Raw genomic sequence first — 57,671 nt, forward strand, 5'->3', positions numbered from 1 at the left:
GTATCCGTTGCGTGAAGCCCAAATAATCATCGAAAGGTGGAGGATACACTACAATACCAAACGCCCCCATAGTGCGCTGAACTTCCGCCCACCGGCTCCTGAAGTAATCATTCCAGTAGACCAAAGGCCAGTCATGCACTAACTTTCAAACCGGACCACTCAAGTGGGGCTGATCACAAGGCCTAAACGCAAAAAACTCCCAGAAGGGAGCTTTGCTAAACCTCTTTATATACCATGAGGTTAAATGGTGAGCCCGCACGGGTTCGAACCGTGGACCTACTGATTAAAAGTCAGTTGCTCTACCAGCTGAGCTACGGGCTCTCAGGCGCGTCTGGTGTGGTCGCTGCCTGTGAAGGGTCTTCTAAGGATTGCAGGTATTTAGCGCAAGCGCTTTTTTTGATTTTCCACACTGTGCATTGAATTTGAATCAAGTATGCATCTTACGTCTCGCATAATCACGAAGAGAAGGCGGCTACACTTAAGTGCCTTCAGCGAAGAATGCGCCTCATACGCGCTAATGCCGAGAGTTAAGAGTGGGAGCTATCATCAGACTTCCCCCCTAGGGCATATTGTCTCGATTTCTCCGTAAAACTACAACCTAAAGCTCATTCAGCCATGCATTTTCACAGCAATTCATGGGTTTTAAGTATCCTTAACAAATGCAGATTATTCAGTTAAATACGAATAAATACAAACAGTTACGACAATAAAAAATTCCGTGACGCAGAGCATCATCGTGCAAATTCAATCAAAAGTTGTGAAATATCTAAATACTGTGGAGATGCGTGTTTTGATCAATTAGTGGAGTTGGCTTTTTGATCTGTCGCAAAGAACTCGCCTCCGAATAAGCGCACCTACTTAATGTATATTTTTCATGCGAGATAAGGTTTCTCGGAAATGCGAGCTCTCAGGTTGCGCACTGTCTTCCTTCTAATTTTTACGTTCTTTCTCAGTGCGTCGAACTATGCGATAGCTGCGTCGGATTCTTCAAACCGTGTTCTCGACTTTGCCAAAAAAGTTGAGGTCACAAAATTCTTTCCTAAGGCCGACAAGTACGGTGCACTGCGCGAGGACATCGCAGTGTTGCCAGCAATGGCCGGAGATGACGTTTTAGGTTGGGTATTCCTAACCACTGATCTCGTTTCCACAACAGGATATTCTGGCAAGCCTATTGATACGTTGGTTGGTATCAATCCAGACGGCATGCTTACAAGCGTTCAGCTGGTAAAACACGCGGAACCAATCGTCCTGATTGGTATTCCTGATAGCGAGATCAAAAAGATCACCGAGAACTACGCAGGTCTCGATATCAAGAAAGAAGCAGCGCAGGGCGGGTCGGCTCATGAGCTGGATATTATCTCCGGCGCGACCGTCACCATTATGGTGATTGATGATTCCGTCGTGAGAGCAAGCCTGAAAGTGGCGCGCACCCTCGGACTTGGTGGCCTGAAAGGCGCTACTACTGACACTGGTCCAAAATTTGTCATCGATCCAGAAAAAGCAGAAGTCTCTGACTGGATGACAATGACTGGTGATGGTTCTATCCGTCGTCTGACGCTCGATGTGGGCCAGGTCAACGCCGCTTTTGTAGAGCAGGGCAATCCCAAAGCCATCAAACGTCCAGAGAAGGGACCAGAAACCGACTCTTACGTCGATATGTTTATGGCGCTTGCTGACGTCCCAACTGTAGGTCGTACGATCCTGGGAGACGCAGAGTATGCCAATCTGAAAAATCGCCTTAAAGAAGGTGAGCACGCCATCGTAGTTCTCGGTCGGGGTCGATATTCTTTCAAAGGCACAGGCTACGTACGTGGTGGCATCTTTGATCGTATTCAGCTGATCCAGAATGACATTTCAGTACGCTTCAGAGACCGTCAACACAAACGTCTCGGCGTTGTGGCTGCAGATGATGCGCCAATGTTCAAAGAACTGGACATGTTCACCATTCCTGCAGACTCTGGTTTCGATCCAAGTAAACCATTCCGGCTGCAGCTTCTTGTGCACCGTACGATTGGTGCAATTGAGAAAACCTTCCTGACATTTGATCTGGGCTATCAGTTGCCGCAGCAATACCTGAAGAAGGTAGAGGTTGTGCCAGTTGCAGCAGCAGATGCAGGAAATGGAGAAGGCGCAGTTGCCGCTCCTGCAGAAGAAGGCCGCGTAGAGCTTTGGCAGCGCATTTGGAATGATCGCCAGGTTGATATCGCGATCTTGGGCATTGCACTTACAATCCTGACAGGCGTTTTCTTCTTCCAGATGCAGGTTGCCAAATCAGAGAAGTTTACCTTCTGGTTCCGTATTGGCTTCCTAACCTTCGTCTTGGTCTGGCTGGGCTGGATGGAAAACGCGCAGCTCTCTGTTGTAAACGTATTGGCGCTCTTCTCAGCGCTGACGACAGAATTCAGCTGGACCGCGTTCCTGATGGATCCACTCGTGTTCCTACTGTGGTTTGCTGTTGCAGCAGCACTCATCTTCTGGGGGCGTGGCGCATATTGCGGCTGGCTTTGCCCATTTGGTGCACTTCAGGAACTAACCAATCGGATCGCGAAGTTCTTCAAAGTTCCACAAGTCTCACTGCCTTGGGGATTGCATGAGCGCCTCTGGGCCGTGAAGTACATGATCTTCCTCGCTCTATTTGGCTTGTCACTCTACTCATTGGCAGTTGCTGAGCATTATGCAGAGGTTGAACCATTCAAGACCGCAATTATTTTGAAGTTCCAGCGCGGATGGCCGTTTGTCCTGTTCGCTGTGGCGCTCTTGACCGCGGGTCTGTTTATCGAGCGGTTCTATTGCCGATACCTCTGTCCGCTTGGTGCAGCACTCGCCATTCCAGCACGCCTACGCATGTTCGACTGGCTGAAGCGCTACAAAGAGTGCGGCAATCCATGCTCCCGTTGCGAAAAGGACTGCATGGTTGGAGCGATCCACCCAGAGGGCAACATCAATCCAAACGAATGCCTGAACTGCCTGCACTGTCAGGTTCTGTATCAGAGTGACGACAAATGTCCGGTCTGCATTAAGAAGCTTGCCAAGCGCAAGAAGTTCGAAGCGCAGACGGGTATTTCAAAGACGGAAAAGGGCACTTCCGTCAAACAACCGGCTTAGGCCAAATCTACTAGAAAGTATCAAGGGAGACTTTCATGACTGATAGAAAAGAGACAGGTCTGTCACGCCGCGCATTGCTCGGTGGTACTGCTAAAACAGCCGCTGTTGCGGGTCTGGGTGCAGTGGCAGTTGCTGGCGCTACTGGTGGCATCACTGCTGCACAGGCAGCTGAAGGTAACGACTTCCACGTTGCTCCGGGTGACCTGGACGAATACTACGGCTTCTGGTCTTCTGGTCAGGCAGGCGAGCTGCGCATTCTGGGTATCCCATCCATGCGTGAACTGATGCGCGTTCCGGTGTTCAACCGTTGTTCTGCAACCGGTTGGGGCCAGACCAACGAATCCAAAAAAATTCTGACAGAAAACCTTCTGCCAGAAACCAAAGAGTTCCTTGCAGCTCATAATATGGACACATACGACAACGGTGACCTTCACCACCCACATATGTCCTTCACCGACGGCAAATATGACGGCCGCTACCTGTTCATGAACGATAAGGCAAATACTCGCGTTGCACGTATTCGTCTTGACGTGATGAAAGCAGACAAGATCATCGAAGTGCCAAACGCGCACGACATCCATGGTCTACGTCCTCAAAAATGGCCTCGTACAGGTTATGTCTTCGCAAACGGTGAGCACGAAGCTCCACTCGTAAACGATGGTAAAATCCTTGATAAGCCTGAAGAATATACCTGCATATTCACCGCGATTGACGGCGATACCATGGAAGTCGCATGGCAGGTGATTGTATCCGGTAACCTGGATAACTGTGATGCGGACTATCAGGGCAAATACGCATTCTCAACCAGCTACAACTCAGAAATGGGTACCAACCTGGCAGAGATGACTGCGTCCGAAATGGACCACTGTGTTGTCTTCAACATCAAACGCATTGAAGAAGGCGTCAAAAACGGCGACTACGAAATGCTGAATGGCGTGCCTGTTCTTGATGGCCGTAAAGGCTCCAAGTACACCGCATACGTTCCAGTGCCGAACAGCCCACACGGCTGTAACACTTGCCCAGACAAAAAACACGTTATGATCGCTGGTAAACTGTCTCCAACAGTTTCTGTTATCGACGTGGACAAGCTGGATGCAGTGTTTGACGGTGCAGATCCACGTTCCGCAGTTGTTGCAGAACCTGAGCTGGGCCTTGGCCCTCTCCACACAGCATTCGATAACCGCGGTTTCGCATACACCACACTGTTCCTCGACAGCCAGATGGTTAAATGGGACATCGACAAAGCAATCCGTCAGTACGCTGGTGAAGAAATCGACCCAATCCATTCTAAGATTGATGTCGCTTATCAGCCAGGCCACAACCACACTTCCATGGGTGAAACCCTGGACGCTGACGGTAAGTGGCTTGTTTCCCTGAACAAGTTCTCCAAAGACCGCTTCTTGAACGTTGGTCCTTTGAAGCCTGAAAACGAGCAGCTGATCGATATTTCTGGCGACGAAATGAAGATCGTTCATGACGGCCCAACATTCGCTGAGCCACATGACGTCATCATCGTTCACCGTTCTCTCGTGAACCCAGCATCTGTTTGGGATCGTAACGACCCAACATTCGCTGATGCAGTTGCACAGGCAAAAGCAGACGGTGTTGATCTGGAAGAAGCAGAACACGTAATTCGCGATGGCAACAAAGTTCGCGTTTACATGCACTCTGCAGCTCCGACTTTCTCTCTTGAGAAATTCACCGTGAAGCAGGGCGATGAAGTCACCGTTTACGTCACCAACATTGATGACATTGACGATCTGACACATGGCTTCTGTATCTCCAACTACGGTGTAGCAATGGAAGTTGCTCCTCAGGCAACTGCTTCTGTGACCTTCATTGCTGAGCGTCCAGGTGTTCACTGGTTCTACTGCCAGTGGTTCTGTCACGCACTGCACATGGAAATGCGCGGCCGTATGTTCGTTGAGCCTCGCGACGCATAAGGGAGCAGCGGGCATGACAAGGTTGTTCTGGCAAACATTGCTGGGAGCGACGGCTTTGATTGGCGTGAGCGTTTCTGCTCACGCCACTGAAATCCCTGTTCCTGCACAGCCTGATGCCTTAGCCCGCGCCTTAGAAAAGGCGCAGGACGGAGACGTTTTGCGCCTTTCTGCTGGAATTCATCAGGGACCGATCATCATTGATCGGTCTTTGGTGCTTAAAGGAGAGCCAGGCGCAGAGCTTAAAGGCAATGGCAAAGGCTCAGTAATAACTGTCGAAGCACCAGATGTGGTCGTCGATGGACTGGTCATTACCGGTTCAGGTCTTTCCAACCAAACAATCGATTCAGGCGTGAAGCTGACAAAAAAAGCAGATCGTGCCCGAATTACAGGCAATAAGTTCCTCAACAATCTGGTGGGTGTGGATGCACACGGCCCAGATGATGCTTACGTTGCCGATAACCTGATTGAAGGACGTCGCGATCTGCGCCCCAACGAGCGCGGAAACGGCATATATGTCTGGAACTCACCACGACTTGTCGTGGAGTTCAACACCATCAAATATGGCCGTGACGGTATTTTCGTAAACACCAGTCCAAACGATACTCTGAGAAATAACTATTTCCAAAACACACGCTTTGCCGTGCACTATATGTATGGCAACAAAGGAACTATCTCCAACAACGTCTCAGTAGACAATCACATTGGCTACGCTCTTATGTTTTCCGACAAGCTAACCATCACAAACAACATTTCTGATGGAGATCGCGACCACGGCTTGATGCTGAACTATGCAAACAATGCCGTAATCACCGGAAATCATGTGAAAGCATCGCCTGAAAAATGTTTATTTATGTACAACGCTAACAAAAACAAAGTCGACGGAAATACGTTCGAGCGTTGTGAGATTGGAGTTCATTTCACAGCTGGTTCCGCTAAAAACAAGTTTTCCAACAATGCTTTCATCGGAAATAAAACTCAGGTCAAATACGTGGGCACACGTCACCTTGAGTGGACCTATGAAGGTCGTGGAAACTTCTGGAGCGATCATTCAGCCTTTGACATGAACGGAGATGGAGTAGCCGACACCGCCTACCGGCCAAACGACATGGTCGATCAAATTCTCTGGACGCAACCCGCTGCAAAACTGCTTACCGGAAGTCCTGCGGTTCAACTCCTCAGTTGGACGCAGTCTCAGTTCCCGGCGCTTTTGCCAGGTGGAATCGTGGACACAAAACCACTGATGCATGCACCAGAGTTAGCAAAGCCGAAGGTAGGAGCAAGAAGATGAATAATACAGTTCTTCGAGCTGAAAACGTCCGCATGACCTTCGATGGACGGGATGCTGTAAAAGATCTTTCATTTGAACTGGGAAGCGCAGAGAGGGTTGCGCTCCTCGGACACAATGGGGCAGGGAAAACGACATTCTTTAAGATGTCACTTGGCTTTCTAACCCCAACAGATGGACGGATTGAAGTTTTGAGCGCAGAGCCTGGCAGTGATAAAGCACGCGCATCCACTGCGTTCCTGCCCGAATCTGTTGCCTTTCAAAGAACATTGACAGGTGTCGAAGTTCTCAAATACTACGCAAAACTAAAAGGCGAAGATGCAAAGAAAGCCATTGGTTTGCTCGAGCGGGTCGGACTTGCAGAAGCAGGACGCCGCCGCGTTGGGACATACTCAAAAGGCATGCGTCAACGTCTGGGGCTGGCACAAGCATTGATCGGGACACCAAAACTTGTCCTTCTTGATGAGCCAACAAGTGGCCTTGATCCGATTTCTCGGCAAAATTTCTACGATTTGGTGACTGAGATTTCAGGGAACGGAGCAACAGTTTTGCTGTCATCTCACGCTTTGACGGAAATGGAAGCACGCACTGATCGCATCTTGATCATGTCCAAAGGCAAGCTGGTCGCAAACGATACGCTTGACCATTTGCGGACTGCAGCAAGATTACCAATCCGCCTCAAGGTGAAGTCGAAAGAAGAACCTGCTGAGCAACTGGCGAACCGCTTGGGTGGCACTCCGGTAAATTGTCGCTCAGTAGAAATCATGTGTGCACACGAAGACAAGATCGCAAGAATCGCTGCGGTCACCAGCCTTGGCGCGATGATCGAAGATATCGATGTCCATCTGCCAACTCTGGATGATGTGTATAAGCACTTCTCCGAAAAAGCAGATCTCGAAGATAGTGCAGGGGAGGCATAAAGGTATGTTTCAACGCATCCTCACTGTAGCTCAGCAAGAATTCCGGATTGGCTTACGAAATCGCTGGATCTTACTTTCTGTTGTGATCCTGAGCGCGTTCTCGATGGCACTGGCCTTGCTCGGTTCAGCCCCCGCTGGCACGCTTGATGTAAGCCGCATGACAATCACTGTAGCTTCTCTGTCCAGCCTGTCAGTCTATCTGGTTCCGTTGATCGCGCTGCTTCTCGCTTTTGATGCTGTTGCAGGTGAAATCGAACGCGGGACCTTGCTGCTGATCTTCTCTTCACCAATGACGCGAAGCGAGTTCCTCATTGGCAAGGCTGTCGGACATATCTGCGTTTTACTGCTGGCTCTCACTCTCGGCTACGGATCAACCGCATTGATGCTGGCAGCAACCGGCGGCGGTGACACCAGTGGTTTCATTGATTTTGCGCGGCTGATCGCAACCTCAGCCATCCTCGGCTTTGCATTCCTGTCTCTTGGATACATCGTCAGTGCACTCGTGCGCCAGGTGACGACAGCAGCTGCAATGGCGATCGGAATTTGGCTGGTACTGATCGTGCTTTACGATCTGGCATTGTTAGGTGCACTGGTCGCTGATAGCGAAGGCTTCTTTGCCTCCAGCGTGTTCCCATTCGCTCTGTTGGCAAATCCAGCGGATGCCTTCCGCTTGTTCAACCTTTCAGCACTTGATGCCAACGCCATGGTCGGCGGTATGGCAGGCGTCGCTGAAAGCCTTCCATTCCCGCCAGTCGTTGCTCTTGCATCCATCTTTGTGTTTGCAGGTGTTGCAATGTCTGGTGCAATCCTGCTGCTTAAGAGGGTTTCCCCATGATGAAGAAACTATTCGCAGTCGTTGGTGTCACGTTGCTTCTGGCAGCGTGTCAGGAGAAAGAAGAAATCGTCAAGCCGGTCGCCATGGAACTTAGTGTCGAAGCTGCAGGTTTCTACTGCCAGATGACTGTTTTGGATCATGAAGGGCCAAAAGCTCAAATTCACTTGGCAGGTAGCCCGTTTCCACTGTGGTTCTCGCAGGTACGAGATGCAGTCGCCTTCACACGCTTGCCTGAAGAGTCCAAAGATTACGTCGCGATCTATGTGAACGATATGGACAATGCAGTCAGCTGGGAGCAACCAGGCAACAACAACTGGGTTGATGCCGATGCAGCATACTTCGTTATAGAAAGCACACAGAACGGTGGCATGGGGGCACCAGAGGCAATTCCATTTGGCACACAAGCAGGTGCTGAAAAGTTTTCTTCTGAAAACGGTGGTAAGGTTGTGAAACTGACAGAAATTCCTGATGAATACGTGCTCAAACCAGTTGAATTCGAACTCAGTGATGCGTCAAGCAACTAGCCCAGACTACAAAATCTGAAAATACAAAACGCTCCAGAAATGGAGCGTTTTTTGCGTCTAAACCAGTTTCACTGAATGGTAAGTTGTTTCAGTACTTGCAACGCTGCGGATAGCCAACCCTCAGATCTGGATCGCCAACCACAATCAGCTCATCAGGATCACACGTCACACTTTCCGTTGGAGAGCTGTCAAAAGGTCTGAACTTGAGTGCACGATGCCCGCAAATGAGTGTGGTTTCACCGCAAATGAACCCAACTTCTTCAGTGCTCCTATGCTTAACAATAGAACCAAGTTCAGGCTCACCAAAAGACATATCCGCAGTCAGCAAGTTCAAAAAATCAACTTCAGGCGTCGCATCTGCAGCATGCATGCTTGCCGTTTTCAAGAGATCGTCAAAAATATCATGCCGCGCAGTCGAATGTTGACTATCTACTTCGTTTGAATGTTCAGCGCGATTTAAGTCGATGGGCATAAGAGTTCTTTCAACTAGAGAACTAAAAGCAAATGTAAAAAATACCAATTCAGACGAACAATCTGATTATGTCCAATCTTTATGCGCCTTTCACATAATCAAGAAGGGAGCACAAATTAGAGTTGAATTGGATAATAAATCCATATCGTAGATTTCAACAGCTGGAAAGGTAAATAAACTCAAGTTTTAAATAACCTGAGCAATGCACATTAAAAATCAAAAAACAGAGGCACAACATAAAAGCAAACTAATCTTTAAAATACAATACCTTAACCCAATATTACATGAGATTTAAAAGACACATTCATGACGTATGCACAATTACTAAGTCAAATTCATAAGACAAAAAATCAGAGAAAATAGTTTCATAGCGGCAGATAGAAATTAGGTAAATTCCCCCAACAATAACTGTAAAACACCCACATTCACTGAAACGATTAAACTGAAGGAAGTGAACTCGAAACGACATTGTCGAAAAGAGATAGACAAGGTATTCAATTAAGAACGCAATATAACAAGTTGTTTGGAAAAAGTCTTTGAATTTATAACAACAGCGCCAAAGGGTCGGCAAGGTCGCAAGTAAATGTGTCTTATTGCTCATTTCGTTTCAGCATCTCGTGATAAATACGAGCAAACATCATGGAAACGAAATTCATAGGTCCTTTGCTACCCGAGCCATACACTTGTGCTTCGATTTCTAATGCCTGGGTCCACGCCTGATCAATTAAATCCAGATCAGTCTGTTTCACATCCTCTTCCATCTCATTTAGAATCTCAGTGTCTTCTAGAAAATCGACATCATTAACACCGTGAATTCCAAAACGAAGAAACTGCTCGTTGACACCGAGAGCTTGTGCCAACTTTCCGAGGGTATCACCACGCGGATTATCTATTAAACCTTTTTCGATCTTATAAAGATTGTCATAACCAACGTTTGCACGTCGAGCCAAATCTTTGACCGTCAGATCATTCTGTTTTCGTAGTTTTTGAAGCCGCTGTTGCCAAGTCATGGTCGCTCTGCAGTTGCTAAAAACATAATCTCGTGGAGAAGTATTCCAGTTAGTGCAATTAATCTATGGCTAGTTTGGTCGCAAATAAATAAGCAAATGAGATATCCGCAAGAAATAGGGGAGCTGCCTTCTGTGTTGTCTTTAGCCAATCTTCCACCTCTTATAAATTGCTGAAACAGCACCCCCACCAAAATCTTAGGTTGTAGATTTAGTTTCGGCAAAAAGTGACTTTTGCACCTGTTCTCTCACCTCTGATGTTTAGAACACCAATATTGGGCTTGTCAGATGAGTAGACCATGAGTAAATGGGGCAAAATCATTTCTGGAAGGGGATAAATGGTTGCCGAATAATCAAGGTACCGCCCATGCCGTCTATGGTATGGGGCGCTGGGGTAAAGATCTTCTCTCTGTGCTGCCAAACGGCGATATAGCACTTAGTAATCCTTTGATGCCGGACGCTCCCAAGGTGAGTCTGCCGGAGATCGTTCACGACCTTGAACAACGTGGTATCCATTCTCCACTTTTGCTGCGCGTAAGTTCGTTCCTGCAAAACGAAATCGCTCACATCAACAACTCCATGGCAGATGCGATCAATCGCGTCGGCTATAAAGGCAAATATCGCGGTGTTTTCCCGATCAAGGTCAACCAGCAGGCGCAGGTTATCGATCGTATCGTTGAGTTTGGCCGCCCTTACTCTTATGGGTTGGAAGCGGGCTCCAAGCCCGAGCTTGTTATTGCCCTTGCGCACCGCTTGCCCAAAGAGGCTCTCATTGTCTGTAACGGCGTAAAAGACGAAGAGTTCATCCGCCTTGCAATTCTCTCGCGCAAACTGGGCTTCAACACCATCATCGTGCTGGAAAGCCCAAAAGAACTCGATACCGTCATTAACGTAGTTGAAGAGCTGGGCGAAGAGCCGCTACTAGGCGTGCGCGTTAAGCTGACGAACCAAATTGGCGGTAAGTGGGAAGAAAGCTCCGGTGATCGGTCCACATTTGGCATGAACACTGATCAGCTGGTGTCTGTGATCGACAAGCTCCGTGATGCGAAACTCTTGCACTGCCTGAAATTGCAGCACTCTCATCTTGGCTCGCAGGTTCCTGATGTCAACGACGTCCGCCGTGCAGTTGGTGAAGCCTGTCGCTACTTTGTCGAGCTGACAAGGGAAGGGGCAGAGCTAACCCATCTTGATCTCGGTGGAGGCCTTGGGGTCGATTACACTGGTGAGAAGAAGGCAATTGAAAACTCAACCAACTACTCGGTTGAAGAATATTGCGCGAATGTCGTGGAGACCGTTGCTTATGCAATGGATGAAGCAGAACTAACGCACCCCACATTGATCACTGAAAGTGGGCGTGCCGTTGTCGCAACCTCTTCAATGCTGCTCTTCAATGTTCTTGAAGCAACGCTGTTTGATGCGCCAACCGCACCTAAACCTGAAGCAGACGATCACCACATGGTTGCTGATCTTGCCGCCGTTGAGGGGTACCTTAACGCAGAGCGGCTTCAGGAGTGTTTGAACGACGCCTCATTCTACCGCAATGAGCTGCGTGCGCTCTTCCGCCGTGGGTATATCGATCTGCGCCAGATGGGCCGTTCCGAGCGCATTTATCTGCATTTGATGTCCAAGATTAAAGAGCTGGCGCCACCGACAGGTGTTGCTCCCGAGATCGACGAGCAGCTGGAGAAGGTGGCAGATATCTACCATTGTAACTTCTCTTTATTCCAGTCCCTGCCAGACGTTTGGGCCATCGATCAGCTTCATCCGATCGTGCCACTACAACGCCTGAATGAAGCACCGGATCGCCGCGCCGTTCTTTCTGACATTACCTGTGACAGTGATGGTAAAGTAGACAAGTTCATTTTGGCCGACGGCATCTCACCATCTTTGCCGGTCCATACACTCGAAGAAGGCAAGCCATATTATCTTGGCGTTTTCTTCGTTGGTGCCTATCAGGAAACGCTGGGTGATCTGCACAACCTGTTCGGCGACACCAATGTGGCAACCATTGATCTGCGCGCTGATGGTGGATTTGATCTGCTTCAGGAAGTTGAAGGTGATACAATCTCGCAGGTTCTTTCCTATGTGGAATATGATCCACGCGACTGCGTAGACGCTTTCCGCAAGCTTATCGATGAGGCGGTTTCCGCCGGCACACTGAAGAACGCTGATCGACGCACGTTGGTTGCCGCTTACCGCGACAGCATCAACGGCTACACTTACTACGAATAATCCAAGGACCGGGGAATAGGCATGAGTAAGACTCTGGTAATCGGCGCAGGCGGTGTTTCCTCCGCAGCCGTACATAAAATGGCAATGAACTCGGATATTTTCTCCGAAGTTACGCTGGCATCTCGTCGCAAGTTTAAATGCGATGACATCGCAAAAAGCGTGAAGGCAAAGACCGGCGTTACCATCAAGACAGCTGAAGTTGACGCGATGGACGTTGCAGCGGTTGTTGCCCTCATCAAAGAGAGCGGCGCTGAGTTGCTGGTGAACCTGGCACTGCCGTATCAGGACCTGAAGTTGATGGATGCCTGTCTGGAAGCTGGCATCAACTATCTGGACACCGCAAACTACGAGCCGGAAGACGAAGCCAAGTTCGAATACCACTGGCAATGGGCGTATCAGGAGCGCTTTAAAGAGGCTGGCCTGACCGCGATCCTCGGCTCTGGCTTCGATCCGGGCGTAACCTCCGTTTTCGCAACATGGCTGAAGAAGCACAAGCTCGACACCATCCGCCAGATTGACGTTCTTGATTGCAACGGCGGCGACAACGGCAAAGCATTTGCAACCAACTTCAACCCAGAAATCAATATCCGTGAAGTAACTGCAGATGCACGCCATTGGGAAAAAGGCGACTGGGTGACCTCTCCAGCCATGACCCACAAGGTTGCTTTCGACTTCCCGGGCGTTGGTGAGAAGAACATGTACCTCATGTATCATGAGGAACTGGAAAGCATGAAAACGCACTTCACCGAGATTGAACGTGCGCGTTTCTGGATGACGTTCGGCGATGCTTACATCAATCACGTCCGAGTGCTTGAAGGCATTGGCATGACCTCAATTGAGCCAGTCATGCATGAAGGCAAGGAAATTATCCCGCTGCAATTCCTGAAATCAGTTCTGCCAGATCCAAGCGATCTGGGCGAGCTGACCAAAGGCAAGACCTGCATTGGTGACATTGCAACGGGTCAGGCAAAAGACGGCTCTGGCGAAAAAAACTATTACATCTACAACATCTGTGATCACGAAGAGTGCTATGCAGAAGTAGGTTCTCAAGCTGTTTCCTACACCACCGGTGTACCTGCGATGATTGGTGCCGCCCAAATCCTGAAAGGGAACTGGAATGAGCCGGGCGTGTGGAACATGGAACAGCTGGATCCAGACAACTTCATGGACATGCTGAACGAGCACGGCCTGCCTTGGCAGGTTCATGAGCTCGACGGTCCGGTTCAGTTCTAAGCTCATGGCAGAAATGATGCAGACACAGGCTGGTGATGCGGGGGCCTTCAAAGAGTTTGATCTCTCCCGTGTGCCAAGCCCCTGTTTTGTCGTTGATGAGGTTGCGGTTCGCCGCAACCTCTCTGTACTTAAGGACGTAGCAGACCGCTCAGGCGCTCATGTCCTCGCTGCACTAAAGGCTTTTTCCATGTTCGCACTAGCGTCAGTGGTGCGCGAATATTTGGATGGCACCTGTGCATCGGGGCTTTATGAAGCACGACTAGCCCGACAGAAGTACGGTGGAGAAATCGCAACGTTCTGTGCTGGATATAAAGCAAGCGAGATTGATGAGATCATTGGTTACACCGACCATATGATCTTCAATTCACCAGCTCAAAAAGATCGTTTCCTTCCAAACATCCGCGCTGCTGAGCACAATGTAGACGTAGGCCTGCGTATCAATCCTGAGCACTCTGAAGGTGAGGTCGAGAAATATGACCCATGTGCTCCATGTTCTCGCCTGGGTTTTCCAATCTCGCAGTTAAATGCAGAGATGCTGAAGGGCGTTGACGGCATTCATATGCACACATTGTGTGAGCAGGAATTCGAACCGCTCCAGCGCACGTGGGAAGCGATAAAAGACAAGCTTGAACCATATTTCTCACAACTGAAATGGATCAACTTCGGCGGCGGCCACCACATCACCCGTGAAGATTACGACCGCGATGCGTTGATTGCCTTCATCAAAGATGTACGAAAAACGACCGGATTGGAAGTATATCTGGAGCCGGGCGAAGCTGTCGCATTGGACGCGGGCATTCTGATTGGTGAAGTGTTGGACCTACCAATTAACACCATGAATCTGGCGATTGTCGATATTTCCGCAACTTGCCACATGCCAGATGTGACTGAGGCTCCCTATCGTCCGGCGATGCTGGATGAAGCGGAGGAGGGGCATACATACCGCCTTGGCGGCCCATCGTGCCTCGCAGGTGACGTGATTGGCGATTACACCAGAGCAATGCCACTTAATGTTGGTGATCGCTTTGCTTTCCTCGATCAGGCTCACTACTCCATGGTTAAGACCAATACCTTCAACGGCGTTCCTCTGCCAACAATCGCGCTCTGGAACTCTGAAAGCGATAAACTCAAGATCATTCGCGAGTTCTCTTACAACGACTTCTTGAGCCGTCTTTCCTAAAGGTACGAAATGTCTGTTTTTCTTGACAGTGAGCTGACTGAAGCAGAACGCGAAGCAGAAGACGCTCTCTTTACGATTATTCCGGTTCCCTTGGAACGCACTGTCTCTTATGGTTCGGGTACAATAAAAGGTCCCGAAGCAATCATTGAGGCCAGCAATGAGCTGGAGCGTTGTTGTAACGGCGTTGAACCGTGCGCCTCCGGCATTGCAACGCAAAGCCCAGTCGACTGCGATGGACCTCTGCCAGAAGTTATGGAGCGTCTCGCTCAACGTACAGAAGAAGCGGTTAAAGCAGGCAAAATTCCAGTCACTCTGGGTGGTGAGCATTCTTTGTCCTACGGCGCAGTCTCAGGCGTAGCCCGTGCACTTGGTAAGCCAGTAGGCATTGTGCAAATTGATGCGCACGCAGATCTTCGCATCGCTTATCAGGGCGAAAAGCATTCCCATGCTTCTGTCATGAACCTCCTAGTAGAAGAGGGGAACTCTCTGGCACAGTTCGGCGTGCGCGCGCTTTGCCAGCAGGAGATGGACAGCCGCAAAGACAACAAAGTGTTTTTTGTCGACGCCGAAGAACTGGTCACCAAAGGGCTGCACACTGTTGACCTGCCAGAGGATTTTCCTGAGCACATCTACATCTCCTTTGACGTAGATGGCCTCGATCCCTCTCAGATGCCAGCAACTGGGACCCCAGTACCGGGAGGCCTTGGATATTACCAGTCACTGCACCTGGTAGAGCATGCACTAAAAGGCCGCAAATGCGTTGGTCTCGACGTGGTTGAACTGGCGCCAGATGGAAATGCCGCATGGGATTTTACAGCAGCTCAGATCACCTATCGCCTGATGACTGCTGCAATGATCTCGCAAGACTAAAAGTATAATATTTTCAACAAACACGAAGAGCTGCAATCGCACGTTTGCAGCTCATTTTTATTGGAGGCAAGCAAGACGCCTCTAGCTCACCTCACCACAAGACCCAGCTCTTTTGCTCACTCACTCAATTGGATGCACACAACTCCGTTTGCGTCTTCTTCCGCATCCTCCAGTGTGTGTTGCACTTCTCCAGCCAGACGAATGCTTTCCTGAACCAGCACGATATAATGAGGAGTCGCTTTGAGCTTGTTGTCTCGAATATAGTCCAACGTCCGCTCATGATTAATGCCGATATCGCAAAAATTATCCATGGTATCGACCAGGAAGATCTCTTTGATCATTTCCTCTACCGTTTGCGCAGCAACAGGCAATACAAATAGGCAGGTAAGAGCCCCAGCCAAAATCAATCGCTTCATGACAAAATCCCCATGGAGAAATTGACAGTTTGGCGTCACCATATTCACATGTCCACGGGATGTGCGGCTGAATGGAACGAAAAGGTACCATAAGGCCCCAGCCGCTTCCATTTTCGCAAATGTCTTGACTTATACACATCGACAACGTGCATTGAAATATAAGGATAATTTCATTGCAAAATACCAGTGCGAAGCAATCTACTTATGCAATATGTTGGCACAGTAATCAGCTTGTAGTGGCCGACAAAATACTTGTTGTTGCTAACTGGCAGCACCGAGGCTGCCTAAAAGGCAAACCTATCTAACTATATGAAAGATAAACTCAATACATCATGAGTTCATATTTTAGTTTTCTTGATGTGTTAGTATCTCAGGCCGTCAAAAGCGCTTGTGGTACTTTTTCGTTCTTCTCAGCTGCACAACCCTATTGATATTTCCAGAGAAGGGGTCTATCAGCTTTTCAGAGCCATGGAAGACGATTGCAAGAACTCATGGCAACGGCAAAGATATTGACCTGATTGCCAATGATTTTCGCAACTGGTGCCACGGACAGAATATACCGCTCAACTCCCCAACAATTGAAAAGACGTTCACAGGGTTCTGCAAGCGGGCAAGGCTGTAGTATCCCATCAAATATAAACGGCATTTATGTGATGAAACGTATAGTTTTTGTTGTATGCATCATCGTGATGATAATTTTCATCATTTTTGTATACCCGCGCCCCTTCAAAAAATCAGACTTAGAGTATCTACGCCCAGACGCTGTTAATGCGCAGGCTCTCGATTTTGAATCTACAGGCCTATTTGGAGGATGCCAGATTGAGGTATACTCCATTGCGAAACAATTTTTAAACGTTAAAGAGCTGGCTACATATACAGGATCTTTTAGCTCTAGACTGGAGCCTCTCTTTTCTCCATGGGTATCTGCATTAGATGAAATATTGCTAGAGACAAGCTATTATAACACTCTCAACTTTGACGAATGCACCCAGTCCCTGCAGAAGCACTACATCGGATTGAATTGGGATGAAGTGATCAGCAACCCAAATGAATTATCACTATTCAGAGTTGGCGGGATGACCCGTTTTTCAATTCCCTTATCACATGCTGACACTATCGTCGTAGCAACAATAATAAACAATAATAGCAAGCTAATTATTCTAAAAGGGGGAAGGTAAATGACTTGGTCTTTTGATAGAAGTTCTTTGAAATGGTATGCAAGTGACTATTCAGATTTAAACATGACAACTGTAAATAATCTTCTTTCATATGGTCAGCCTTGGCAACCTAATGATGTAAAATACGATCATGTTACGCAATCTCTTTACGCTAATACTGGTAACGTAACTGTAGAAATGCCGCAAAACCAAGTGATGACATACGGATATGGATCTGGCGTCACTTTGGACGATTTTGGCGTCTCTAAAATTCTCGGAAAAGGGGTTAATCTTGCGAACGGATACTATACCAAACAGGATTTGATTGACGAAGGATTAGCAACAAATTCTGACTTTTCTGTCAGTAGTCAGCTATACACCCCCGGCCTAAATATCGCTGACGGTAGTATCTTTGAAGCATATGTACATGGAACTGTTCGCTTCGGAATTGGTAGTGAAAGTAAATTCATAGTAGTTGATGGGAAATTCGTCGAAATAGAAGCGGATCTCCGTGCTTATGACGATAATTTTGACTTTGAATCATCAACAATACCTGACTGGTTGAACGGTGTCGTGCTCAGCTCAGTCGGACCAAATGGAGCATTACCACCCGGTGCGAAAGTACTTATTTCTTACCGAGGCGACGGACGGAGTGTTGTTATCCATCCGGAAGATTTTTGCTTCCTTGCAGGCACCCCAATTTCCATGTGGGACGGCACCAAGAAACCGATTGAAGACATCCGCCCCGACGATATCGTTACCTCCTACGACGAGAACGGCAACCTGGTTCCCGGCCGTGTCAAGCGCACCAAGACCAACCGCGCCAAACACATCCTCGACTTCCACGGACTGATGGTCACTCCCGGCCACGCCATCTACTGCGCTGATGGCAAATTCAAAGGCCAGCACGTGCCAATCATCGACATCCTGCGTTCAGACGGCGCTATCCAAAAGGAAGACGGCACCATCATCAGGGCTGCCACCAATTGCCGTGTAGGTTCTCTGGAAGACCAATTCGTCTGGGTGCTGGCCGGCCCCTCAAACGGGAACACCATCACAGTCACAGACAAAGCTCAGCTACGCCTCGGCACCAAGGCACTACTGCCCGATGGCAGCACCAGGTCCATTCTTGACGGTCTTATCGAAATCTACGGCCCGGTCGACAAAATGGGGTTTTGTAAGAATGGTCAGAATGTTTTGAGCCATGTGTTCCACTGGCCGTTTGGTGACAAGCTACCCAAGCCGGAAGACTACGTCCTGAAAATCTCAGCCCTGACGACACAGGACATCTACCAGCACGGTGAATGGGAACAGGCCTTCCCGCCTCGTATGCCAGCCCCTCTTCAGGGCGAGGCTGGTGGCTCGTTCAAACAAGATCCAGTCCTGCAAGCATCTGCCCCGCCCAACATACCGCTGTCCATGCAAGACACCGCTAATCAACCCAGGATGAGCCGCAAGCAGCGCCGCGCCCAGGAGGCCAAACAGCGCAAGAACGCCAAGGCAAGCCCCAGAACTCTCCACTAACGACACTGCCCTGGCCCAGAGCACTTCTGGGCCACTCCCTCACATCCCCATTCCCCGATCTGTGTCACGGCCCGCCCGCCTCTGGCGCTCCAAATCTCGATCTTTCCTCAAGCGGAGTTCATAGGAAGCCCCAACTAGCGCTCGTGGGAGCTGTCCAGCTCGGCCCTGAGTTGGGCGGACTGCTCTTGCAAACTCACCAGCGCCTCGCTCAAGGTCTGGCAGTGCCCGGTTAAGCTCGGCAAGGTGCCTGCCAAGTGTGCGACCTGCCCGCTCAAGGCGTTGATTTGCTCCTGCTGGGTGTCGTGGTTGGCGACGATCTGGGAGGAGAGCTGAAGCGCTTCTTGTGTTGCCTCTCTCTCGTTCTTCAGCTCCTGCTCGAGCGCGTCCAAGGCGCTCTCGTAGCGCTCCTTCAATCCGTCCAAACCAGCCTTGAATTGCTCCCGTTCGAGCTGCGATTGCGCGTGCAGATCGTTGTAATGCACTTCCAATTTGTTCAATGCGGCTGAGAGCTGTTTTTCCAGTTCCGTCATGGCTTAATTCCCGATTTTCACGACCTGCTGTTTCTGCCCCGTTTCCGGGTTTGTGATTGAGAACCCCGACTGGACGTTCAGATCCCTCCCGTCCTGACGGCTCAGGAACGTCCCTGACGGATCTTTGATCACGTCCAGCCCTATCCCGCTCAGCGCTTCTTGTTCGCGTGTGTTCGCGGCGATCTGGTCTTTCTGCTCGCTCTTCAGTTTTTTGATCCGGACGTCCAGGGCGGTTTTCTCGGCTCTCATGGATTCCAGCTCGGATTTGTCCCAGTTGAACACTATCCAACCCAAGCCGAAACCGCTCAGGACGATCAGGACTGAGACGGTCAGTGCCCAAATCGTCCACACGCTCGCCCTTTTGAGCTGGTGCTGGCTCACCTCGCTGTACCTGCCCAGTTGGTCCTCCAGAGCCGTCAGATGCGCGCTCAGGCTCTTGTCCGCGCTCTGGATAGTCTCGACCTTCATCTGCTCGATAGCGTTTGAGGTGGTCTTCAGCGCGTCTTCGCACGCGCTTGCCGAGTTCTGCGCGTGCAGCTGCAGCGCAGCTGCGAGCTTGCCCATCTGGGCCTTGCCAGTCTTCTCTAGCTCGGCCCTGTGATTGTCCAACGCCTTCCTGTCTTCCTCGATCTTGGCTTGCAGCCGCTCGTTCAAGCTGCCCGTCATATGTGGGATGTGCGGCTGAATGGAACGAAAAGGTACCATAAGGCCCCAGCCGCTTCCATTTTCGCAAATGTCTTGACTTATACACATCGACAACGTGCATTGAAATATAAGGATAATTTCATTGCAAAATACCAGTGCGAAGCAATCTACTTATGCAATATGTTGGCACAGTAATCAGCTTGTAGTGGCCGACAAAATACTTGTTGTTGCTAACTGGCAGCACCGAGGCTGCCTAAAAGGCAAACCTATCTAACTATATGAAAGATAAACTCAATACATCATGAGTTCATATTTTAGTTTTCTTGATGTGTTAGTATCTCAGGCCGTCAAAAGCGCTTGTGGTACTTTTTCGTTCTTCTCAGCTGCACAACCCGATACTCCCACCAGTAAAACCGGTTTGAAGCGCATCGTCATGCATTGGACTGCCGGAGCGGACGGCGTGAATAGCCTTGAACGGAACCACTACCATCTCATCGTGGACCGCAAAGGCAAAGTGCATGCCGGAGCTTTAAAGCCGGAGGCGAACGTCAATTGCCGTGACGGGCAATACGCGGCCCACACCAGAGCGCTCAACACAGGCTCTATCGGTATCGCGATGGATGCCATGGCAGGGGCGACGGAATCCCCATTCAATGCTGGCAAATACCCAATCACCAAAGAGCAAGTCCGTGCATTTGCTGAGGTCGTGGCCGACCTGTGTGAAACTTATCAGATTCCGATTGCTCGCCAGACAGTCCTTACACACGCTGAAGTACAGCCAGTGCTCAAGGTCCGGCAACGCTGTAAATGGGACATCACCTGGCTTCCGGGCATGGAGCGTCCCGGTAAACCAATTGAGGTCGGAGACCGACTGCGCGAGCTGATCAAAGCTGCTGTGCTCTCCTGACAAAACTCCCCCACGAAGCTTAAGGAGCTTTACATCATGTTGAAGAAGATTTTTGGCTGTGCCTTTACAGGTGTGGTGACACTATCGCTGTGTCTAGCGTTTGCTTTCGCCCCAGTGCCTGCACAGGCCGCCGCTATCGATTTATCACCAATTTTGGCACCTGTGCTGGACATTGTATTTCCAGTGTTTGGGGTCGTTCTTATTTACCTTGCCAAACGCACCTTGAATGCTTTTGAGGACCGAACAAACATCCAACTTGATGATCAACTCAAAGCGCGTTTGAACGAAGCCCTTATGAATGGGGTGATGTTTGGGAAATCCAAGATCAAAGAGAAGTACACCGGTAGGCCGCTTACTATTGATACCCAAAATGAAATTGTTGGGCATGCGGTGAACTATGCGGCTAAGGCTGTTCCTGGCGCTATTGATTACTTCGGTCTCACAACTGGTCGCATCATTGAACTTGCAGAAGCCCGCCTACAGCAAGATCTCAATGGGGACGGGCTGATTGGGGCTGTAAAGAGTTATTCCGAACTGAATAATCAAACACGATGATCCTTAAGTTCATATCTGGGCTGGTCGCAGACTTTCTTCGCGGCTGGCTCAAGGATAAGCGCCATGAGGAGCTGATACGCCGTGACGCTATTAACACCATCAAGATTCAGCAGGCACAGGCTCTTGCGAATGCTCGCAAGCGTGTCGCTGGTCGTAGCTCTGACGATGCCCGTAGGAGGGTGTCAGAAAGGGCTCGGAAACGGACCCAAGCCAAAAGCCGTTGATCTTTGCCCAATCCTCAATGAGATCGAGTGGGAGGAAAGTGACGCTGACGTGGTTTCAGAGAAACTCCTTACGTCACTTGATATGATCACTGAACTTGAAGAAGACGAGGGCTGCAATGACACTTCACAGAGAAAGGGCAAATCATGAGTGACCCGTTACAAGCTGTGTTGGGGATTAAACTCATCCACCTGGCCGCTGGTTTCTTTGGAGGGCTCGTCCGGGCAATCGTGCACCCCAAGAACTCTCTTATGTTCACCATCGGCACTACCATCGTTGGAGCGTTGTTTGCAGCCTACCTCACCCCACTAGTCTTGCCCTTTGTATTGAGTTGGTCAGGGGTGAGGGATCAAAGCATAGAAGGTGCGACTGGATTTGTGCTCGGCCTATGTGGGCTGGCTTTTGCAGAGGGGATTGTAAAAATGGCCCGCCGATGGCGAGACAACCCGACATTGCCCAAATGTAAAGATTGAAGTTGTGTGATGAAAAATGCAGTTCTGTAGTTGAACTCCCACTCTCCGACCGTGCATTGTGTGCGGGTAAACCGGGCCATGAGTTGCCATTCGGGCGGTTCCATCAAGGGTTGAGCCATGCTTGCCACATTACCAGAACTCCGCAGTCAATAATGCGAAGTTCTGGCAAAAGTGGGTTGCCGAAACCAGTTTCCGGCAACTTCACCCTATAGTCATACGAACATGAAATCTTCCATATGGAGATCAGATATCAAGGTTCCATAGAGTGTAATGGAGTTGTGTTCATCCAGATCTATCACAGTGTTGATACCATCATCACTGGCAGCAGCAATAACTGCTTCAAAATCAGCAAACACGTCAGCATCAAAGCGGATGTGATCATCTGAACCCATACCAGACTGGAAGTCAGTAATTACGTCCTTACCAAAAACAGAGCCGTCAAACACGAATGTGTCCGAACCAGCACCACCAGTCAAAGTATCATTCCCACCTAAGCCATCCAGTATATTTGCAGCTGCGTCTCCAGTCAGGTAATCGCCATAAGCATCGCTGCCCATGACATTTTCGATAGAAACATATGTATCGCCAGCCGCATCGCCCTGGTTTTGGCTCGCATCACCAAGATTCACTGTTACGCTAGTATAAGAATGGTAGTAACGAACTGTATCATTACCTGACCCACCGTCCAGATAGTCTGCTCCAGAGCCATAGGCATTCAGCGTATCATTGCCGCCCCGACCTTCCAGATGATCATTGCCGTTGAGTGCGACAAGGCTGTTGTTCAGCTCATCACCCAAGATGATATCACTATGATTAGAACCAGCAACGTTCTCAAAGTTTGCAATGTCATCCCCTTCGGCATGTCCGCCTGAAACTTCTCCAGTTGTCAGATTGACAGAAACACCTGAAGGTGAGTGGTAATAGTCTAGTATATCCCAACCCGCACCGCCATCTAACGTATCTGCTCCTCCATAACCGTTAATTTTATTGTTCCCTGCATCTCCGGTTAAGTGGTCTCCATAAGCATCACTGCCCATGATGTTTTCGATGGAGATATAGGTATCGCCAGCAGCATCGCCTTGGTTCTGACTTGGATCAGCAAGGTTGACGGTTACCGCATCTTTAGACCAACGATACCGAACAGTATCAGTACCTAACCCACCATCCAGATAATCTGCACCAGTGCCGTAGGCATTCAGCGTATCATTGCCGCCCCGACCTTCTAAATGGTCGAGCCCATTGTTGGCGTAAAGAACGTTGTTGATCTCGTCTCCTAAGAGAACATCATTATGATGAGTACCGTGAACGTTCTCAAAATTCGCAATGACATCCCCTTCGGCATGACCCCCTGAAACCTCTCCAGTTGTCAGATTGACAGAAACACCTGCAGGAGAATTGTAGTAGTCTAGAGTATCCCAACCCGCACCACCATCTAATGTATCCGCTCCACCATAACCAGATATTTTGTTATCGTTATCATCCCCTACTAGCTTATCAGCATAAACATATGTACCTACAATATTCTCTATTGAGATGTAGGTGTCACCGCTTGCATCGCCGGTGTTTTGACTCGTGTCACCAAGGTTCACAGTTACACCAGAGTTAGAATGATAATAACGAACTGTATCATTACCTGACCCACCATCCAGATAGTCTGCTCCAGAGCCATAGGCATTCAGCGTATCATTGCCGCCCCGACCTTCTAGGTGATCAATGCCATCTTTCGCGTACAAATTGTTTCTATTGTCGTCGCCAATAAGGACATCATCAAACTGAGAGCCGCCGATATTTTCGATATTGACAAGGATATCTCCGGTCGCATGGCCGCCACTGGCTGTATCTTCAGCAAGATTGATCGTTACGCCTGCATCCGATGCACGATAATCAGTAAGGTCAGAGCCAGCGCCACCATCAAGGTAATCTGCCCCTTCTCCACCAAACAGCTCATCATTTCCCTCTCCACCATACAGGCGATCACTTCCTCCCTCACCATAAAGGCGATCACTTCCTCCAGCTCCAGTCAGGATATCATCACCTCCATAGCCCCAAATTCTGTTGTCACCAGCATCACCTGTGAGCGTATCACCGTATGCATCTGTGCCCATTATGTTTTCTATAGAGATATATTCATCACCAGCCGCATCACCTGCATTTTGAGACTGATCTGCGAGATTAACGGTGACAGCTGCGTGGGACCAGCGGTATCTTACCGCATCGGTTCCTTCCCCGCCATCAATATAGTCCGCTCCCGAACCAGAGGCATTGAGGGTGTCATTACCTTTACCACCGTAAAGGCGGTCATCTCCATCTAAGCCATACAAAGCGTTGGCATTATCATCACCAATGAGAACGTCATCAAAATCTGAACCTTCAACATTCTCAATGCCCACAAGAACATCCCCCGTCGCATGGCCTCCATCGAATAAGCCAGTTGCTAGGTTCACATGGACAGCCGCATCCGAAGTAGAATATCGGGCAAAATCCAAACCAGTTCCGCCATCAATATAATCGGCACCTTCACCACCATAAAAATAATCGTTACCAGCACCGCCATAGAGCTGATCATTGCCTCCATAGCCCCAGATTTTGTTATGGTTTTCATCACCGGTTAGGTGATCAGCGTGTGTATCACTACCTATAATATTTTCAATGGACGCATAAGTATCACCTGTCGCATCGCCACTATTCTGGGATTGATCTGCAAGATTGACAGTGACAGATGTCGTTGCATCAAAGTAGCGAACAGTATCACTTCCTTCACCGCCATTAATAAGTTCCGCCAGATCTCCAGCAGTAATCTTGTCATCGCCGTCGGTACCGGTTAACTCAACACGGCCATCGTTCAACACCTCAATCTTGCTGAGCGTCGTCCCGTCAGCAAACTCAAATCGCTCAATATGCTTGCCCATGTTGGCGATCTGGAGTTGACCTGCAGGTCTACTCCCATCTACATCCCAAGAGAGTTTCAGAGCGGTACCGTTGTCGTCATCGTGTTCAACTGTTGTAAATGTAAGGTCAAGAAGAGACAGATCCTCAAAGACAACCGTGTCATACCCGCCATCATCGACCTCAGTGGTATAGTCAATCATCGTTGATCCACTACTTGCCTGGATCAAATAAGTATCATCTCCCATACTCCCGGTCCGTATTTCGCTGTCTCCTGCAACGATTACACTCGCTGTCGCAACTGAGCTCTCTCCGAGGCTGTCCGTAACCGTATAAGTGAAGGTATCAGTGATAGATTCACCAAGACCCAGAGAGCCGACCAGATTTGCCGGATCATAAGAGAATGTATCATCATCATTCACGGTCACTGAACCGAGAGTATTGGTGGCATCCACGCTGAAGCTGTGGGTATCTGACGTGTCTGCATCAGAATAAGACGGCGTAATGACAACAGAACTGTCTTCGTTGGTACTTGAAGCGACAGTAGATGCTACAGGAGCATCATTAGCTCCGGTGATCGTCATAGTCACTGTCTTTGTGACGACACCGCCGTTGCCGTCATCCACCGTGTAGGTGAAGGTGTCAATCGTGCTCTCACCAACAGCAAGATGTTCAAACTGGCCATTAGGGTTGTATTGGAAGCTACCATCGACCAGAGTGACTTCCCCTGTGGTTTCACTGGCATCCACCGTGATGGTATGAGTGTCTGAGATCTCAGCATCTGAGAAAACGGGCTCAATCAGGACGCTTTCAGCCTCAGAAGTTGTCGCAGCAATATCCTCAACAACAGGAGCATCGTTCACACCGCTGATTGTGATCATAACAGTTTCAGTCGAACTCGCACCCGAACTGTCCGTGACGGTATAGGTGAAGGTATCTGCTGCGCTCTCACCAGCTGTCAGGCCGTCAAACTGGCCCTGAGGATTATAAGCGAATGTACCATCGTCATTCACAATGACCGAGCCAAGCGTCTTGGTGGTATCCACGCTGAAGCTGTGGGTGTCAGATGTATCTGCATCTGAATACGACGGCGCGATTGTAATGCTGCTGTCTTCGTCAGTTGTACTGGAAATTTCAGCGGCGACTGGCGCATCATTGGCACCCGTAATGGTAACGGTGACCGTTGCCGAAGCGCCACTCCAGGAACCATCAAGTGCCATATAGACAAAGCTGTCAGTTGCCGTTTCTCCAGCTCCCAGATGATTGAACTGGCCGTTAGTATCGTAGGTAAACGTACCGTCAGAATTTACAAGGACAGTCCCTTGGGTCTCAGCATTATTGACGCCAATCAGATGTACATCTGAGGTGTCTGTATCACTCACACCATTATCGATGGAAACGGTTCCACCTTCACTCACCGTAGCTTCAACAGCCGCAGCAACTGGTGCATCATTCTGGCCGGTAATGGTAATAGTCACCGTTTCAGTCGAGCTCTCACCAGTGGCATCTGTCACGGTGTAGGTAAAGCTGTCAGTTGCAGTTTCTCCAACCGCCAGATACTCAAATTGACCATTCGGATCATAAGAGAATGTACCATCATCATTCACAGTAACGGTACCAGCTGTCTCACTGGTATCCACACTGAAGCTGTGCGTGTCTGAGGTGTCTATATCGGAAAACTCAGGGATTATGGTAACAGAGCTCTCTTCATCCGTGGTCTCACTCGTCGCAACAGCCACTGGACCATCATTCTGGCCAAGAATTCTGACGGTAACTGTTGCAGTAGAACTCGCCCCGGAGCTATCCGTCACCGTATATGTGAAGCTATCATATGCAGTGGTGGTCTCATCTTCCATATCACCTGCATAGGCTGCCAGATATTCAAACTGGCCATTTGGATCATAGGAGATTGTTCCGTCATCATTTATGGCGACAGACCCAACCGTCCCTGTTGTATCAACGGTGAAACTGTGTGTATCCGAACTATCAAAATCGAAAAACGAAGGAGTGATCACAACAGAGGTGTCTTCCCCCCCTGTTTCTTCGAAGGAATTGGCAACAGGAGCGGTATTTGTCATTTTGCGGGCCCATATATGAATCACTAAAGCACATTCCATATATGCATGAGTATTTAAGATTGTAAATTCATTTTATAAATCCATAGGTTGATGCTAATTACTTGGACAATGCATCGTCAGAAATGCACCGTAATGACTTTATGAAAGAGAATACCAACGGAGTTTCACGCTGCTAAAGTAGCTCTATGAGTAATCGCAGCCTAATGCACAGGCTCGATAGCCGACAATTGTCGCAGGTCATGTTTTACTCCGCGAAGTGACTTCTTTCTGTTCTCCGTCGCGAGCGAAGAAAGAACAATCTGAAGCTGCAGGCGCTCACTGGAAGGGCATGCGCTATAGGTGTCCTAATGTCAGGTATTGGTCACAAGCGATTTACTGCATACGCGAAGTTCGATAGCATCGCGTATGTTCGCTGATTACAAAGGGGTTCTTAGTGCAGAGTTTGGTACTCTCCGACAGCATCCTCAAAAACGTTGACGCGCCCGCCAGAGGAAACTCGGCGGGTTTTTTTCTCGTTTTGCGATCCTTGAATTTAATCCATGCCCAAATCAGGAACAGGACTAGAACGGATGTTCCTCTGTCTTTCGGGACTTTTGTCATTTTTTGCCGGATTTTGGACTGTTTTTGTTCTCATCTGGACAACAAAAAACCCGCCAAGAAGGCGGGCTATTTTGTCTTAACTATCAGATAGTTAAGTGGCGGAGAGGGTGGGATTCGAACCCACGAGACGCTTCCACGCCCGCTGGTTTTCAAGACCAGTGCATTCAACCACTCTGCCACCTCTCCGACTGTGTGGTGTGGGCTCTATTTGGTTCATGCGGCCTCCAAAGTCAAGCCGGCGAAAAACTTGTTCCACAGCCTGAATTTATTTTTTTCACAGCGGAATCAATCAGTCCCACCAAAACCGCTATTTCCCCTAAGTAAGTTAGCCTTGACAAGAAACTCTCTTTCTAGTGGAGACATTTTGATCGGATTCAGTTAAGGTTTATCGGCTATCTTTTTAATATTGGTTCAGTTTGTAGTGAGCTCGGGTGTTTTTGCTCAACCAAACTGAAATCCGTCAGTGCCGAACATGTAGTGAGTAACAACGGTATGACTTCTTTACTGAATTGGGGCTATTCGGTGAAAGCACCAGCTCCCGAAACGATCAAACGTGTAGCGACCAGCATAACTGTAGTTGCCTTGTGCGCAGGTATTGCAGCCTGTGGTGGTGGCGCAGACAAAGTGAAGTTCAGTGAAAAGAAGTACGGCGTGGCTGCAAGTCCTCGTGTGGTGAAAGGCACTAAGCCAGTTCCCAAAGGAGGAGGGCGCGCTGTTGTCGGCAAACCGTATAAAGTGGCTGGCAAGTGGTATTATCCCAAAAGGGACGATAACTACAAGAAAACCGGTAAGGCATCATGGTATGGTCCAACCTTCCATGGTCGCAAAACAGCAAACGGCGAAATCTTTGATCGCAATGCGCTGACAGCAGCACATCCAACAATGCCTCTGCCAAGCTATGCTAAGGTGACAAACCTGCAAAATGGCCGCTCCATGATTGTGCGCGTGAATGACCGTGGACCATTCCACGATAATCGCGTGATTGATCTGTCTGAGCGCGTTGCAGGAATGTTGGGCACTAAATCCAGCGGCGTTGCCAAGGTTCGTGTTGAATACGTCAGCCGCGCACCTCTTCACGGACAGGATGAGAAGAAGCTACTGGCATCTTATTCTGGCAATGGCGGAAAGTCGAACGGCGGCAACTCTGCGCCTCGTACCATGTTTGCCTTTGCAAATCCTGTGAAACGCATTTCCGGCCCGGCTCCAATGCCAAAAAGCAGGCCATACGACACTCCAATTTATGCGGCGCAAAATGTGTTGGCGTTCAATTCCAGCCAGCTCGATCCTGCTGTGGTCTACGAACGTAACTTGAGCACGACACAAGTCGCATCCATATCCAGCTTCAAGAACCGCATCAACAGCGCCCTTGCGACAAACGCAAACCCGAATGCGCCCAAACCTGCGATTGCCGCACAGCCAGTTTCAACGTCCTTTGGCAGCTCACTCCTTCCACCACCAAGTTCAGGTGTTTACAAAACACCAACAAGTGGCAGTGCGCCAACGTTCCAGAGCGGAAATGCAGTTTCCTCCTATACGTCACAGCAAAGGCTCAACAGTGCGCATGAAGCATTTAAATCATTTTCAGGTGGAACTGGTTTGAAGAACTTACTGCAATCTCGTACTGGCCAAAAACACTAAGTCATTTAGTTTTAAACGGCTTTACCCAGTCTGCTGACCTGCGTTAGTGTTTGTTTTAGGGGATGGGGCGTAGCATAGCCTCTCTAAAAACATTCAGGGAGACGCAGGCGTGCAGGTTGGGTGGCAGAAGTGCAAACAGCATAAATCTCGAAGCAACTTTAAGCGCTGGCTATCTCCTGATTGCTGGAGATTTTCAGCGATAGCGGCAATGGTGCTCTGCGCTCTAGTCGCATCTCCAACAGCTCATGCTGTTGAGATAAAAGCCAAAGCTGCGACGCTTTACGACTTCTCCAACAAGTCATTGATCTTCTCTAAAAACTCTCAGGTTCTGCTTGCGCCAGCTAACCTGACCAAGCTCATGACCGCCGTAACAGTGCAGCAGGCACTGCATGCCGGTGACATCACACCGCAAACCACATTCAAGGTCAGTGAACATGCATGGCGGACAGGCGGAGCACCCGCACGCGTTACCACCATGTTTGCACGCCTGAACTCCTCTGTCCCCGTGAATGATCTAATGTATGGCCTCATCGTTCAAAGCGCGAACGATGCCGCAATCATTCTGGCAGAAGGCCTGGCCGGCAGTGAAGCCAACTTTGCGCGGGAGATGAACAAGCTCGCCAAGTCCATTGGAATGGAAAATTCAAATTTCACCAATCCGACCGGCTTCCCTGAGGAGAGCCACAAAACGACACTGGAAGACCTGACAATCTTAGCGGCGTATGTCTTGGAACATGAGCCTGAACTGCATTCTGTGTTTTCCATGGACCGCTTTACGTGGAACAAGATCACACAGCGCAATAAAAACCCCCTCATTCGGGATATTGAAGGACTGGACGGGTTCGGAGCTGGCTTCTCTGAGAGAGAAGGTTTTGCAGCACTTGGAACACTCGACAGCAACGGTCGTCGCTATGTAGCCGCTATTGCAGCCTCACCGACAATGCAAGACCGTGTTCAGGACATGAAAACTCTATTGCTGCCATCTTTTTCCGGCCTTAAGCTCGAACAGTTTTACCGCAAAGGTGATCTTGTCAGCGATGCACAAGTGTATGGCGGCAAAAGAACAACAGTCTCCCTGAAGACAAATGATGCCGTAGCAACGCTCATCAACCCCAACGAAAAAGACAAATACCAACTGCGCGTTGTTTACAATGGCCCCATACCCGCACCTATTAAAGAAGGAATGGAAGTTGGAGAACTGCAGGTTCTTTCCAAAAATGACGTGATTTATCGGGCAACACTGGTTACAGGAGAGGATGTAGCCATGGGAGACCTGCAAGGCCGTGCTTGGGACGCGCTAGGCGAGTTCTTCTACCAGTTGTTCTAGCACCGGATTTCAGAACTATTGAACTCCGTAGGTCTTGGAGGCCTGTTCGACGTTGTCGGGTATTTTTATCAGTTTTGAGGGCGGCGAGGGCGCCGGTAAGTCTACTCAAATTCAGCGCTTGCGCGACAAACTCGCGGCCAAAGGCATTGAAGCGATCACCACACGTGAACCGGGCGGCTCTCAAGGCGCAGAACTCGTTCGCGAAGTCCTGCTGTCCGGCGCTGCAAAAGGTTATGGCGTAACGGCTGAGGCAGTCCTTTTTGCAGCTGCCCGCGCAGACCATATAGACACACTGATCAAGCCAGCACTAGATGATGACAAATGGGTCCTGTGCGACCGATTTGCCGACTCATCCCGCGTTTATCAGGGTGAATCCGGCGTGCCTCCGCAAACAGTTGAAGCCTTGCAACAGGTCGCAATCGCAGGTCATAATCCAGACATGACCTTGCTGATCAACGTGACACCTGAAGTCGGTTTGGCTCGGGTCTCAAAACGCACAGCTCCCGTCGAGTTTGACGGTCCGGATCGCTTTGAAACAGATACCTTGGAAACACACCGTCGCAGGCAAGAAATGTTTCTGGATATGGCCCGTAATGAGCCAGACCGCATTGTTGTGATTGACGGTGATCAGTCTCAGGACAAAGTGACTGAAGATATCTGGCAGGCCGTCCAAAGCCGCTTTGAAGAGCAGATCAAACAAGATACGGCACGTCCGTAGGCAATCAGGGAAAAGAGAGTATGGCGAAAGCTCCCATAATCGAAGAAGTCCCTGAGTTCGACGAGGTCGAAGGCCTTCCGCTTCCACGCGAGCAAACCAACCTATACGGCCACGAACTTGCAGAAACCGAACTGCTTGATGCCTACAGATCGCAGCGGTTTCATCATGCATGGATCCTCGGTGGCCCCAAAGGCATCGGCAAAGCCACGCTGGCATTTCGTTTCGCACGCTTCATACTGGAGCACCCAGACCGCTTTTCTACGCCGGTGATGGCTGCAAACAGCCTATACGTTCCACCAGAAAGCCATAGCTCTCAAATGATTGCTGCAGGTTCTCATGCAGACCTTCTGCATCTGCGACGCCCGTGGGACTTGAAAGGAAAGCGTTTCAAGCGGGACCTTCCTGTTGACGAAGTGCGTAAGACCACAGGCTTCTTTGGGTCAACGGCAGCAGGTGGAAACTGGCGCATCTGTCTTGTGGATTCCGCTGATGACATGAACCAGTCCGCAGCCAACGCTCTGCTTAAGATTCTCGAAGAGCCACCAAAGCAGTCGCTCTTTATCCTGCTTTCACACAATCCCGGACGTCTTTTGCCAACAATTCGTTCCAGATGCCGCAAACTGTCCATGCGCAAGCTGGAAGAGCAGACGATTGAGCAAGCGCTGACTGACATGGGCTGCGCTCCATCCGGCAACACACAGGCTCTGCACACGCTCGCTGATGGTAGCCTGCGTCAGGCCGCATTGGCAGCAAACGGCGGAGCGTTGCAAATCGCTCAGGAGTTTACCGGCTTGGTTGAGACAATCGCCAATCTGGATATGATCCGTGCGCACAGCTTTGCAGATAAAGTTTCGGGGCGTGGTGCAGAAGACGCATGGAACACATTTTTGGAGCTGACCCGCACGTTCTTGAGCAATCAACTGCGTAAAGATGCAAGCACAAAGCCGGATGCGCTTGTCAGGTGGGCTGACTTGTGGGAAAAGGTGGGCCGCGCTGCCTCAACAGCAGAAGCTTTAAACCTTGATCGCAAGCAAGTTGTGTTGTCTTTCCTCGTTGACCTGCGGAAAGCAAGCACGAGCTGACCTACGTCTTTTTGGGCCACAAACCCAAAGAACTTTCCAGATTTAGATCCCGGATCAAAAGATCGCTTTAGGATATGACAGAAAAATCGCCTTTCTATATTACAACAGCAATTTCCTATCCAAATGGTGAGCCGCATATCGGCCATGCCTACGAGGCAATTGCAACTGACGTGCTGGCCCGCTTCCAGAAACTGGATGGCCGAGAAGTACACTTCCTGACGGGTACCGACGTACACGGTCAAAAGATGCTTCAGACCGCCGTCAAGGAAGGCATGTCACCTTCAGATCTTGCAGATAAGAACTCCAAGCTTTTCCGCGAAATGGTGGAAATGCTGGGCTGCTCTAATGACGATTTCATTCAGACCAACGAAGAGCGTCACTATAAATCCTGTCAGGCAATCTGGCAGAAAATGGCTAATTCTGGCGATATCTACAAAGACAGCTACGCCGGCTGGTACTCCGTACGCGACGAAGCCTACTATCAGGAAGGCGAGACCGAAGTTCGCGAAGACGGTGTTCGTTATGGTCCGCAAGGCACGCCTGTCGAGTGGGTCGAAGAAGAAAGCTATTTCTTCCGCCTCTCAGCTTATGAAGACAAGCTGATCGAGCTGTATGAGAAGAACCCTGACTTTATTGGTCCAAATGCACGCCGCAACGAAGTCATGAGCTTCGTAAAAGGTGGTCTGAAAGACCTGTCCATCTCCCGCACCACCTTTGACTGGGGCATCCCGGTCCCGGGCGATGAAAAGCACGTTATGTACGTTTGGGTTGACGCTCTGACCAACTACATCACTGCGCTTGGTTATCCGGATATGGACGGCGACATGGCCAAGTTCTGGCCTGCCAACGCACATATCATCGGCAAAGACATTATCCGCTTCCACGCGGTGTACTGGCCTGCATTCCTCATGTCCGCTGGTGTTCCACTGCCAGAGCGCGTATTTGCCCATGGTTTCCTGTTCAACTCCGGTGAGAAGATGTCCAAGTCTCTGGGCAACGTCATCGCACCGCGTGATCTGGTAGAAACCTACGGCCTCGACCAAATTCGCTACTTCTTCCTGCGTGAAGTTCCATTCGGTCAGGATGGCAACTACAACCACGAAGCAATGGTAAACCGCATCAACGCTGACCTCGCCAATGACATCGGCAACCTGGCTCAGCGCTCGCTCTCCATGATCTTCAAGAACTGCGAAGGCAAACTGCCGGTTCCAGGCGAATTCTCTGCTGACGACAAGGCAATCTTGCAACAAGCTGATGAGATGCTGGAAAAATGCCGCGGCTTCATGGCAAAGCAGGAAATCCACCATGCACTGGCGTGCATCTGGTCAACCGTTGGTGAAGCAAACCGCTACTTTGCCTCTCAGGAGCCTTGGGCGCTGAAGAAGACTGACCCTGAGCGCATGAGCACAGTTCTTTACACCACTGCTGAGATCATCCGTCAGGTTGGCATTCTCGCACAACCAGTGATGCCAGGCTCTGCATCTAAACTGCTGGACCTACTGGTGCTGAATGAAGACGAGCGCTCCTTTGCACTGCTAGGTGAAGCTGGTCGCTTGCAAGGTGGTCGTGATCTGCCGAAGCCACAAGGCGTGTTCCCACGCTATGTTGAGCCGGAAACTGCAGAATAAAGCGCAAGATTATGTAGCTTAAAGGGGAGGCGCGTATGCCTCCCTTTTTTATGAGGGAAATGCGCTCGCATTTTCCGCTGAGATAAAACAAGAGGTCTACCGGACCTATTGACAGAATCGCGCTGGAGGCGCTTTTGCTGTGACCATGTTAGTTGATAGTCATTGTCATCTGGATTTTCCGGATTTCGCAGAAGAACGCGACCAGATCATCGAGCGTGCCCACGAGGCTGGCGTCAAGCTGATGGTCACCATCTGTACTCGCGTCCGCAAGTTCGAGCAGATTAAAGAAATCGCTGAGGCCTATGACAGCGTATACTGCTCCGTCGGAACCCATCCGCACCAAGCCGGAGAAGAAACCGACGTCACCACGGAAGAACTGGTGGAGATTGCTAAGCATCCCAAAGTGGTGGCAATCGGAGAAGCCGGACTAGATTATTTTTACGACAACGCATCTCCGGAAGATCAGGAAAAAGTCCTGCGCACGCATATTGCAGCAGCACGCGAAACCCAGCTGCCACTGGTGATACATAGCCGCGATGCAGATGAAGACATGATGCGCATTTTGGAAGAAGAGATGAAGGCTGGCAGCTTCCCAGCACTTCTTCATTGCTTTTCCTCTGGCAAAGAGTTGGCATTGAAGGGACTGGAGCTCGGCCTTTATGTTTCCTTCTCCGGCATTTTGACCTTTAAGCGCTCCACCGAACTGCGCGAGATCGCAGCAGAACTTCCAATGGATCGCCTTCTTGTTGAAACAGATGCCCCGTATCTTGCGCCGCAGCCATGGCGTGGCAAGCGCAACGAGCCTGCCTATGTAGCGCACACCAACAAAGTTCTGGCTGAAGCACTGGGCGTCTCAGAAGATGTAATGGCCAAGGCAACCACACAGAATTTCCTGCGCCTGTTTTCCAAGGTGCCACAGCCAGCTTGATTGACTAAACTGACGCGGATCGTGTTGCCATTGTATTTTGAGAGGACCGATGACCAGCAATTTTAAGGTCACTATTCTGGGCTGCGGCTCATCTACCGGCGTACCAAGGATTGGCGGAGATTGGGGCGAATGTGATCCCAATGAACCGAAAAACCGTCGCCGTAGATGTGCTCTGCTGGTTCAGCGGTTCTCTGAAAATGGCACGACGACCATAATTGTGGATACCGGCCCGGACTTGCGTGAGCAGATGCTGGCAGCCGGTGTCACACACGTGGACGCAGTACTTTATACCCATGCCCATGCAGACCACTTGCATGGCATAGATGATCTGCGCTTCTTCGCACTCATGCAGCGTGCCAAAGTGCCCGTTTTCATGGATGAGTTCACCTCAAAGCGCGTCCGATCTGCCTTCGACTACTGCTTTGTCACGCCGCCAGGTTCCGGTTATCCGCCAATCCTGAGCGAAAACCGCCTGACGAATGGCACTCCGGTCACCATCGATGGTGCAGGGGGGCCGATCACTGCGCTACCATTTCTTGTCCATCATGGCGACATTGATGCACTGGGCTTTCGCTTTCAGGATCTGGCATACACGCCAGACGTCAACGACATCCCGGAAAGCAGCTTTCATGCATTGAAGGGCCTGGATACATGGATTGTAGACGCACTACGTCAGAAGCCACATCAAAGCCACTTCTGCGTTAATGATGCATTGGAGTGGATTGAGAGGATGAAACCTGCCAAGAGCATCCTCACCAATTTGCATTGCGATCTGGATTATCAGCGCTTGCTGACAGACCTTCCAGAGAGTGTTTCACCTGCCTTTGATGGTCAGGAAATCAAATTTCCAGCACATGTGACGGTCTGAAGCCGTCACATTTTTTTATGATACCTACACAGAATCATTGCTTGCCAGGCCTCCACGTTTCGTGCTGATATAGATATATCAGCAGCGCGTGCGTGATAAATATATTTCCCTGCCTATGTAGAACGGCTCGCTGCAAACCAAAAATAAGCTTATAAAATACAGTAGGTTGAACTGATCACAAGGCATTCTTTGTATATTTTATACTTAGATATTTTATATTTGAAATAATTTAAAAAACCTGTCACGCTTATCTCAAGTTGGAATTGGGCACTTGCAGCCTAAAGGGGAGAGAGCAATGAAAGTCGCATGTCTTGGAGGCGGCCCGGCAGGTCTTTATTTCGCAATCAGCATGAAGCTGCGAGATCCTCAACATGAGGTCACAGTCATCGAGCGAAATAAGTTTGACGACACCTTCGGTTGGGGTGTTGTTCTTTCAGATGAGACACTGGACAACTTCAAGGTCAACGACGAAAAAAGTGCCGAATCCATCCGCGCGCACTTTGCTTATTGGGATGATATCGCGGTTCACTATCGCGATACCTGCCACGTCTCCAGCGGTCATGGCTTCTGCGGCATTGGCCGCAAGCAGCTACTTCTGCTCCTTCAGGACCGGGCTAAAGAGCTTGGCGTAAACATGGAATTCGAGCGCAACTACACAAGCGCAAAAGAGCTCATGGGAGATTACGACCTCGTTGTTGCTGCAGATGGTCTGAACTCCACCAGCCGCACAGAGTTTGCTGAGTATTTCAAGCCAGACATCGACACCCGCAAATGCAAGTTTGTCTGGCTCGGCACCCACCAGAAATTCGATGATGCCTTCACCTTCATTTTTGAAGAAACAGAGCACGGCTGGATCTGGGCACATGCCTACCAATTCGATGATGACACTGCGACTTTTATTGTAGAGTGTACAGAAGAGACCTATGAGGCGTTCAGCTTTGCAGATATGAGCCAGGCTGAATCGTGCCGGACTTGTGAGAGGATCTTCGAAAAGCATCTTGGTGGCAATCAGTTGATGACCAACGCAAACCACGTCCGTGGTTCTGCATGGATCAACTTCCCACGCGTGCTCTGTGAGAAATGGTCCCACGAAAACCTCGTTCTCATGGGCGATGCCTCTGCAACCGCACACTTTTCTATCGGATCAGGCTCAAAGCTTGCCATGGAAAGCGCCATTGCACTGGCAGATTATCTGCACAGCGAAAACTCCATTCAAAGTGCATTCCAGAAGTACGAGGACGAGCGCCGCTTGGAAGTTCTTAAGCTCCAGTCCGCTGCTCGTAACTCACTGGAATGGTTTGAAAACGTCGAACGCTACTTGCACCTGGATCCAGTTCAGTTCAATTACTCACTCCTGACACGCTCCCAGCGCATCTCCCATGAGAATCTGCGAGAGCGCGATGCTGAGTGGCTGGGAACAGCAGAAGGCTGGTTCCAAAATCAAGCCGGAGTGTCGGATACTGACAATGCTCCACGCCCGCCAATGTTCGCACCGTTCAAACTTCGCGAGATGGAACTGAACAACCGCGTGGTTGTCTCGCCTATGGCGCAGTACAAAGCAGAAGACGGAACAGTCTCCGACTGGCATCTGGCCCATTATGGCGAACGCGCTAAAGGTGGAGCAGGGATGGTTGTTGTTGAGATGACCTGTGTCAGTTCTGATGGTCGCATCACACCAGGCTGCCCGGGCCTTTACGCAGCAGAGCATCAAACAGCATGGAAGCGCATCACCAATTTTGTACATGAACACAGCAACGCAAAGATCTGCTGTCAGCTTGGCCATGCCGGCCCAAAAGGCTCGACGCAGCTTGGCTGGGAGGAGATGGATGCGCCGCTGAAAGTCGACAATTGGCCGCTTCTTGCCGCCTCTCCAATCGCTTGGTCTGAACGCAACCAGACCCCAAAGCAAATGGACCGTGCAGACATGGACCGCGTCAAGGCAGAGTTCGTGAACGCGGCGAAAATGGCAGATGCATCAGGCTTCGACATGATCGAAATCCACTGCGCCCACGGTTACCTTCTGTCCTCCTTCATCTCACCACTCACCAACAAGCGTGAAGACGAGTATGGCGGATCACTTGAAAAGCGCATGAAATACCCGTTGGAGGTCATCAAAGCAGTACGCGAAGCATGGCCTCAGGACAAACCAATGTCCGTACGTATCTCTGCAACGGACTGGGTGGAAGACGAGGGGCTCATGCCAGAAGAAGCCGTTGAGATTGCTCGCATGCTGGACGCAGCTGACGTTGATATCTGCGATGTCTCCGCAGGTCAGACCAGCACTCGCGCACAACCGGTTTATGGCCGTATGTTCCAGGTGCCGTTCTCAGACCGTATCCGCAACGACGCAGGCATGAAAACCATGGCGGTCGGCAACATCTACGAACCGGACCACGTGAACTCCATTCTGATGGCTGGTCGCGCGGATCTTGTGTGTTTGGCACGCCCACATTTGTCAGATCCGTATTGGACATTGCACGCAGCTGCACTACTTGGCGACAAAGGCGTATATTGGCCAGAGCCTTATCACGCTGGTCGTGACCAACTGTACCGTCTGGCTGAACGGGCAGAGTTCATTAAAGTTCGGGTGTAAGGAAGATCGGTTTGGAAAAGCATGCACTCATAACAGGTGGTGGGACAGGCGTAGGGGCTGAGATAGCCCGCCACCTCGCGGGGGTTGGTATCAACGTCACCGTTGTTGGGCGCAGACGCGAGCCGCTTGACTTGGTCGCAAGTGCCAACAGCCGCATCAGCGCTGTTATAGCAGACATCACCGATGAGGTGTCCGTTGGACAGATGTTTGAAAAAGCGGCTGAAGCAAACGGACCAATCAACGTCGTGATTGCCAACGCGGGTGCTGCAGAATCTGCACCTTTTGGAAAGATCGAGCGGGAAGACTTCCAACGCATACTCGACATCAACCTGACAGGCACATTCTTGACCTTCCAAAAGGGACTGGAATGCCTGAAAAGGCAGGAATATGGGCGTTTGATCGCCATCGCCTCAACAGCAGGTTTGCGCGGCTATCCCTATGTCTCGCACTACGCCGCAGCCAAACATGGTGTCGTCGGTATGGTCAGATCACTGGCACTCGAACTTGCCAGCAAGCCATTTACGGTCAATGCTGTGTGTCCTGGATTCACAGAGACCCCAATGTTGCAACGCTCGATCGAAAACATCATGCAAAAAACCGGAATGAACGAAGAGCAGGCACGGTCCGCTCTTTACAAGGACAACCCACAGCAACGCTTCATCCAACCGGGCGAAGTCGCCGCCACAGTGGCATGGCTCATCGGAGATGGTGCGCGCTCAGTGACAGGGCAAGCCATTTCGGTATCAGGGGGCGAGACCCAATGACAGCCTCACAGGAAATGCTCAAAGCTGACAAGACAACCGACGACAAGTCCCGCGTTCGCCTCTGGTTGAGGCTGCTCCGCGCCTCTCGTGCGATCGAAGGCGAACTGCGAGAGCGGCTAAGGACAACCTACAACGTGACGCTGCCACGCTTTGATGTCATGGCAGCACTTTACCGCGAGCCAGAGGGCATGCTCATGTCCCAGCTCTCAAAATACCTGATGGTATCCAACGGCAACGTCACCGGCCTCATAGATCGCCTGACCACGGACGGACTGGTTCAGCGCACATTGAGAGACGGAGACCGGAGAACCTCTGTGGTTTTGCTGACCAAAGAAGGCCGCGAGAACTTTGAGCAGATGGCAGCAAGTCACCGCGAGTGGATCAATGAGCTGCTCTCTCACTTTTCTCCCGATGAAGCAGAGAGTCTTGCTGAAACCCTGAAGGTATTTGCAAGCGATTGGGAGGGGGAGGCCCGATAATGCTGACAACTTACAAAATGGCGAATTTGCAGCCAAAGCATTTCATCTGGCGCATGGAAGGCGATGTCGCAGTCATCCAATTGGACCGCCCTGACCGCAAGAACCCGCTGACCTTTGAAAGCTATGCCGAGCTGCGCGATACATTCCGCGATCTCGCCTATGCAGATGACGTCAATGCCGTTGTGATCGCGTCTAACGAAGGCAACTATTGCTCAGGCGGAGATGTCCATGACATCATCGGTCCACTTGTCGCCATGGACATGAAAGACCTGTTGAAGTTCACGCGCATGACAGGCGATCTGGTGAAAGCCATGATCAACTGCACCAAGCCGATTATTTCAGCCGTGGATGGCATCAGCGTTGGTGCTGGGGCAATCATGGCCATGGCATCAGATCTGCGCATCGGCACGCCACAAGCAAAGACAGCATTCCTGTTTACCCGTGTAGGGCTTGCAGGCTGCGATATGGGCGCCTGCGCAATTCTTCCGCGTATTATTGGGCAGGGACGTGCTGCAGAGCTGCTTTACACAGGCCGGTCCATGAGCGCAGAAGAGGGTTATACTTGGGGCTATTTCAACTCCATGTCTACCACAGAAGCACTTGAGGCCGATGCCATTCGCATGGCACAGCGCATCACTGCAGGACCAAACTTCGCGCATGGCATCACCAAGACCCAGCTCAACCAAGAATGGAACATGGGTCTGGATCAGGCAATTGAATCCGAAGCACAGGCGCAAGCCATCTGCATGCAGACCAAAGATTTTGAGACCGCCTACAAAGCTTTTGTTGCAAAAGAAAAACCGGTCTTTGAGGGGGCATAAATGGCTGACACCACCTTCCTCACATGGCCGTTTTTTGAAGAAAAACACCGAGAGCTGGCCGAAGCCATAGAAAACTGGTGCTGCGAAAACCTTCCAGCTGACCACTCTGACACGGATGCTGCCTGTATCAAGCTCGTTAATGATCTTGGTGCCGCTGGTTTCCTGAAGCTCACTGCTGTTGATCCGGCAGATCCCAAACCGCTGGATGTCCGAAGCCTGTGCATCATGCGCGAAACACTGGCCCGTCACGACGGTCTGGGGGACTTCGCCTTCGCCATGCAGGGTCTGGGAACAGGCGCCATCAGCCTGTTTGGCACGCCAGAACAACAGCTGTGGCTCAATAAAACCAGAGCAGGCCAGACACTCTCTGCGTTTGCGCTAACAGAACCAGACTCCGGTTCAGATGTCGCAAATATAGAACTTTCCGCCATCCGCGACGGCGATGACTATGTGCTCAATGGCGAAAAGACCTGGATCTCCAATGGCGGCATTGCAGGCCTTTACGTTGTCTTCGCAAGGACGGGCGAAGCACCGGGTGCCAAAGGCATCAGCGCCTTCATCGTACCCGCGGATACATCGGGCTTAACCGTTGAAGAACGGCTGGATGTGATGGCACCTCATCCTCTGGCACGGTTGGGCTTCAAACAACTGCGCATTCCAGCAGCGAATCGCATTGGGGGAGCTGGAGAAGGCTTCAAGATCTCAATGTCGGTTCTGGATGTCTTCCGCTGCACCGTCGGCGCCGCCGCACTGGGCTTTGCCCGCCGTGCATTGGAAGAAGCCGTAGCCCGCGCAACAACTCGCAAACTGGGGGATGGCGTGCTGGCCGATATGCAGATGGTCCAGGGCCATCTGGCGGAAATGGCAATCGACATTGATGCCTCTGCACTCCTGATCTACCGCGCTGCATGGACGAAAGACATGGGGGCAGCACGAGTATCTCGCGAGGCTGCCATGGCAAAGCAGTTTGCAACCGATCAGGCCCAACAAATCATTGATAAGGCGGTACAAATCCACGGGGGCGAGGGCGTCCGCTCAGGCAATACTGTCGAAAAACTTTACCGTGAAATCAGAGCTCTTCGCATCTACGAAGGCGCATCCGATGTTCAAAAGATAATAGTAGCAAGGCAATTGCTTTCTCAGGAGGGGAGAAATGCTGGGACCAAGCGCGCACAAGGACACCTTCACAAGGGACAGGCTGCCACCAATTGATCAGCAGCCAGTTTTCCAGCTGGAGGGGTTTGAGTACCCAGACTACATCAACGCCGCAGTAGAGTTGACCGACAAGATGGTTGAACGCGGCTTTGGTGACAACATTGCTCTCATCGGCAATGGCAGAAAACGCACTTATAAAGAGCTTGCGGACTGGACCAACCGCATCGCTCGAGCTCTGCAGGAGGATTACGGAGTAGAACCGGGCGACCGCATTCTTATCCGCTCAGCAAACAACCCGGCGATGGTCGCCTGTTGGCTGGCTGCCACAAAAGCAGGCGCTGTGGTGGTCAACACCATGCCAATGCTGCGGGCTGGCGAGTTAAGCCAGATCGTCGACAAGGCCGAAATCAAACTGGCCATGTGCGATCTTCGCCTCATGGAAGAGATGGAACGTTGCCTTGAGCAGAACGACCATCTGAGCAAAATCGTGAGCTTCGATGGCACGGCCAACTTTGCCGGTGAGATGGATAAGGTCGCACTGTCAAAGCCCGTCCAGTTTGAGGCCGTTCAAACGGGCAGAGACGATGTCTGCCTGCTGGGTTTCACATCTGGCACCACCGGACAGCCGAAGGCAACCATGCACTTCCACCGCGATCTGCTGATCATCGCAGATGCCTATGCAAAGGAAGTGCTGAACATCCAGCCATCGGACGTGTTTGTTGGCAGTCCACCACTGGCCTTTACATTTGGCCTCGGCGGCTTGGCAATTTTCCCGCTTCGTTTCGGCGCAACCGCTACTCTGCTGGAAACGGCAGGACCCAAACAGCTTATTGAGATCATTGAGACTTACAAGGCAACGATCTCGTTCACAGCACCAACGGCTTACCGCGCCATGATGGCGGCAATGGAAGAGGGGGCAGACCTGTCCTCACTGCGCATCGCAGTCTCAGCGGGAGAAACATTGCCAGCACCAGTGTTTGAGCAATGGAAAGCAAAAACCGGGATTCCGATGCTGGATGGGATTGGCGCAACAGAAATGTTGCACATCTTTATTTCCAACCATTTGGAAGATGCCATGCCAGCAACCACTGGCCGGGAGATCAAAGGATATTCCGCAAAAGTGGTTGATGAAAACATGCAGGAGGTTCCACGCGGCACAGTTGGCAAACTTGCAGTAAGAGGACCAACCGGTTGTCGGTATATGCAAGATGACCAGCAGCAGAAATATGTTCGTGACGGCTGGAATTTGACAGGTGATGCCTTTTATCAGGATGAAAAAGGGTATTTCCACTTCGCAGCCCGCGCAGACGACATGATTATCACGTCCGGCTACAACGTTGCCGGGCCAGAGGTCGAGGCTGCTCTGCTAAGCAGCCCGGAAGTGTCCGAGTGTGCTGTTATAGGCGTGCCTGATGAGGACCGGGGACAGATTGTAGAAGCACATGTGGTGTTGGTGGAGGACCACCCACAAGATGCAGACGTAATCAAACGTCTTCAGGACTATGTAAAATCTACTATAGCGCCCTATAAATACCCTCGTTCACTTAAACTGGTAGATTCGCTACCAAAAACCGCGACTGGTAAAATTCAAAGATTCCGTCTGAAGGAACAGCTGGTCGAGGATAAATCAGGGGAACTTATATGAAAAAACTCGTTTCAGCCGGAGTAGCCGCCCTTCTGTGTTGTACAGCTGGCGTGGCGCAAGCCGAAGTTAAAATTGGCATGATCACCACCTTGTCAGGCGGTGGCTCCACACTCGGTATCGACGTCCGCGATGGCTTTGAGCTTGCTCTCAAACAAGCAGGCGCATCCGATGTTAAGCTGCTGGTAGAAGACGACGCCCGCAAACCGGATGTTGCCAAAAAACTGGCAGACAAGTTCATTCAAAAAGACAAAGTAGATATCCTGACAGGTATCATCTGGTCCAACCTGGCAATGGCTGTGGTTCCAGCTGCCACCCGCAAAGGCACGCTCTATATCAGCCCGAATGCTGGCCCATCTGCGCTGGCTGGTAAAGCTTGCCATGAAAACTACTTCAACGTGGCTTGGCAGAACGACAACCTCCATGAAGCGATGGGATCTCACGCCAATAAAGCTGACTACAAGAAGACCTTTATTCTGGCACCAAACTACCCAGCTGGTACCGACGCTCTGAAGGGCTTCAAGCGGATGTACAAGGGCGAGTTGGCAGGTGAACTCTTCACCAAGCTTGGTCAGGACGATTACGCAGCAGAAATCGCACAAATCCGCGCTTCTGGTGCAGATAGCGTGTTCTTCTTCCTGCCAGGTGGCATGGGCATCGCGTTCATGAAGCAGTACGCACAGTCTGGCGTTGATGTTCCAGTCATGGGCCCGGCGTTCTCCTTCTCACAGGACATTCTGCCTGCGATTGGCGATGCAGCACTCGGCGTGGCAAACTCCTCACAGTGGGGTAAGGACATTGAGAGCGAAGTAAACGCTAAGTTCGTCAAAGGCTTCAAAGAAGCATATGGCCGCCTGCCTTCCCTTTACGCCTCTCAAGGTTACGACGCTGCAAATCTGATCCTCTCCGCAATGGAAAAGGCAGATGTCAGCGACAAGGATGACTTCCGCGCAGCTCTGAAAGAAGCCGACTTCGCTTCTGTGCGCGGTGACTTCAAGTTCGGCAACAACAACCACCCAATTCAGGACATTTATGTTCGCGAAGTGGTGAAAGAAGATGGCCAGATCACCAACAAAATCATTGGTGTCGCAATCAAGGGCCATCAGGATGCATACGCATCCAAGTGCCGAATGAAGTAAGCCAACGCATTGAAGTAAAATAATAATCAGCGGGGAAACCCTAATCCTTCTCCGCTGATCCCCTATACTGATGTCACAATGAAAAAGAAGCCTCGGGAATATCATAAATGACGGCAGCTTTGATTTTTGAGCAGGTATTGAACGGGCTGCAATTCGGTCTCACTTTGTTTCTGATGGCAGCTGGCCTCACGCTGGTCTTCGGCGTTATGGGCCTGATCAATCTCGCTCATGGCTCGCTTTACATGGTCGGTGCCTTTTGTTGCGCTTGGATCACTCAGCAGACTGGCTCTTTCTGGCTTGGTCTGGGTGGTGGTGTCCTTGGAGCAGCAGCAGCTGGTGCACTCATCGAAATGCTTGTCATCCGCAGGCTTTATGACCGCGATCACCTCGATCAGGTACTGGCAACCTTTGCTCTTATTCTGATCTTTTCTGAAGGCACCCGTATGGTCTTCGGTTCCATGCCACTTTACCTCAACATTCCGGCAGCTCTGGGGGGCACCATGGCGTTGCCCGGCGTAGAAGCTTATCCGGTCTATCGCCTGTTTATCATTCTGGCAGCACTGGCAGTTGCCCTGCTTCTCTACCTGCTTATTTCCAAAACGCGCCTTGGCATGCGGATCCGCGCCGGTGAAAGTGACCGCGAGATGATCGCTGCCTTAGGCGTTGATATCAAAACGCTTTACACCATCGTTTTCGCATTGGGTGCCGCGATCGCAGGTCTGTCTGGAGCTTTGGTCGGCGCATTGCGCTCCGTACAGGTCGGCATGGGAGAACCTGTGCTCATTCTGGCCTTCGTGGTCATTGTGATTGGCGGCATTGGCTCCATCAAGGGCGCTCTCATCGGCTCCATCCTGATTGGCCTCGTAGATACTCTGGGACGTATTTTCCTGCCCGTCATCCTGAAGTTCTTCATGGAAAATGCCAGTGCAAACAGCATCGGGGCAGCTCTGTCATCCATGCTTATCTATCTGATGATGGCAGGCATTCTGGCCGTAAAACCAAAGGGGCTTTTCAATGCAACGAACTGATACAGCTCCAAAATCCATCAACATGCCAAAGCTGAGCCGCGAGACCGTCGTCAACATCGCAGTCATGGCAATCCTGCTGGCTCTGCCGCTCTGGGCGTCTTCTATCGGAGAAGACTACTACGTCAATCTGGCAAGCCTGATCACCATCTTCGCCATTGCTGGCGTTGGCCTCAACTTTGCCATCGGGCAAGGCGGAATGGTCAGCTTCGGCCATGCAGCATTCTTCGGCATTGGCGGCTACACCACTGGTATTGCAGCCTTTCACAGCTTTGAAGAAACCCTCTTCATGGCCATACCGTTTGCGATCTCGGGCACCAACCAGATGCTCATCATCTGGATCGTTGCAATGGTCATTTGCGGCATAGCAGCCCTCGCAATTGGCGCAATTTCGCTGAGAACCGAGGGCGTCTACTTCATCATGATCACTCTGGCATTTGCCCAGATGATCTACTATTTCGCCATTTCCTGGCCGACATACGGCGGTGAAGATGGGCTCTCAATCTACCTACGCAATGAGCTTCCAATGGTGGACGCCGAAAGCGCGCTGACCTTCTTCCTCGTCTGCTTTATCCTGCTCCTCGGTGCAATCTTCGTCTCAGCACGCCTGTCAGGCTCCCGTTTCGGAGCAGCACTCGGCACTGCTCGTATGAACGAGACACGACTGGCAACCTCGGGAATTGACCCGTTCCCGATCAAGCTCACAGGCTTCGTTATCTCCGCAATGATCACCGGCCTTGCTGGGGCACTGTTTGCCGAGTTGAATGGCTTTGTAGGCCCCTCAATGCTCTCCTGGCACCGTTCTGGCGAGATTATGGTGTTCGTCATCCTCGGCGGCGTCGGGCGCCTCTACGGTCCTGTAATCGGCGCAGCGCTGTTCGTGCTGCTGGAAACCTATATCGGCGAGTGGACGCAGCACTGGCAACTGCTACTTGGCCTGGCCTTGCTTGGTGTCGTTCTGTTCGCCAGAGGTGGCGTCATGGGCATGATCGCAGGGAGAGCACGTCATGACTAAACCGGTTCTTGAAGTCAAAGGCCTGCACAAATCCTTTGGTGCTTTGCAGGCGACAAAAAACGTATCTCTGGATCTGAAACCTAATGAGATTCATGCTCTTATCGGACCAAACGGTGCGGGCAAATCAACACTCATCGGCCAAATCGCAGGTTGGATCACGCCCGACAGCGGCAGCATCTATCTGGATGGCGAAGACGTGACCTCAGAGACGGTTGCCAGTCGCTCTCGCAAAGGCCTTGGAAGAAGCTTTCAGGTCTCTTCACTGGCTATGGAAGTCAGCGCCCGTCGCAATGTCATGCTCTCCGTACAAGCCAGTCAGGGCTCCAGTTTCCGCTTCTGGAAGCAAACCAAGTCCGACGAAGAACTGCGCGAAACCGCTGGAAACTGGCTTAGAAAAGTCGGCCTCGGTAGTCGCGAAGATATCGCGGTCTCGGAACTCTCTCACGGTGAGCGCCGTCAGGTGGAAGTCGCCTGCGCTCTGGCTCTCAAGCCGAAAGCACTGCTACTGGACGAACCCATGGCAGGCCTTGGCCCGACAGGCTCTATTCAGCTCACTGAATTCCTTGAGGAAATTCGCCCGGAAATTCCGATCCTGCTCATTGAGCACGACATGGATGCCGTGTTCCGTCTGGCTGATCGCATCACGGTTCTGGTGGGCGGCGCAGCCATTCTGTCAGGCTCGGTCGATGAGATCCGCGCCAGTGCGCTTGTCAGAGAAGCCTATCTCGGGGAGGAAGCCTGATGCTGTTGGAAGTCAAAGGCTTAGAAGCCCATTACGGCGCCGCACAAGCGCTGTTCGGCGTAAACCTCTCCATCAATGAAGGCGAGATGGTAGCGATGCTTGGCCGCAACGGCATGGGCAAATCCACCACAATAAGCTCTATTTGTCAGATGGTTACGCCAACCAAAGGCACCATCGAATTCTGCGGCCAAAGCCTGAACCGCATGTCCAGTCACAAAGCTGCCCGCTTGGGTCTGGGATTGGTGCCAGAAGGTCGCCGCTGTTTCCCGAACCTGTCTGTTCTGGAAAATCTGAGCGCAGCCGCCCGCAAAGGTGCGTGGACGCAGGAGCGCGTCTATGACTTGTTTCCACGCCTTCAGGAGAGGAGAAGCCAGAGCGCAAACACGCTGTCTGGCGGAGAGCAGCAGATGCTCGCCATCTCCAGAGCATTGATGACAAACCCGAAATTGCTGATCCTTGACGAAGCAACAGAAGGTTTGGCACCGGTTGTACGCGGGGAAATCTGGCAGGCGATTGCGAGGCTTAAAAAGGAAGGGCTGTCCATTCTCATCGTCGACAAGACGCTTAAGGAGCTCCTTCCGCTGGCTGATCAGGCCGTCATTCTGGAAAAAGGCGAGTCAGTCTGGGCAGGCCGCCCGGACACACTCACCGAGGAAATGAAGGACAGATACCTTGGTCTTTGAACGCACGATCAAAGTGATCTTCCAGCACTGCGATCCCGCTGGAATTGTCTTTTATCCCCGCTACTTCGAGATGATCAATCAGGTCACAGAAGAGTGGTTTGAGCAATCGCTCGGCACGTCGTTCGTAGACATTCATATAAATCAAGGGGATGCAGTCCCCACAGCCAAGATCGAAACAGAGTTCAAAAAACCAAGCAAGCTTGGTGACGAACTCTTATACACGCTTCAGGTTTTAAAGCTCGGTCGCTCCAGTGTCCATCTGGAGTTCACAGTCACCTGCGCAGACCAGCTTCGGCTCACAAGCCGCTCGGTCATTGTCTACGTCACAGGCGCAGACAAAAAACCAGTGAGCTGGCCGCAAGCCATTAAAAAACAAATGGAATTTTTCCTGAAGGAAGAGGGACCTTCATGACAACACAACAAGCACTGTTCAAATTTCTCCAGCCGGAAGGTTGGAAGCCTGCTTCTGGATATGCCAATGGCATAATGGCAGAAGGCACACCAATCTTTTTGGGTGGTCAAATCGGCTGGAATGGCCAGCAGATCTTTGAGAGCGATGATCTCATTGACCAGATCAAGCAAACGCTTGAGAACATTCGCGAAATTCTAGCCACTGCTGGCGCGAAGCCAGAGCATGTGGTGCGCCTGACGTGGTATGTGGTCGACAAGAAAGACTACACCGCTCGCCTGCGCGAAGTTGGCGAGGCGTATCGCTCTGTGTTTGGCCGTCATTTTCCATCCATGACCATGATCCAGGTGGCTGATTTGGTGGAAGATCAGGCCAAAGTGGAAATTGAAGCAACGGCAGTACTGCCAAGAGCGGAATAACGTGATGCGGGATTGGGACGCGGCCTATCATAACTCCGGTGCAGTACCAAACGCACAAGAGCTGTTTAATCAATGGGTTGAACGCTCCAAAGCGTTTCGCGAGACCTCAAAAAATCAACTGGACGTAGCCTACGGAAGCGGGGAGAGAGAGAAGCTCGACCTGTTCTTCCCGCAAGGCACTGAGGCGTCCAAAGGGCTCGTCATGATTGTTCATGGCGGGTACTGGAAGGCCTTCGATAAATCCGCCTTCAGCCACTTGGCGAAGGGGGCCGTCGAGATGGGGTACACCGTTGCCGTGCCTTCTTACGACCTTTGCCCTGAAGTAAAAATAGCCACTATTACCAATCAGATGCAGCGAGCTCTTGAAGTTGCAGCTGAACAAGTTGAAGGATCGATTCACTTGACCGGTCATTCTGCTGGTGGTCACTTGGTAGCGAGGTTGGGCTGCAAAAAACGGATGATACCAGATAGTATCACTAGTCGGATCAAGCACATCCTCGGCATCAGTGGGGTCTATGATCTGCGGCCAATCCGCAGGACAGCAATGAACGACACTCTGCATATCGACGAAGCGGAGGCGCTGGCAGAAAGTCCGGCGCTACACGAACCTCTTGATAACCTACGCTTTACCGGCTGGGTTGGCGCTGAGGAGCTGGCAGAGTTTCGGCGGCAAAATGCAACCCACTGCGCAATGTGGGGCGGTTTCGAAACACACATCACCGCCTATGAGGATCCGGGCAAAAACCATTTTACCGTGGTAGAGGCGCTGGAGCAGCCCAACAGCCTCCTCCTCACAACTATGTTGAATACATAATCACAACCTACTGAAATATATAGACATTATAAAAGCCACGCGACTTTGCGTTCTTATGTGTAATTTTGCGTGGTTTAAGTGATTCATGCGTTACTTTAAGTTGCTATGTAACTGCGTTGATGAATTCATTTCATCAGAAAGCACCCCTCACAGCAAACGACACAGCCCAGCGCATCAGATTGAAAAGCCACCCTATAACCTCCACTCGTCTTAACCTATTGGATAGCCTATTCACCAAATGGAGAGTTGTGGAACTACTACCAGCCGCTCTAAGGTTGACCCAACAACGCGAACCGGAGTTATCCGCCCAGCGCGGCTTGCAGGTACACTTATCTGACAAGCCAGCTCTGCAAGGCATCAACTCTGGAAACGGGCACTTTCCAAGAGGCCCGTATGCGCAGGACTTGGCTGACTGGGGAGGCATATGTGACAGCAGCAAAAGCGGGACCACTTTCGGGACTTCAGGTGGTGGAGATGGCAGGCCTTGGCCCAGCGCCCATGGCCGGACAATTGCTTGCAGATCTGGGAGCCGATGTCATCGTCGTCGACCGCCGCACCGGCGAGCGGATCGACAAGGATGTCAACCGCCGAGGCAAGAAGTCCATCGCTTTGAACATGAAGAGCGAAGAGGCCGTCAAAGTCTTCTTCTCCCTCGTTGAGAAAGCCGACATCCTGATAGAAGGCTTCCGCCCCGGCGTAATGGAGCGCCTTGGCCTTGGGCCGGACGAATGCCTCGCCAAGAACCCGGGCCTGATCTATGGCCGCATGACCGGCTGGGGGCAGGACGGGCCACTGGCTCATGCCGCCGGCCACGACCTCAATTACCTCGCCATGACCGGCATGCTCCACGCCATCGGCGAGGAAGGCCGCCCACCAGTCCCACCACTCAACATGGCGGCAGACTACGGCGGCGGGTCCATGTTCCTGCTGCTGGGTGTGCTGTCAGCATTGTTTGAGCGCACCAGAAGCGGCAAAGGGCAGGTGATCGATGCAGCCATGGTCGACGGCGTGCCAGCCATGGTGGGCCTGATCTACTCCTTGCTGGGTCGCGGACTTTGGCAGGACAAGCGCCAAACGAACCTGCTGGACGGTGGCGCCCCGTTCTATCAATGCTACGAAACCTCAGATGGGCGCTATCTGTCCGTTGGCTCTCTGGAACCTCAGTTCTTCGCTCTGCTGCTGAAAGGGCTGGACCTCCCGCAAGAGCTTTCCAAGATCCAGATGAACATGAAAGAGTGGCCTCAGCTGGAAGAGCAAATCGGCACTGCCATCAAAGCGAATACGCTGGACCACTGGACCGGCGTCTTTGCGGGAACTGACGCCTGCGTTGCCCCTGTGCTCTCCATTGAGGAGGCAAACGCAGCCTCTCTCAACACCGAGCGCGGCAACCGCATCCGCCTCAACGGCGTCACCCAGGCAGCACCCGCACCGCGCTTCAGCCGCACAGTTCCGCAAACACCTGAACCAGCAGGAAGAACCGGAGACGATACTGCACAGGTTTTACAGCAGCTTGGTTTCTCTGAAGCTGATATCGTTGATATGCAAAAGAGCAAAACTTTGGCCTGAATCTGCGACAATTAACGATGCGAAACAAACTGTAAACGGAGGGGGCCTCAGCACTCCCTCCCACGTCATAACTGCCTCAGCCCAATCCTCTGAGCACATCCCATGACTGAGGACATCCTCTCGAATCTCCTAGGGTAACTTTAATCAGGTTACTGCGAAGGAGTGCACCAGAGTATGCTGGTAACAGATGCATTTGTATTACTGTTTCTTGTTACGCAGGGCCTCTTTCTCGTCGCCTCATACGTCTTTGCTGTATCTGGCGCAGATGACCTGTTCGTTGACACCCTCTATTACACCTTCGTCGCCTGGTATCGCAGCCCCTTAGCGGGCAGAACCGAAGAACGTCTGTTTGAAGAAACCGGGCACGTCCCGCCCAGACCGCTGGCCATCATGCTACCTGCATGGGATGAAGCCTCAATCCTCTATCCCGCCGTTACAGGCATTATGCGCAGGCTGGACTATCCATCCTATTGGATCTTCATTGGCGTCTACCCCAATGACGCAGCCACGCAGAAGGCTGCAAATCGTCTGGCAGCCGAACATGACAATCTGCGCGTCGTTACCACCAACAATGACGGCCCAACCTGCAAAGCCGATTGCGTCAACACCATCATTGCCGAAATAGAGAAGTTCGAACAGGAACAGAACATCTTCTTTGCCGGCATAGTCATGCAGGACGCAGAAGACATCCTCAACCCAAACGCTCTGCACGTTTTCAACGCCAGCCTTGAACTTGCCGATGTGGTGCAACTGCCTGTCCTTTCCTTACCCCGTAGACGCCGGAACCTGACAGCCGGCCACTACATGGACGAGTTTGCCGAGTTCCATTCCAAGGAAGTTCTCGTCAGGGGCTTCTTGACCGGAACAGTTCCGGGCGCTGGCGTTGGCACCTGTTATTCCAAGAAAACCATCGAGACAGCCAAATCCATTTCCGGCACAGACGAGAACGGCATACCGGAAGTCTTCAACATCGGCTCCTTGACGGAAGATTACGACCTCGCCATGCGGCTCACAGGGAAGGGGCTCACCCACCACCTGCTCTGGGTCCACCCGGCAAAGAAAAGCGACCACACGGACTTTGCAGTCACGCAGGAGCTGTTTCCCTCCGGCTTCTGGCAAAGCGTACGCCAGAAAACCCGCTGGACCATCGGCATCGCGTTTCAGGGCTGGGCACAGCTGGGGTGGAAAGGAGGGCTCGCTGATAAATACTTTTATTGGCGCGACAGGAAGATGGTGTTCTTCAGCCACGCCATCATCATCGGGTACATCTCGCTTTTCTTCTACTGGGGCCTTCGCCTCTATGAGCGTCTGGCACCGGATGCCTACCATTTGCCGCCACTTCTGCCAGAAGACAGCCCATTTTGGTATGTAATCTGGTTCAACGTGCTCCTGCTCGCCCACCGCCTTATCCAGCGCCATATCTGGACAGGCTACCATTATGGACTGCGCGCATTGGCACCTGTGACCCTGCGCTACTTCGTATCCATCATCATCAACTACATCGCCATGATGCGCGCCATCAAAACATGGATCCGGCATCTGGGCACTGGCGAAGTCATCGGTTGGGACAAGACCGCTCATGACTATCCGGAGGAAGAAAGTCTGGAGCTTGCAATTCCTGTAGAGCAGGAAGCACAAACATGACCCGGCCCCAAACGCCCCACAACACACGCGGGAATGCCAATCGAAACTCGGCATTCTATCTGCTGTGGGTCATCATGTTTGCGCTTGGCTTATCCATCCCAACACAATCGCAAAATCCAGCTCCGCCTTCACAGAGAGTCAGCCCTGCGCCTTACACCCTCCAGCAAAAAGACGAGTACTACATCAGCTTGCTGAAGGACCGACAGGACAGCCAATCCCTATTGCAAAGCACGTGGCGCGGCTACCGCTCCTATCCCTTGCTGGACCTTGCCTACCGCCTGCTGGCAGAGGGGCGAAGTGAAGATGCGCTGAAAGAACTGGATGAGCTGCTGAAACAAGACCCCGATCATCTTGTGGCCCGCTGGCAAAAAATCCAGCTGCTCATCGGCCTCAATCGCCCAATCGCAGCAATTGACCAATTAGAGATCCTCCAATCTCAAGCCCCCGCTTTCAGCCGCGGCTACCTTTCGCTCGGCCACCTGCAAATGCTCACGGGCGAGTATGCGGAAGCCTTTGATGATTTCCGGCTGGCGATAGAGACTGGCAAATTGCTGCCGAGCAACCGGGAAGAAGCCCTTGCAGGCGCAGCAGAAGCAGCCATCAAGCTTGGCAAAACCAAGGAAGCTCTCCATGCACTGAACATTTTGCGAGAGCTGGGCGCTGCCACCCCAAGACAAAGGCTCATCAGAGCGGATCTTTTGCGCAACTTCAATCAGCTGGAAGAAGCCCGTAGCGAATGGGACGAGCTTTCCAAGCTGGACAACGCACCAAGAACCCAGCGCACAGCAATTTTGAACGAAGCCTTCCTCTTTCTTGCGCAAGGCAAAGACGAAGAAGCCTACCGCTTGCTGCTGCGTGGTGAAATGAATGGACTGTTTACGGGCCGCCAATCTTCCGCTTTAGAACAACGCACATTCGCCAGAGCCCTGGCCGCCAGCGCGCTCAATTCTGGTCATCTGGATGAGTTGCTGACCTTCCTCAACCCCGGGCGCATTGATCAACTGGGACTGTCCACGCGCGTTCAGCTGGCCTACGCTCTGGTGAAAAAAGGCTCCAGCGCCGAGGCAGAAATGGCGCTTCTGACAGCGGATGGCAGGATCCTCGACACCAAAGCCTCCGGTCCGGAAGAAGCCGCCAACTACTATCTGGCACTGGCAGACATCGCCATTCGCGCAGGAGATGATACCAGAGCGGTCACCGCAGGCCGATTGCTGATCAAGCTCACCCGAAGCCCGGAATACGGTCTGCAACTCAGCATGCTTGCTCTTAACAACGGCTGGGAAACACAAGCCATCAACGCGCTGGTGGAACTGCGCGCCATCACCCAGTTTACCGACCAGCAGAAATCTCCGGAAGCCTGGGTCGAGTTGTTGCAAACCCTTTCAGATCTGGCGCGGCGGGCAGGGGATCTGGATCTCGCCAATCAGGTTCTCAAAGAAGCTGAAACGTTAATGCCCAACTGGCGCATCACAGCAAAAAGAGGGCAGGTCGCCCTGCTCTCCAACCATCACCGCATCGCCTCCGCTGTTCTTCAGGATGCTCTTGCACGAGCCCAAAGAGCCCGTGCTGACGGCGCCTTCAACGAAAACGACAAGAAAGCCTATGCACGTCTTCTGTTTGATCTGGCAGCCGTTTCTGCAACCAATGAAGACTGGACCAGCACGCTTGACTATCTGATCGCAGACTGGAAGCTGCAGCCAGACTCGACACTCGTTCTGCCAGCATATCTCATGCTTAAGGAAAGCACCGCAGAAGGCGTCACGGCCCGCATGTGGCTGAACTACGTTTTCAGCTACACCAACACAGCAAACCTGTCAGACGAAAACAAAAACAGGTTTGCGATGGCTTTCCTTGCACTGGCGCGCCTCCTGAAAACAGAAGGGCAGCTTCAAGAAGCCGTGAAAATGTACCGCCAATCACTGCGACTGGCCCCAACTGCGGAAACCCGTTTGGAAGCCGCTTATCTTGCGCTGGAGCTCAATCACCCCAAAAGAGCTCTCATGTTGTTGCAACAACTGGACCAGACCCAAAACACAGACGCAATCATGGCGATCAGGTGCGAGGCCTACCGCGTGCTTGACCGCAATCTTGAGGCCCTGACATGCGCGCAACAGGAGCTTCAGGCTCAGCCCTTGAATGCCGACAAGCACCTGACGCTAGCCAGCCTCTATCTGCGACTGGGAGACAAAGAGAAAGCCAGACAGGAACTACAGCGAGCGTATGAACTCAGTCCAAACCTCGCCACAGCAAGCCAGCTCGGGTTCCTCTATCAGGAGCTGGGAGAATATGAGGTCGCGGAAGACTGGTTTCTGGAATCTTTTGAAGAACATGACGATCAGAGCGCTGGCATGGCACTGCTCTACCTCAACCTGCGCCAAATGGATTATGATGAGGCAGCACGCCTCCTTGCCAGACTGGATGTCTCCAAGCTCTCTCAACAGCAAATGGCCGGCTACTACGCCGCCCGGGCCCAGCTCACGCTCCATCAGAGCAATCAATCACCCGAAGCACTGGCAAGCGCTCTGGTGGACCTGCGCAAAGCACGGTCCATCGCCTCGACGCCGGACATCCGCTTTTCCATAGTTCAGGTTCTGTTACAGCTGGATCAGCTAGAGGAAGCTGACGCCGAATACGAAAACCTGCCAGCAACTGACCATAAAAACCCGGCCACACTTGCTTTGGGTGGATATCTTGCCCGTGCTCAGGGCGACAATGATCTGGCAATCACCCGCTTTGAAGCCTCACTGGAGGAAAAGCCAGATCAGGCGAACCTGCTGGAAGATTTGGCCTATACCTATCTGGCAGCCTTTGAAAACAAGAAGGCCGCTGACCTGTTTCGCAAGCGGATTGATGTGCTGCACCAGCATCAACGCAATATTTATGAACAGGACAAGCTGGAGCGCTTCCAACGGCAGCTCCGCATTCTGGAAATCCCGATCAGCTTCCTGTTCTTTGACGGCATCAGCCCCTCACGGCAGAATGAAGAAGAGATAACAGGCGCGATCCTGGGTATCCCGTCCAGCAGTCCGTTCGGTACATTCGAAGTGGCATGGCGTCCGCCCGTCATCGGTTACCAGAATGGCCGCGTCTTCGAGATCATCGCCCGTGCCCAGTGGCTCAACCAACGCTACAGCTTCCGCCCGGATCCTGACACATACCAGACCATCGTCGGCCTGCGCTTCAAGCCGTTTATGACGCAAAACCTGAAAATCGGTCTGGAGCGGTTCTTCAAAGGTGGCAGCATCACGGAAGACAACTGGCTGGGGAGGGTGCTTTGGTCCTTCACCCGCGGAAACGACTTCCTCCCGCTCTACGATTTTTACTCCGGTGAGCCTATCGACAAAGAACCCTACATCAGCCTCTATCTGGAAGGTGGTCGTTTCTTTGAAAAGGAAAAAACCATTTTGTTCTATGGAGATGGCCGACTTGGTTACACTTTTAGGCTCGATCCTAACCTGATTTTGTCGCCCTTTGCGTATTCCATAGGGAGCGGAAACTGGAACTCCCAAACCAGCGCTGTGGCAATTGAAGCAGGGCTGGGAGCATCTTTGAAGTGGAGAGGGTGGTACACCGAAGCCTATGGTGACCTGCTTCAGCTGGAAGTGTTCGGGCGTGTAGGACACGAAGTATTAAACACAGATGACAGTGAGACCAGCCGAGTGCTTCTTGGACTTCAAGCAAACTTCTAAACTCTTCGTTCTTGGAGTGTTCTGCCTCGCTCTCATCGCATTCATGATGATCTTTAAAGCCTATGCGCGGCAGGATTCTGGCACCAAGGAATGTATTCCTATACACATGAGCTTCATCCAACCATGGGGTGATGAATATTTTCCTAGCCCCAGATTATGGCGCAGCGAACTCCTTGCACATCAAAGACTTGGCATTGAAGAGGTCATCCTACAGTGGACCATGTGGGGCAGCGATCTTCAGGGGGAAATCAAGCTGCCACTCTGGCTCGAAGCTGCAATCATGGGCGCAGATGAGGCGGGAGCCAAACTCTGGTTCGGCCTGCGGTATGATCCAACGTTCATGGAGAAACTGCAAAAAGATGGCCAGGCCTATCTGGACAATCGCTTAGCGGAAACCGAAAAACTCGCTACCGCGATAAAGGCCCAGATCAGCTACACCGCTCATCCTACTGAGGTTTTTGCGGGCTGGTATATACCAGATGAAATTGATGGCAATCTGCTGTTGGATAGCAAGCTCAAAAAGCTCGTCACCGGATACACCAAACAAACCCGCGCAATCTTGAACCGCATCCTCCCGGGGCCTGTTGCCATCTCTGGATACACCGATTTGAAGACCATTCCGCGAAAACTGGCCACACAATGGAACAAGCTCATGGCAAAATCATCCATGGACATTCTGCTGCTGCAGGATGGGCTAGGGGCCAAGCTTATGGAACCTTATTCCAGCCGCAACCTGCAACGCGCCATCAGCGCCGCCTTCAGCACACAAGATCATACGGTTATTCCAGTGGTGGAAATCTTCGAGATTGATCCAAGAACAGCAGATTTCAGCACAATCCCAACCTCGCTCGGCACCATGAAAAGCCGTTTGAAGAACGCAAGATTTTCGGCCACGCAGCCTTTGGCCTTGTTCTCGTTGTCCAGTCATATCCTGAAGTTCAACAACAAACACAGTCGCGAGATCAAAGAGTTTCTTACTGAGAACGCTCATGTCTGCATTGCAAACGCATTGGCTAATGTAGAAGCTGCCGAATAATCACAAGGACCATAGCGCAAAAGACGAAAGAGCCAGAGATCATCGGAGCGGGCCCTAACAAAGTGCTGTGCATCATAGGCACCCGTCCAGAAGCTATAAAAATGGTGCCGGTCATCTCTGCAATCGCAAACTGCCCAAACCTACACGCCCATGTTCTAATGACAGGCCAGCACCGCGACATTGCATCCAATGCACTTGAATCCTTCGACATTCACCAGATCAACTGGCTCGACGTATCCAGCACCAGC

49 protein-coding genes and 2 tRNA genes (1 of these 51 running past the window's edge) are annotated in these 57,671 nt (G+C 51.3%); 43 read left to right on the forward strand and 8 right to left on the reverse strand.

The genetic code is table 11. The features are described 5' to 3' along the window. A partial coding sequence (locus PsAD37_RS27635) for an integrase core domain-containing protein (RefSeq protein WP_153039769.1) occupies positions 1-142 on the forward strand: 142 nt, incomplete at its 5' end. Positions 143-245: 103 nt separating this feature from the next. Here the strand turns inward: PsAD37_RS27635 and PsAD37_RS16115 are convergent. After that, positions 246-321: transfer RNA gene (locus tag PsAD37_RS16115), tRNA-Lys, on the reverse strand. A 576-nt stretch (positions 322-897) separates the two neighbouring features. On the opposite strand from PsAD37_RS16115, the gene PsAD37_RS16120 reads away from it, so the two are divergent. From PsAD37_RS16120 to PsAD37_RS16145, 6 genes are read left to right on the forward strand one after another with little or no spacing between them, the layout of a single operon-like run. Continuing rightward, positions 898-3,105: a NosR/NirI family protein gene (locus PsAD37_RS16120; RefSeq protein ID WP_063297016.1), complete on the forward strand. Its 2,208-nt coding sequence runs from the start codon at positions 898-900 to the stop codon at positions 3,103-3,105. 35 nt (positions 3,106-3,140) lie between these two features. Continuing rightward, on the forward strand, positions 3,141-5,048 hold the full coding sequence (gene nosZ / locus PsAD37_RS16125; RefSeq protein ID WP_063297017.1) for a TAT-dependent nitrous-oxide reductase: 1,908 nt from the start codon (positions 3,141-3,143) through the stop codon (positions 5,046-5,048). A gap of 13 nt (positions 5,049-5,061) precedes the next feature. After that, positions 5,062-6,336, forward strand: a complete 1,275-nt coding sequence (locus tag PsAD37_RS16130; protein ID WP_063297018.1) for a nitrous oxide reductase family maturation protein NosD — start codon at positions 5,062-5,064, stop codon at positions 6,334-6,336. Further along, positions 6,333-7,253, forward strand: a complete 921-nt coding sequence (locus tag PsAD37_RS16135; RefSeq protein ID WP_063297019.1) for an ABC transporter ATP-binding protein — start codon at positions 6,333-6,335, stop codon at positions 7,251-7,253. Before PsAD37_RS16130 ends, PsAD37_RS16135 begins: the two co-directional genes overlap by 4 nt. 4 nt (positions 7,254-7,257) lie before the next feature. Next, positions 7,258-8,088, forward strand: a complete 831-nt coding sequence (locus tag PsAD37_RS16140; RefSeq protein WP_063297020.1) for an ABC transporter permease — start codon at positions 7,258-7,260, stop codon at positions 8,086-8,088. Next, on the forward strand, positions 8,085-8,612 hold the full coding sequence (locus PsAD37_RS16145) for a nitrous oxide reductase accessory protein NosL (protein ID WP_063297021.1): 528 nt from the start codon (positions 8,085-8,087) through the stop codon (positions 8,610-8,612). The genes PsAD37_RS16140 and PsAD37_RS16145 overlap by 4 nt, the downstream gene beginning before the upstream one ends. Positions 8,613-8,700: 88 nt before the next feature. On the opposite strand, the gene PsAD37_RS16150 is transcribed toward PsAD37_RS16145, so the two are convergent. Next, positions 8,701-9,084: a hypothetical protein gene (locus tag PsAD37_RS16150; protein ID WP_063297022.1), complete on the reverse strand. Its 384-nt coding sequence runs from the start codon at positions 9,082-9,084 to the stop codon at positions 8,701-8,703. Between the two features lie 590 nt (positions 9,085-9,674). Continuing rightward, positions 9,675-10,094, reverse strand: coding sequence for a helix-turn-helix transcriptional regulator (locus tag PsAD37_RS16155; protein ID WP_063297023.1), 420 nt, complete (start codon positions 10,092-10,094; stop codon positions 9,675-9,677). Positions 10,095-10,433: 339 nt separating this feature from the next. On the opposite strand from PsAD37_RS16155, the gene speA reads away from it, so the two are divergent. From speA to speB, 4 genes are read left to right on the forward strand one after another with little or no spacing between them, the layout of a single operon-like run. Then, positions 10,434-12,323 carry a biosynthetic arginine decarboxylase gene (speA, locus tag PsAD37_RS16160; RefSeq protein ID WP_084407864.1) on the forward strand — a complete coding sequence of 630 codons (1,890 nt, stop codon included), beginning with the start codon at positions 10,434-10,436 and terminating at the stop codon, positions 12,321-12,323. 21 nt (positions 12,324-12,344) lie between these two features. Then, on the forward strand, positions 12,345-13,556 hold the full coding sequence (locus PsAD37_RS16165; protein ID WP_063297025.1) for a saccharopine dehydrogenase family protein: 1,212 nt from the start codon (positions 12,345-12,347) through the stop codon (positions 13,554-13,556). Then, positions 13,528-14,736, forward strand: a complete 1,209-nt coding sequence (nspC, locus tag PsAD37_RS16170) for a carboxynorspermidine decarboxylase (protein WP_208991913.1) — start codon at positions 13,528-13,530, stop codon at positions 14,734-14,736. Before PsAD37_RS16165 ends, nspC begins: the two co-directional genes overlap by 29 nt. A 9-nt stretch (positions 14,737-14,745) precedes the next feature. After that, positions 14,746-15,606: an agmatinase gene (gene speB / locus PsAD37_RS16175; protein WP_063297027.1), complete on the forward strand. Its 861-nt coding sequence runs from the start codon at positions 14,746-14,748 to the stop codon at positions 15,604-15,606. A 116-nt stretch (positions 15,607-15,722) separates the two neighbouring features. On the opposite strand, the gene PsAD37_RS16180 is transcribed toward speB, so the two are convergent. After that, complete coding sequence (locus PsAD37_RS16180) at positions 15,723-16,022, reverse strand: hypothetical protein (RefSeq protein WP_063297058.1); 300 nt, start codon at positions 16,020-16,022, stop codon at positions 15,723-15,725. A 524-nt stretch (positions 16,023-16,546) separates the two neighbouring features. On the opposite strand from PsAD37_RS16180, the gene PsAD37_RS16190 reads away from it, so the two are divergent. Together PsAD37_RS16190 and PsAD37_RS16195 are read left to right on the forward strand one after the other, a co-directional pair. After that, on the forward strand, positions 16,547-17,200 hold the full coding sequence (locus PsAD37_RS16190; RefSeq protein ID WP_153039770.1) for a hypothetical protein: 654 nt from the start codon (positions 16,547-16,549) through the stop codon (positions 17,198-17,200). Positions 17,201-17,263: 63 nt separating this feature from the next. Further along, positions 17,264-18,703 carry a Hint domain-containing protein gene (locus tag PsAD37_RS16195; RefSeq protein ID WP_153039771.1) on the forward strand — a complete coding sequence of 480 codons (1,440 nt, stop codon included), beginning with the start codon at positions 17,264-17,266 and terminating at the stop codon, positions 18,701-18,703. 134 nt (positions 18,704-18,837) lie between these two features. On the opposite strand, the gene PsAD37_RS16200 is transcribed toward PsAD37_RS16195, so the two are convergent. Next, on the reverse strand, positions 18,838-19,233 hold the full coding sequence (locus PsAD37_RS16200; RefSeq protein WP_063297031.1) for a hypothetical protein: 396 nt from the start codon (positions 19,231-19,233) through the stop codon (positions 18,838-18,840). A gap of 3 nt (positions 19,234-19,236) precedes the next feature. Further along, complete coding sequence (locus PsAD37_RS16205) at positions 19,237-19,887, reverse strand: hypothetical protein (protein WP_153039772.1); 651 nt, start codon at positions 19,885-19,887, stop codon at positions 19,237-19,239. 292 nt (positions 19,888-20,179) lie between these two features. On the opposite strand from PsAD37_RS16205, the gene PsAD37_RS16210 reads away from it, so the two are divergent. The 4 genes from PsAD37_RS16210 (at position 20,180) to PsAD37_RS16225 (ending at position 22,035) form a co-directional block, all read left to right on the forward strand. Beyond that, positions 20,180-20,785: a peptidoglycan recognition family protein gene (locus PsAD37_RS16210; protein ID WP_084407866.1), complete on the forward strand. Its 606-nt coding sequence runs from the start codon at positions 20,180-20,182 to the stop codon at positions 20,783-20,785. Between the two features lie 36 nt (positions 20,786-20,821). After that, the gene (locus tag PsAD37_RS16215; protein WP_063297034.1) at positions 20,822-21,340 is read left to right on the forward strand and encodes a hypothetical protein; all 519 of its coding nucleotides are present in this window, start codon (positions 20,822-20,824) and stop codon (positions 21,338-21,340) included. 129 nt (positions 21,341-21,469) lie between these two features. Beyond that, positions 21,470-21,712: a hypothetical protein gene (locus tag PsAD37_RS16220; RefSeq protein ID WP_063297035.1), complete on the forward strand. Its 243-nt coding sequence runs from the start codon at positions 21,470-21,472 to the stop codon at positions 21,710-21,712. Further along, on the forward strand, positions 21,709-22,035 hold the full coding sequence (locus PsAD37_RS16225) for a hypothetical protein (protein WP_063297036.1): 327 nt from the start codon (positions 21,709-21,711) through the stop codon (positions 22,033-22,035). Before PsAD37_RS16220 ends, PsAD37_RS16225 begins: the two co-directional genes overlap by 4 nt. A 212-nt stretch (positions 22,036-22,247) precedes the next feature. Here the strand turns inward: PsAD37_RS16225 and PsAD37_RS16230 are convergent, their stop codons facing one another. Next, a complete protein-coding gene (locus PsAD37_RS16230) occupies positions 22,248-26,999 on the reverse strand; it encodes an Ig-like domain-containing protein (RefSeq protein ID WP_063297037.1) in 4,752 nt (1,583 codons plus the stop codon). Positions 27,000-27,695: 696 nt separating this feature from the next. Continuing rightward, a tRNA-Ser gene (locus PsAD37_RS16240) sits at positions 27,696-27,785 on the reverse strand. Positions 27,786-28,091: 306 nt separating this feature from the next. Here PsAD37_RS16240 and PsAD37_RS16245 point away from each other — a divergent pair. From PsAD37_RS16245 to wecB, 26 genes are all read left to right on the forward strand, one after another. Next, a complete protein-coding gene (locus tag PsAD37_RS16245; protein ID WP_063297039.1) occupies positions 28,092-29,237 on the forward strand; it encodes a septal ring lytic transglycosylase RlpA family protein in 1,146 nt (381 codons plus the stop codon). A gap of 208 nt (positions 29,238-29,445) precedes the next feature. Next, the gene (locus tag PsAD37_RS16250) at positions 29,446-30,564 is read left to right on the forward strand and encodes a D-alanyl-D-alanine carboxypeptidase family protein (RefSeq protein ID WP_063297040.1); all 1,119 of its coding nucleotides are present in this window, start codon (positions 29,446-29,448) and stop codon (positions 30,562-30,564) included. 52 nt (positions 30,565-30,616) lie between these two features. Next, complete coding sequence (tmk, locus tag PsAD37_RS16255; RefSeq protein ID WP_063297041.1) at positions 30,617-31,282, forward strand: dTMP kinase; 666 nt, start codon at positions 30,617-30,619, stop codon at positions 31,280-31,282. Positions 31,283-31,302: 20 nt separating this feature from the next. Further along, positions 31,303-32,364: a DNA polymerase III subunit delta' gene (locus PsAD37_RS16260; RefSeq protein ID WP_063297042.1), complete on the forward strand. Its 1,062-nt coding sequence runs from the start codon at positions 31,303-31,305 to the stop codon at positions 32,362-32,364. Between the two features lie 74 nt (positions 32,365-32,438). Continuing rightward, complete coding sequence (gene metG / locus PsAD37_RS16265; protein WP_063297043.1) at positions 32,439-33,992, forward strand: methionine--tRNA ligase; 1,554 nt, start codon at positions 32,439-32,441, stop codon at positions 33,990-33,992. Positions 33,993-34,137: 145 nt separating this feature from the next. Beyond that, positions 34,138-34,920: a TatD family hydrolase gene (locus PsAD37_RS16270; RefSeq protein ID WP_063297044.1), complete on the forward strand. Its 783-nt coding sequence runs from the start codon at positions 34,138-34,140 to the stop codon at positions 34,918-34,920. Positions 34,921-34,969: 49 nt separating this feature from the next. Next, a complete protein-coding gene (locus tag PsAD37_RS16275; RefSeq protein ID WP_063297045.1) occupies positions 34,970-35,788 on the forward strand; it encodes an MBL fold metallo-hydrolase in 819 nt (272 codons plus the stop codon). Positions 35,789-36,083: 295 nt separating this feature from the next. After that, positions 36,084-38,381: a bifunctional salicylyl-CoA 5-hydroxylase/oxidoreductase gene (locus tag PsAD37_RS16280; protein ID WP_063297046.1), complete on the forward strand. Its 2,298-nt coding sequence runs from the start codon at positions 36,084-36,086 to the stop codon at positions 38,379-38,381. An 11-nt stretch (positions 38,382-38,392) separates the two neighbouring features. Next, positions 38,393-39,145 (forward strand): SDR family NAD(P)-dependent oxidoreductase, encoded by a 753-nt coding sequence (locus tag PsAD37_RS16285; RefSeq protein ID WP_063297047.1) that lies wholly within the window; start codon positions 38,393-38,395, stop codon positions 39,143-39,145. Further along, a complete protein-coding gene (locus PsAD37_RS16290) occupies positions 39,142-39,624 on the forward strand; it encodes a MarR family winged helix-turn-helix transcriptional regulator (protein ID WP_063297048.1) in 483 nt (160 codons plus the stop codon). Before PsAD37_RS16285 ends, PsAD37_RS16290 begins: the two co-directional genes overlap by 4 nt. Continuing rightward, the gene (locus tag PsAD37_RS16295) at positions 39,624-40,445 is read left to right on the forward strand and encodes an enoyl-CoA hydratase family protein (RefSeq protein ID WP_084407869.1); all 822 of its coding nucleotides are present in this window, start codon (positions 39,624-39,626) and stop codon (positions 40,443-40,445) included. Before PsAD37_RS16290 ends, PsAD37_RS16295 begins: the two co-directional genes overlap by 1 nt. After that, positions 40,446-41,657 carry an acyl-CoA dehydrogenase family protein gene (locus PsAD37_RS16300; protein ID WP_063297049.1) on the forward strand — a complete coding sequence of 404 codons (1,212 nt, stop codon included), beginning with the start codon at positions 40,446-40,448 and terminating at the stop codon, positions 41,655-41,657. Further along, the gene (locus PsAD37_RS16305) at positions 41,599-43,245 is read left to right on the forward strand and encodes an AMP-binding protein (protein WP_193778278.1); all 1,647 of its coding nucleotides are present in this window, start codon (positions 41,599-41,601) and stop codon (positions 43,243-43,245) included. Before PsAD37_RS16300 ends, PsAD37_RS16305 begins: the two co-directional genes overlap by 59 nt. Continuing rightward, positions 43,242-44,381, forward strand: a complete 1,140-nt coding sequence (locus tag PsAD37_RS16310; protein WP_063297050.1) for an ABC transporter substrate-binding protein — start codon at positions 43,242-43,244, stop codon at positions 44,379-44,381. Before PsAD37_RS16305 ends, PsAD37_RS16310 begins: the two co-directional genes overlap by 4 nt. A gap of 107 nt (positions 44,382-44,488) precedes the next feature. After that, positions 44,489-45,409, forward strand: coding sequence for a branched-chain amino acid ABC transporter permease (locus PsAD37_RS16315; protein ID WP_057463887.1), 921 nt, complete (start codon positions 44,489-44,491; stop codon positions 45,407-45,409). Beyond that, positions 45,396-46,421 carry a branched-chain amino acid ABC transporter permease gene (locus PsAD37_RS16320; protein WP_063297051.1) on the forward strand — a complete coding sequence of 342 codons (1,026 nt, stop codon included), beginning with the start codon at positions 45,396-45,398 and terminating at the stop codon, positions 46,419-46,421. The genes PsAD37_RS16315 and PsAD37_RS16320 overlap by 14 nt, the downstream gene beginning before the upstream one ends. Then, a complete protein-coding gene (locus tag PsAD37_RS16325; RefSeq protein WP_063297052.1) occupies positions 46,414-47,163 on the forward strand; it encodes an ABC transporter ATP-binding protein in 750 nt (249 codons plus the stop codon). The genes PsAD37_RS16320 and PsAD37_RS16325 overlap by 8 nt, the downstream gene beginning before the upstream one ends. Next, entirely contained in the window at positions 47,163-47,846 is a 684-nt protein-coding gene (locus PsAD37_RS16330; RefSeq protein WP_063297053.1) for an ABC transporter ATP-binding protein, read from the forward strand. Before PsAD37_RS16325 ends, PsAD37_RS16330 begins: the two co-directional genes overlap by 1 nt. Next, positions 47,836-48,258 carry a thioesterase family protein gene (locus PsAD37_RS16335; protein WP_084407871.1) on the forward strand — a complete coding sequence of 141 codons (423 nt, stop codon included), beginning with the start codon at positions 47,836-47,838 and terminating at the stop codon, positions 48,256-48,258. The genes PsAD37_RS16330 and PsAD37_RS16335 overlap by 11 nt, the downstream gene beginning before the upstream one ends. Continuing rightward, positions 48,255-48,674 (forward strand): RidA family protein, encoded by a 420-nt coding sequence (locus tag PsAD37_RS16340; protein WP_063297054.1) that lies wholly within the window; start codon positions 48,255-48,257, stop codon positions 48,672-48,674. The genes PsAD37_RS16335 and PsAD37_RS16340 overlap by 4 nt, the downstream gene beginning before the upstream one ends. Positions 48,675-48,678: 4 nt before the next feature. Continuing rightward, the gene (locus tag PsAD37_RS16345) at positions 48,679-49,488 is read left to right on the forward strand and encodes an alpha/beta hydrolase (RefSeq protein WP_063297055.1); all 810 of its coding nucleotides are present in this window, start codon (positions 48,679-48,681) and stop codon (positions 49,486-49,488) included. Positions 49,489-49,914: 426 nt separating this feature from the next. Continuing rightward, complete coding sequence (locus PsAD37_RS16350; RefSeq protein ID WP_063297062.1) at positions 49,915-51,054, forward strand: CaiB/BaiF CoA-transferase family protein; 1,140 nt, start codon at positions 49,915-49,917, stop codon at positions 51,052-51,054. A 174-nt stretch (positions 51,055-51,228) separates the two neighbouring features. Beyond that, positions 51,229-52,698: a glycosyltransferase gene (locus PsAD37_RS16355; RefSeq protein WP_063297056.1), complete on the forward strand. Its 1,470-nt coding sequence runs from the start codon at positions 51,229-51,231 to the stop codon at positions 52,696-52,698. Then, positions 52,695-56,387, forward strand: a complete 3,693-nt coding sequence (locus PsAD37_RS16360) for a tetratricopeptide repeat protein (RefSeq protein ID WP_084407873.1) — start codon at positions 52,695-52,697, stop codon at positions 56,385-56,387. Before PsAD37_RS16355 ends, PsAD37_RS16360 begins: the two co-directional genes overlap by 4 nt. Then, positions 56,365-57,423: a DUF4434 domain-containing protein gene (locus PsAD37_RS16365; protein WP_208991915.1), complete on the forward strand. Its 1,059-nt coding sequence runs from the start codon at positions 56,365-56,367 to the stop codon at positions 57,421-57,423. The genes PsAD37_RS16360 and PsAD37_RS16365 overlap by 23 nt, the downstream gene beginning before the upstream one ends. A gap of 62 nt (positions 57,424-57,485) precedes the next feature. Further along, on the forward strand, positions 57,486-57,671 hold the 5' end (the start) of the coding sequence (gene wecB / locus PsAD37_RS16370) for a non-hydrolyzing UDP-N-acetylglucosamine 2-epimerase (protein ID WP_208991916.1). The gene runs 912 nt beyond the window's last position; the window shows 186 of its 1,098 coding nt (coding positions 1-186); it begins with the start codon at positions 57,486-57,488; its stop codon lies off the right edge, out of view.

The sequence above is a fragment of the Pseudovibrio sp. Ad37 genome (assembly GCF_001623075.1).
Lineage (GTDB): Bacteria > Pseudomonadota > Alphaproteobacteria > Rhizobiales > Stappiaceae > Pseudovibrio.

Coding starts and splice junctions, on each gene's coding strand:
- PsAD37_RS16360 (WP_084407873.1), top strand. CDS start 52,695: ATGACCCGGCCCCAAACGCCCCACAACACACGCGGGAATGCCAATCGA.
- PsAD37_RS16305 (WP_193778278.1), top strand. CDS start 41,599: ATGCTGGGACCAAGCGCGCACAAGGACACCTTCACAAGGGACAGGCTG.
- PsAD37_RS16200 (WP_063297031.1), bottom strand. CDS start 19,233: ATGACGGAACTGGAAAAACAGCTCTCAGCCGCATTGAACAAATTGGAA.
- PsAD37_RS16320 (WP_063297051.1), top strand. CDS start 45,396: ATGCAACGAACTGATACAGCTCCAAAATCCATCAACATGCCAAAGCTG.
- PsAD37_RS16275 (WP_063297045.1), top strand. CDS start 34,970: ATGACCAGCAATTTTAAGGTCACTATTCTGGGCTGCGGCTCATCTACC.
- PsAD37_RS16325 (WP_063297052.1), top strand. CDS start 46,414: ATGACTAAACCGGTTCTTGAAGTCAAAGGCCTGCACAAATCCTTTGGT.
- PsAD37_RS16230 (WP_063297037.1), bottom strand. CDS start 26,999: ATGACAAATACCGCTCCTGTTGCCAATTCCTTCGAAGAAACAGGGGGG.
- PsAD37_RS16245 (WP_063297039.1), top strand. CDS start 28,092: ATGACTTCTTTACTGAATTGGGGCTATTCGGTGAAAGCACCAGCTCCC.
- PsAD37_RS16195 (WP_153039771.1), top strand. CDS start 17,264: ATGACAACTGTAAATAATCTTCTTTCATATGGTCAGCCTTGGCAACCT.
- PsAD37_RS16250 (WP_063297040.1), top strand. CDS start 29,446: ATGGTGCTCTGCGCTCTAGTCGCATCTCCAACAGCTCATGCTGTTGAG.
- PsAD37_RS16280 (WP_063297046.1), top strand. CDS start 36,084: ATGAAAGTCGCATGTCTTGGAGGCGGCCCGGCAGGTCTTTATTTCGCA.
- PsAD37_RS16260 (WP_063297042.1), top strand. CDS start 31,303: ATGGCGAAAGCTCCCATAATCGAAGAAGTCCCTGAGTTCGACGAGGTC.
- PsAD37_RS16345 (WP_063297055.1), top strand. CDS start 48,679: ATGCGGGATTGGGACGCGGCCTATCATAACTCCGGTGCAGTACCAAAC.
- PsAD37_RS16315 (WP_057463887.1), top strand. CDS start 44,489: ATGACGGCAGCTTTGATTTTTGAGCAGGTATTGAACGGGCTGCAATTC.
- PsAD37_RS16355 (WP_063297056.1), top strand. CDS start 51,229: ATGCTGGTAACAGATGCATTTGTATTACTGTTTCTTGTTACGCAGGGC.
- PsAD37_RS16165 (WP_063297025.1), top strand. CDS start 12,345: ATGAGTAAGACTCTGGTAATCGGCGCAGGCGGTGTTTCCTCCGCAGCC.
- PsAD37_RS16155 (WP_063297023.1), bottom strand. CDS start 10,094: ATGACTTGGCAACAGCGGCTTCAAAAACTACGAAAACAGAATGATCTG.
- PsAD37_RS16120 (WP_063297016.1), top strand. CDS start 898: ATGCGAGCTCTCAGGTTGCGCACTGTCTTCCTTCTAATTTTTACGTTC.
- metG (WP_063297043.1), top strand. CDS start 32,439: ATGACAGAAAAATCGCCTTTCTATATTACAACAGCAATTTCCTATCCA.
- PsAD37_RS16130 (WP_063297018.1), top strand. CDS start 5,062: ATGACAAGGTTGTTCTGGCAAACATTGCTGGGAGCGACGGCTTTGATT.
- PsAD37_RS16180 (WP_063297058.1), bottom strand. CDS start 16,022: ATGAAGCGATTGATTTTGGCTGGGGCTCTTACCTGCCTATTTGTATTG.
- PsAD37_RS16340 (WP_063297054.1), top strand. CDS start 48,255: ATGACAACACAACAAGCACTGTTCAAATTTCTCCAGCCGGAAGGTTGG.
- PsAD37_RS16150 (WP_063297022.1), bottom strand. CDS start 9,084: ATGCCCATCGACTTAAATCGCGCTGAACATTCAAACGAAGTAGATAGT.
- speB (WP_063297027.1), top strand. CDS start 14,746: ATGTCTGTTTTTCTTGACAGTGAGCTGACTGAAGCAGAACGCGAAGCA.
- PsAD37_RS16210 (WP_084407866.1), top strand. CDS start 20,180: ATGAGTTCATATTTTAGTTTTCTTGATGTGTTAGTATCTCAGGCCGTC.
- PsAD37_RS16135 (WP_063297019.1), top strand. CDS start 6,333: ATGAATAATACAGTTCTTCGAGCTGAAAACGTCCGCATGACCTTCGAT.
- PsAD37_RS16270 (WP_063297044.1), top strand. CDS start 34,138: ATGTTAGTTGATAGTCATTGTCATCTGGATTTTCCGGATTTCGCAGAA.
- PsAD37_RS16310 (WP_063297050.1), top strand. CDS start 43,242: ATGAAAAAACTCGTTTCAGCCGGAGTAGCCGCCCTTCTGTGTTGTACA.
- nspC (WP_208991913.1), top strand. CDS start 13,528: ATGAGCTCGACGGTCCGGTTCAGTTCTAAGCTCATGGCAGAAATGATG.
- PsAD37_RS16190 (WP_153039770.1), top strand. CDS start 16,547: ATGATTTTCGCAACTGGTGCCACGGACAGAATATACCGCTCAACTCCC.
- PsAD37_RS16290 (WP_063297048.1), top strand. CDS start 39,142: ATGACAGCCTCACAGGAAATGCTCAAAGCTGACAAGACAACCGACGAC.
- PsAD37_RS16215 (WP_063297034.1), top strand. CDS start 20,822: ATGTTGAAGAAGATTTTTGGCTGTGCCTTTACAGGTGTGGTGACACTA.
- PsAD37_RS16140 (WP_063297020.1), top strand. CDS start 7,258: ATGTTTCAACGCATCCTCACTGTAGCTCAGCAAGAATTCCGGATTGGC.
- PsAD37_RS16145 (WP_063297021.1), top strand. CDS start 8,085: ATGATGAAGAAACTATTCGCAGTCGTTGGTGTCACGTTGCTTCTGGCA.
- PsAD37_RS16225 (WP_063297036.1), top strand. CDS start 21,709: ATGAGTGACCCGTTACAAGCTGTGTTGGGGATTAAACTCATCCACCTG.
- PsAD37_RS16330 (WP_063297053.1), top strand. CDS start 47,163: ATGCTGTTGGAAGTCAAAGGCTTAGAAGCCCATTACGGCGCCGCACAA.
- PsAD37_RS16300 (WP_063297049.1), top strand. CDS start 40,446: ATGGCTGACACCACCTTCCTCACATGGCCGTTTTTTGAAGAAAAACAC.
- nosZ (WP_063297017.1), top strand. CDS start 3,141: ATGACTGATAGAAAAGAGACAGGTCTGTCACGCCGCGCATTGCTCGGT.
- PsAD37_RS16295 (WP_084407869.1), top strand. CDS start 39,624: ATGCTGACAACTTACAAAATGGCGAATTTGCAGCCAAAGCATTTCATC.
- PsAD37_RS16220 (WP_063297035.1), top strand. CDS start 21,470: ATGCTCGCAAGCGTGTCGCTGGTCGTAGCTCTGACGATGCCCGTAGGA.